The organism is Alsobacter sp. R-9 (assembly GCF_054612375.1).
This window is the reverse complement of sequence record NZ_JBTSWJ010000011.1, coordinates 166922-218657: the sequence shown is the minus strand read 5'-3', so window position 1 is coordinate 218657 and position 51736 is coordinate 166922. Positions and strand designations below refer to the sequence as shown.

Annotated in this window: 59 protein-coding genes (1 of these 59 only partly in view); 31 read left to right on the top strand and 28 right to left on the bottom strand. The window is 69.6% G+C overall.

Annotated features, from left to right (window positions below; all coding sequences use genetic code 11):
- Positions 1-189 precede the first annotated feature (189 nt).
- Positions 190-1077 (bottom strand): substrate-binding domain-containing protein, encoded by an 888-nt coding sequence (locus ACX9GQ_RS18320; RefSeq protein ID WP_459631017.1) that lies wholly within the window; start codon positions 1075-1077, stop codon positions 190-192.
- Between the two features lie 201 nt (positions 1078-1278).
- Between ACX9GQ_RS18320 and ACX9GQ_RS18315 the strand changes: the two genes are divergently transcribed.
- The 5 genes from ACX9GQ_RS18315 (at position 1279) to ACX9GQ_RS18295 (ending at position 5154) form a co-directional block, all read left to right on the top strand.
- Positions 1279-1485 carry a hypothetical protein gene (locus tag ACX9GQ_RS18315; protein WP_459631016.1) on the top strand — a complete coding sequence of 69 codons (207 nt, stop codon included), beginning with the start codon at positions 1279-1281 and terminating at the stop codon, positions 1483-1485.
- A gap of 152 nt (positions 1486-1637) precedes the next feature.
- The gene (locus ACX9GQ_RS18310) at positions 1638-2435 is read left to right on the top strand and encodes a bestrophin-like domain (RefSeq protein WP_459631015.1); all 798 of its coding nucleotides are present in this window, start codon (positions 1638-1640) and stop codon (positions 2433-2435) included.
- 119 nt (positions 2436-2554) lie between these two features.
- Positions 2555-4123: a caspase family protein gene (locus ACX9GQ_RS18305; RefSeq protein ID WP_459631014.1), complete on the top strand. Its 1569-nt coding sequence runs from the start codon at positions 2555-2557 to the stop codon at positions 4121-4123.
- 126 nt (positions 4124-4249) lie between these two features.
- Positions 4250-4621: an ArsR/SmtB family transcription factor gene (locus ACX9GQ_RS18300; RefSeq protein WP_459631013.1), complete on the top strand. Its 372-nt coding sequence runs from the start codon at positions 4250-4252 to the stop codon at positions 4619-4621.
- Positions 4618-5154, top strand: a complete 537-nt coding sequence (locus tag ACX9GQ_RS18295) for an SRPBCC family protein (protein WP_459631012.1) — start codon at positions 4618-4620, stop codon at positions 5152-5154. Before ACX9GQ_RS18300 ends, ACX9GQ_RS18295 begins: the two co-directional genes overlap by 4 nt.
- Before the next feature lie 33 nt (positions 5155-5187).
- Here ACX9GQ_RS18295 and ACX9GQ_RS18290 read toward each other — a convergent pair whose 3' ends face one another.
- Positions 5188-6201, bottom strand: coding sequence for an AraC family transcriptional regulator ligand-binding domain-containing protein (locus ACX9GQ_RS18290; protein WP_459631011.1), 1014 nt, complete (start codon positions 6199-6201; stop codon positions 5188-5190).
- A gap of 87 nt (positions 6202-6288) precedes the next feature.
- Positions 6289-7713: an arylsulfatase B gene (locus ACX9GQ_RS18285; RefSeq protein ID WP_459631010.1), complete on the bottom strand. Its 1425-nt coding sequence runs from the start codon at positions 7711-7713 to the stop codon at positions 6289-6291.
- Positions 7714-7890: 177 nt separating this feature from the next.
- Between ACX9GQ_RS18285 and ACX9GQ_RS18280 the strand changes: the two genes are divergently transcribed.
- A complete protein-coding gene (locus tag ACX9GQ_RS18280; RefSeq protein WP_459631009.1) occupies positions 7891-8484 on the top strand; it encodes a CatB-related O-acetyltransferase in 594 nt (197 codons plus the stop codon).
- A 6-nt stretch (positions 8485-8490) separates the two neighbouring features.
- Here the strand turns inward: ACX9GQ_RS18280 and ACX9GQ_RS18275 are convergent, their stop codons facing one another.
- Both ACX9GQ_RS18275 and ACX9GQ_RS18270 read right to left on the bottom strand, forming a co-directional pair.
- Entirely contained in the window at positions 8491-10569 is a 2079-nt protein-coding gene (locus tag ACX9GQ_RS18275) for a fused MFS/spermidine synthase (RefSeq protein WP_459631008.1), read from the bottom strand.
- An 88-nt stretch (positions 10570-10657) separates the two neighbouring features.
- A complete protein-coding gene (locus ACX9GQ_RS18270; protein ID WP_459631007.1) occupies positions 10658-11656 on the bottom strand; it encodes a helix-turn-helix transcriptional regulator in 999 nt (332 codons plus the stop codon).
- A 77-nt stretch (positions 11657-11733) separates the two neighbouring features.
- On the opposite strand from ACX9GQ_RS18270, the gene ACX9GQ_RS18265 reads away from it, so the two are divergent.
- On the top strand, positions 11734-12051 hold the full coding sequence (locus ACX9GQ_RS18265; protein WP_459631006.1) for a hypothetical protein: 318 nt from the start codon (positions 11734-11736) through the stop codon (positions 12049-12051).
- A gap of 401 nt (positions 12052-12452) precedes the next feature.
- Positions 12453-12929, top strand: a complete 477-nt coding sequence (locus ACX9GQ_RS18260) for a hypothetical protein (RefSeq protein ID WP_459631005.1) — start codon at positions 12453-12455, stop codon at positions 12927-12929.
- Positions 12930-12981: 52 nt separating this feature from the next.
- Here the strand turns inward: ACX9GQ_RS18260 and ACX9GQ_RS18255 are convergent, their stop codons facing one another.
- A complete protein-coding gene (locus ACX9GQ_RS18255) occupies positions 12982-13284 on the bottom strand; it encodes a hypothetical protein (RefSeq protein WP_459631004.1) in 303 nt (100 codons plus the stop codon).
- 156 nt (positions 13285-13440) lie between these two features.
- Here ACX9GQ_RS18255 and ACX9GQ_RS18250 point away from each other — a divergent pair, with 156 nt between their 5' ends.
- The 5 genes from ACX9GQ_RS18250 (at position 13441) to ACX9GQ_RS18230 (ending at position 19427) form a co-directional block, all read left to right on the top strand.
- Positions 13441-13902: a DUF4112 domain-containing protein gene (locus ACX9GQ_RS18250; protein WP_459631003.1), complete on the top strand. Its 462-nt coding sequence runs from the start codon at positions 13441-13443 to the stop codon at positions 13900-13902.
- Positions 13899-14177, top strand: a complete 279-nt coding sequence (locus ACX9GQ_RS18245; protein WP_459631002.1) for a hypothetical protein — start codon at positions 13899-13901, stop codon at positions 14175-14177. The genes ACX9GQ_RS18250 and ACX9GQ_RS18245 overlap by 4 nt, the downstream gene beginning before the upstream one ends.
- A 135-nt stretch (positions 14178-14312) precedes the next feature.
- Positions 14313-16238 carry an ATP-dependent zinc metalloprotease FtsH gene (gene ftsH / locus ACX9GQ_RS18240; RefSeq protein WP_459631001.1) on the top strand — a complete coding sequence of 642 codons (1926 nt, stop codon included), beginning with the start codon at positions 14313-14315 and terminating at the stop codon, positions 16236-16238.
- 118 nt (positions 16239-16356) lie between these two features.
- Positions 16357-17835 carry a protein adenylyltransferase SelO gene (locus tag ACX9GQ_RS18235; protein WP_459631000.1) on the top strand — a complete coding sequence of 493 codons (1479 nt, stop codon included), beginning with the start codon at positions 16357-16359 and terminating at the stop codon, positions 17833-17835.
- Positions 17836-17915: 80 nt separating this feature from the next.
- On the top strand, positions 17916-19427 hold the full coding sequence (locus ACX9GQ_RS18230; RefSeq protein ID WP_459630999.1) for a malonate--CoA ligase: 1512 nt from the start codon (positions 17916-17918) through the stop codon (positions 19425-19427).
- A 50-nt stretch (positions 19428-19477) separates the two neighbouring features.
- On the opposite strand, the gene ACX9GQ_RS18225 is transcribed toward ACX9GQ_RS18230, so the two are convergent.
- The 4 genes from ACX9GQ_RS18225 to ACX9GQ_RS18210 all read right to left on the bottom strand — a co-directional run bounded on the left by ACX9GQ_RS18225 (position 19478) and on the right by ACX9GQ_RS18210 (position 22502).
- Positions 19478-20350 carry a YcnI family copper-binding membrane protein gene (locus ACX9GQ_RS18225; protein WP_459630998.1) on the bottom strand — a complete coding sequence of 291 codons (873 nt, stop codon included), beginning with the start codon at positions 20348-20350 and terminating at the stop codon, positions 19478-19480.
- Positions 20351-20427: 77 nt separating this feature from the next.
- Entirely contained in the window at positions 20428-20820 is a 393-nt protein-coding gene (locus tag ACX9GQ_RS18220) for a hypothetical protein (protein WP_459630997.1), read from the bottom strand.
- Between the two features lie 129 nt (positions 20821-20949).
- Positions 20950-22179: a UxaA family hydrolase gene (locus ACX9GQ_RS18215; RefSeq protein WP_459630996.1), complete on the bottom strand. Its 1230-nt coding sequence runs from the start codon at positions 22177-22179 to the stop codon at positions 20950-20952.
- A complete protein-coding gene (locus ACX9GQ_RS18210; protein ID WP_459630995.1) occupies positions 22176-22502 on the bottom strand; it encodes a UxaA family hydrolase in 327 nt (108 codons plus the stop codon). The genes ACX9GQ_RS18215 and ACX9GQ_RS18210 overlap by 4 nt, the downstream gene beginning before the upstream one ends.
- Before the next feature lie 160 nt (positions 22503-22662).
- On the opposite strand from ACX9GQ_RS18210, the gene ACX9GQ_RS18205 reads away from it, so the two are divergent.
- Positions 22663-24279: a DUF3300 domain-containing protein gene (locus ACX9GQ_RS18205; protein ID WP_459630994.1), complete on the top strand. Its 1617-nt coding sequence runs from the start codon at positions 22663-22665 to the stop codon at positions 24277-24279.
- 17 nt (positions 24280-24296) lie between these two features.
- Positions 24297-25190 carry a DUF2950 domain-containing protein gene (locus tag ACX9GQ_RS18200; RefSeq protein WP_459630993.1) on the top strand — a complete coding sequence of 298 codons (894 nt, stop codon included), beginning with the start codon at positions 24297-24299 and terminating at the stop codon, positions 25188-25190.
- On the opposite strand, the gene ACX9GQ_RS18195 is transcribed toward ACX9GQ_RS18200, so the two are convergent.
- Positions 25147-25443: a hypothetical protein gene (locus tag ACX9GQ_RS18195; RefSeq protein ID WP_459630992.1), complete on the bottom strand. Its 297-nt coding sequence runs from the start codon at positions 25441-25443 to the stop codon at positions 25147-25149. The genes ACX9GQ_RS18200 and ACX9GQ_RS18195 overlap by 44 nt on opposite strands.
- A 268-nt stretch (positions 25444-25711) precedes the next feature.
- Here ACX9GQ_RS18195 and ACX9GQ_RS18190 point away from each other — a divergent pair, with 268 nt between their 5' ends.
- From ACX9GQ_RS18190 to ACX9GQ_RS18175, 4 genes are all read left to right on the top strand, one after another.
- The gene (locus tag ACX9GQ_RS18190) at positions 25712-26506 is read left to right on the top strand and encodes an MBL fold metallo-hydrolase (protein WP_459630991.1); all 795 of its coding nucleotides are present in this window, start codon (positions 25712-25714) and stop codon (positions 26504-26506) included.
- 31 nt (positions 26507-26537) lie between these two features.
- On the top strand, positions 26538-28895 hold the full coding sequence (bglX, locus tag ACX9GQ_RS18185) for a beta-glucosidase BglX (protein ID WP_459630990.1): 2358 nt from the start codon (positions 26538-26540) through the stop codon (positions 28893-28895).
- A 116-nt stretch (positions 28896-29011) separates the two neighbouring features.
- Positions 29012-29332 carry a hypothetical protein gene (locus ACX9GQ_RS18180; protein ID WP_459630989.1) on the top strand — a complete coding sequence of 107 codons (321 nt, stop codon included), beginning with the start codon at positions 29012-29014 and terminating at the stop codon, positions 29330-29332.
- Positions 29333-29381: 49 nt separating this feature from the next.
- Entirely contained in the window at positions 29382-30413 is a 1032-nt protein-coding gene (locus tag ACX9GQ_RS18175; protein ID WP_459630988.1) for a cysteine synthase A, read from the top strand.
- Positions 30414-30441: 28 nt separating this feature from the next.
- Here ACX9GQ_RS18175 and ACX9GQ_RS18170 read toward each other — a convergent pair whose 3' ends face one another.
- The 8 genes from ACX9GQ_RS18170 to ACX9GQ_RS18135 form a co-directional block, all read right to left on the bottom strand.
- On the bottom strand, positions 30442-32256 hold the full coding sequence (locus ACX9GQ_RS18170; RefSeq protein ID WP_459630987.1) for a tetratricopeptide repeat protein: 1815 nt from the start codon (positions 32254-32256) through the stop codon (positions 30442-30444).
- Positions 32257-32383: 127 nt separating this feature from the next.
- Positions 32384-32887 (bottom strand): DUF934 domain-containing protein, encoded by a 504-nt coding sequence (locus ACX9GQ_RS18165; RefSeq protein WP_459630986.1) that lies wholly within the window; start codon positions 32885-32887, stop codon positions 32384-32386.
- A 13-nt stretch (positions 32888-32900) separates the two neighbouring features.
- Positions 32901-34583, bottom strand: coding sequence for a nitrite/sulfite reductase (locus tag ACX9GQ_RS18160; protein WP_459630985.1), 1683 nt, complete (start codon positions 34581-34583; stop codon positions 32901-32903).
- 11 nt (positions 34584-34594) lie between these two features.
- Positions 34595-34921 carry a DUF2849 domain-containing protein gene (locus ACX9GQ_RS18155; RefSeq protein WP_459630984.1) on the bottom strand — a complete coding sequence of 109 codons (327 nt, stop codon included), beginning with the start codon at positions 34919-34921 and terminating at the stop codon, positions 34595-34597.
- A gap of 14 nt (positions 34922-34935) precedes the next feature.
- Complete coding sequence (gene cobA / locus ACX9GQ_RS18150; RefSeq protein WP_459630983.1) at positions 34936-35778, bottom strand: uroporphyrinogen-III C-methyltransferase; 843 nt, start codon at positions 35776-35778, stop codon at positions 34936-34938.
- A 134-nt stretch (positions 35779-35912) separates the two neighbouring features.
- Positions 35913-36254 carry a 2Fe-2S iron-sulfur cluster-binding protein gene (locus ACX9GQ_RS18145; RefSeq protein WP_459630982.1) on the bottom strand — a complete coding sequence of 114 codons (342 nt, stop codon included), beginning with the start codon at positions 36252-36254 and terminating at the stop codon, positions 35913-35915.
- 178 nt (positions 36255-36432) lie between these two features.
- Entirely contained in the window at positions 36433-37002 is a 570-nt protein-coding gene (locus ACX9GQ_RS18140; RefSeq protein WP_459630981.1) for a sigma-70 family RNA polymerase sigma factor, read from the bottom strand.
- Positions 36999-37202: a NepR family anti-sigma factor gene (locus ACX9GQ_RS18135; protein ID WP_459630980.1), complete on the bottom strand. Its 204-nt coding sequence runs from the start codon at positions 37200-37202 to the stop codon at positions 36999-37001. Before ACX9GQ_RS18135 ends, ACX9GQ_RS18140 begins: the two co-directional genes overlap by 4 nt.
- A gap of 287 nt (positions 37203-37489) precedes the next feature.
- Here ACX9GQ_RS18135 and ACX9GQ_RS18130 point away from each other — a divergent pair, with 287 nt between their 5' ends.
- On the top strand, positions 37490-38314 hold the full coding sequence (locus tag ACX9GQ_RS18130) for a response regulator (protein ID WP_459630979.1): 825 nt from the start codon (positions 37490-37492) through the stop codon (positions 38312-38314).
- Between the two features lie 46 nt (positions 38315-38360).
- Here the strand turns inward: ACX9GQ_RS18130 and ACX9GQ_RS18125 are convergent, their stop codons facing one another.
- The gene (locus tag ACX9GQ_RS18125; RefSeq protein ID WP_459630978.1) at positions 38361-38573 is read right to left on the bottom strand and encodes a CsbD family protein; all 213 of its coding nucleotides are present in this window, start codon (positions 38571-38573) and stop codon (positions 38361-38363) included.
- 289 nt (positions 38574-38862) lie between these two features.
- Between ACX9GQ_RS18125 and ACX9GQ_RS18120 the strand changes: the two genes are divergently transcribed.
- The 4 genes from ACX9GQ_RS18120 to ACX9GQ_RS18105 all read left to right on the top strand — a co-directional run bounded on the left by ACX9GQ_RS18120 (position 38863) and on the right by ACX9GQ_RS18105 (position 43383).
- The gene (locus ACX9GQ_RS18120; protein WP_459630977.1) at positions 38863-39756 is read left to right on the top strand and encodes a transglutaminase family protein; all 894 of its coding nucleotides are present in this window, start codon (positions 38863-38865) and stop codon (positions 39754-39756) included.
- A 373-nt stretch (positions 39757-40129) separates the two neighbouring features.
- A complete protein-coding gene (locus tag ACX9GQ_RS18115) occupies positions 40130-40363 on the top strand; it encodes a hypothetical protein (RefSeq protein WP_459630976.1) in 234 nt (77 codons plus the stop codon).
- Between the two features lie 98 nt (positions 40364-40461).
- A complete protein-coding gene (locus ACX9GQ_RS18110) occupies positions 40462-42690 on the top strand; it encodes an ATP-binding protein (protein ID WP_459630975.1) in 2229 nt (742 codons plus the stop codon).
- Between the two features lie 315 nt (positions 42691-43005).
- The gene (locus ACX9GQ_RS18105; RefSeq protein ID WP_459630974.1) at positions 43006-43383 is read left to right on the top strand and encodes a response regulator; all 378 of its coding nucleotides are present in this window, start codon (positions 43006-43008) and stop codon (positions 43381-43383) included.
- Positions 43384-43387: 4 nt separating this feature from the next.
- Here ACX9GQ_RS18105 and ACX9GQ_RS18100 read toward each other — a convergent pair whose 3' ends face one another.
- Positions 43388-44428, bottom strand: coding sequence for a sensor histidine kinase (locus ACX9GQ_RS18100; protein WP_459630973.1), 1041 nt, complete (start codon positions 44426-44428; stop codon positions 43388-43390).
- A gap of 151 nt (positions 44429-44579) precedes the next feature.
- Positions 44580-45275, bottom strand: coding sequence for an outer membrane protein (locus tag ACX9GQ_RS18095; RefSeq protein ID WP_459630972.1), 696 nt, complete (start codon positions 45273-45275; stop codon positions 44580-44582).
- A gap of 314 nt (positions 45276-45589) precedes the next feature.
- Between ACX9GQ_RS18095 and ACX9GQ_RS18090 the strand changes: the two genes are divergently transcribed.
- Positions 45590-45742, top strand: coding sequence for a hypothetical protein (locus ACX9GQ_RS18090; RefSeq protein ID WP_459630971.1), 153 nt, complete (start codon positions 45590-45592; stop codon positions 45740-45742).
- Positions 45743-45803: 61 nt separating this feature from the next.
- Here ACX9GQ_RS18090 and ACX9GQ_RS18085 read toward each other — a convergent pair whose 3' ends face one another.
- On the bottom strand, positions 45804-46082 hold the full coding sequence (locus ACX9GQ_RS18085) for a con-10 family general stress protein (protein ID WP_459630970.1): 279 nt from the start codon (positions 46080-46082) through the stop codon (positions 45804-45806).
- Between the two features lie 199 nt (positions 46083-46281).
- On the opposite strand from ACX9GQ_RS18085, the gene ACX9GQ_RS18080 reads away from it, so the two are divergent.
- Positions 46282-46548 (top strand): glycine zipper domain-containing protein, encoded by a 267-nt coding sequence (locus tag ACX9GQ_RS18080; RefSeq protein ID WP_459630969.1) that lies wholly within the window; start codon positions 46282-46284, stop codon positions 46546-46548.
- 159 nt (positions 46549-46707) lie between these two features.
- Here the strand turns inward: ACX9GQ_RS18080 and ACX9GQ_RS18075 are convergent, their stop codons facing one another.
- On the bottom strand, positions 46708-47199 hold the full coding sequence (locus tag ACX9GQ_RS18075; RefSeq protein WP_459630968.1) for a YciE/YciF ferroxidase family protein: 492 nt from the start codon (positions 47197-47199) through the stop codon (positions 46708-46710).
- 148 nt (positions 47200-47347) lie between these two features.
- Positions 47348-47755 (bottom strand): PRC-barrel domain-containing protein, encoded by a 408-nt coding sequence (locus tag ACX9GQ_RS18070; protein ID WP_459630967.1) that lies wholly within the window; start codon positions 47753-47755, stop codon positions 47348-47350.
- Positions 47756-47929: 174 nt separating this feature from the next.
- On the opposite strand from ACX9GQ_RS18070, the gene ACX9GQ_RS18065 reads away from it, so the two are divergent.
- Positions 47930-48214: a hypothetical protein gene (locus tag ACX9GQ_RS18065; RefSeq protein ID WP_459630966.1), complete on the top strand. Its 285-nt coding sequence runs from the start codon at positions 47930-47932 to the stop codon at positions 48212-48214.
- A gap of 229 nt (positions 48215-48443) precedes the next feature.
- Positions 48444-48602: a DUF3309 domain-containing protein gene (locus ACX9GQ_RS18060; protein ID WP_459630965.1), complete on the top strand. Its 159-nt coding sequence runs from the start codon at positions 48444-48446 to the stop codon at positions 48600-48602.
- An 85-nt stretch (positions 48603-48687) separates the two neighbouring features.
- Here ACX9GQ_RS18060 and ACX9GQ_RS18055 read toward each other — a convergent pair whose 3' ends face one another.
- The gene (locus ACX9GQ_RS18055) at positions 48688-49500 is read right to left on the bottom strand and encodes a response regulator (RefSeq protein ID WP_459630964.1); all 813 of its coding nucleotides are present in this window, start codon (positions 49498-49500) and stop codon (positions 48688-48690) included.
- A gap of 150 nt (positions 49501-49650) precedes the next feature.
- Here ACX9GQ_RS18055 and ACX9GQ_RS18050 point away from each other — a divergent pair, with 150 nt between their 5' ends.
- Both ACX9GQ_RS18050 and ACX9GQ_RS18045 read left to right on the top strand, forming a co-directional pair.
- Positions 49651-49878: a NepR family anti-sigma factor gene (locus ACX9GQ_RS18050; RefSeq protein WP_459630963.1), complete on the top strand. Its 228-nt coding sequence runs from the start codon at positions 49651-49653 to the stop codon at positions 49876-49878.
- Positions 49878-50450, top strand: a complete 573-nt coding sequence (locus tag ACX9GQ_RS18045) for a sigma-70 family RNA polymerase sigma factor (protein ID WP_459630962.1) — start codon at positions 49878-49880, stop codon at positions 50448-50450. The genes ACX9GQ_RS18050 and ACX9GQ_RS18045 overlap by 1 nt, the downstream gene beginning before the upstream one ends.
- Positions 50451-50458: 8 nt before the next feature.
- Here the strand turns inward: ACX9GQ_RS18045 and hpxZ are convergent, their stop codons facing one another.
- On the bottom strand, positions 50459-50845 hold the full coding sequence (gene hpxZ, locus ACX9GQ_RS18040) for an oxalurate catabolism protein HpxZ (RefSeq protein WP_459630961.1): 387 nt from the start codon (positions 50843-50845) through the stop codon (positions 50459-50461).
- Positions 50846-50933: 88 nt separating this feature from the next.
- On the opposite strand from hpxZ, the gene ACX9GQ_RS18035 reads away from it, so the two are divergent.
- Positions 50934-51713, top strand: a complete 780-nt coding sequence (locus ACX9GQ_RS18035; protein ID WP_459630960.1) for a 5-formyltetrahydrofolate cyclo-ligase — start codon at positions 50934-50936, stop codon at positions 51711-51713.
- A 21-nt stretch (positions 51714-51734) separates the two neighbouring features.
- On the opposite strand, the gene ACX9GQ_RS18030 is transcribed toward ACX9GQ_RS18035, so the two are convergent.
- Positions 51735-51736, bottom strand: partial view of an AtzE family amidohydrolase gene (locus ACX9GQ_RS18030; protein WP_459630959.1) — a 2-nt sliver only. Its footprint extends 1399 nt past the window's final position; a 2-nt sliver of its 1401-nt coding sequence is all that appears in the window; its start codon lies off the right edge, out of view; the stop codon is cut by the window's right edge — 2 of its three bases fall inside, at positions 51735-51736.

The following is a 51736-nucleotide window of genomic DNA, read 5'->3' as shown; positions in this document are numbered from 1 at the left end:
AGTAAAATCAACGCGGAAAGCTGACTCTTAATCAGCGGGTCCAAGGTTCGAATCCTTGTGCGCCCACCATCAAAGCCCTTCGGATCGCTCCTCTCTTCCAGCGCACGACCTGCTGATCGCATGGCGATCCGGGCCACGCCCCGGCGCACCGCGCTGATGGCGGTCTCGCCGGCCGCCCTTCAGGGCGGGTCACCTGTTGAGCCTGACCGTTCCTGCGTCCGCGGTATCGTAACCGCCGAGACGGTTGGCCTCCGTGGCGAAGGCCGGGCTCCGGACGAGGGCGAGCAGGGCCTGCAGGCCTGGCTCGAAGTAGGTGCGTCGGCGCATCGCGAGATCGAACCGCTCCCAGGCCAGCGGCAGAAAGCCCAGACCCATCTGGTTGGCGACGGCGCGCGAGGCGATCCCGCAGTCGACCTCGCCGGTGCGGATGGCCGCAGCCAGGTCGGTGCCGGTCGGGAAGGTCGTGGCATGGGTGGCCAGCGCGTCGAGAGCGAGCCCCTCGCGGCCCAGCAGCACGTGGAGCAGCAGCTGCGCGCCCGCTCCGCTCTGGCGGAGCCCGAAACGCAGGCGCTTCCGGACGGCCGCGCCAAGCGTTTCGATGCCGTTCGCGGCAGGCCCGAGCACGAGCCCCTGCTCGCGTCGGACAAAGGCCAGCAGGACGACGTCGTGCAGCGGGGCCCGCGCCCGGATGGCCCTCACATTGGCCTCGTCATCGGCGATCTCGTCGTGGCAGTGGATGGCGGCGACGGAGACCTGGTCATGGTCCAGCCGGTGCAGGCCGGCTTCGGATCCCTCCGGGAGAATCGCGAGGCCGCTGCCCGAGCGGCGCAGAGCCCACTCCAGCATCGGGTCGTGGCTTCCCCCGACGATCGGCGGTGCAGTCGCTGCCGGAAAACCATCCGGGCGGCTCATCCCGCTCTCGATCCAGCGGTCGAGCGCGGCCCGGGGAAACAGCCACTTGCCCGTCACCTTCGAGCAGGGGATCGCTCCCGTCGCCACCAGTTCGTAGAGCTTGCGCTCCTTGAGCCGCAGGTAGTCCGCCGCGTCGGCGGTCGTGAGATAGGGCCCCGGAACCATACCCTCGATATCCCGTGAATTGATAAACGTCACACACATGTTATCCGGCCGATAACACAACTCAACCTTCGGGGGCGTTTTTCCAACCTTGACCCACTGTTTCGTGGTGCGGGGCCTGTGGTTCAGACGGCGATGTCGGCAGTCGTTGGAACGAATGCCAAGTCCTGCGCGTCTGCGCAGGTCGAAGCGAAGGAGACGACCATGGCGCAGAAGACCGGACGGACCCATCGACTCGGGCCGGAGGCGAGCATGGTGATCGATCGGACCGCGCGCCACGTGCTCGCGATTGTTTCCGCCGAGCCTCAGGTGCCGCTCGACCGGGTCCTCGTCCTGCTTGCCCGCCGCGCGGCACCGGACGTGCGGCCGGAGGCGAAGTCCAGGGATCGCCGAGCATCCCGCATGCGCTGACGCGACGGCCGGCGGCTCTGCAGCCTGAGCAAAATCGTCCCGGGGGCTCGACCGTACGCCCGACTCCCTCCAACCTGCGTCTCGGCCGTCACCCGCGCACCCCGGCGGGTTTCAGCCGCGGTCGCCGACGGGGCGATGCAGGCGGGAGCTCGATGAGGGTGGACTGGTTCATGAACATCGTCGGGCACTGGCCCGACGGGCTGATCCTCCTGGCAGGCGCCACGACGACTGCCGCGACCTCCGTGGCCGTGGCGTTCGTCGCGCGGCGGGTCATCTTCATCCCCGGTGAGAAGCGCATCAGCGAGCACGCGAAGCTCGCCGACATCGTGCACAGCAGCCTGCTCGCCTTTGCGGTGTTCGTCCTCGCGCTCGTGCTGACAGACGTGCGCGCCAACATGGGCAAGGCCGACGACACCGTGCTGCGCGAGGCCTCGACCTTGTCGCGGCTCGACCGGGAATTGCAGTTGATCGGCGGACCGGCCGCGACCGCCGAGCGCAAGCGGCTGAGGGACTACGCCGCCGAGATCGTCTCCAGGGAATGGCCGTCGCTCGGCGCCGCCGAGCCCGCGCTGTCGGCGGACGTGACGAAGACGATGACGGCCCTGATCGTTGGGATCCGGTCGATCGCCGCGTCGACGCCGGACATCGGGTCGAGCCTCACGTCCCTCCTCGACAAGCTCGACGACCTGCGCCAGACGCGCCTCGAAAGCGCGACGCGCACGGTGCCGGCCATCTTCTGGTGGCTGATCGGGGTCTTCCTCCTCGGCGCCATGGTGCTCAACGGCCGGCATTCGCTCGACGCCGCCAGCCTCTCGCTGATCACGCTCCACATGGCCGCGATCGGCCTCGTGATCGCCTTCATCGTCGTGATGGACGAGCCGTTCCGCGGTGAATCAAGCATCCGGCCCGACCCCATCCTGCACGCTCTCGGACCCTTGCCGACATCCTGAAGCCGCCCGCCCCGGCGGGCGGTTTCCCTCGACGGGTGCGCCAAAGGTCCGTTCACAAACAAGGGCTACAACAATAGCGTGTCATTCCGCGGGCGATCCCGCGCGGAGGTGGGGTCCTCATGTCGCGCATGCGTTCCTGGCTGGGCTTCGCGGTTCTCGCGCTCGCAGCCGCCGTCGTATCGGCCATGCCTGCCCATGCCGAGCGGAAAGTGGCGCTGCTCATCGGAAACTCGGCCTACACGGCGGTCCCGGCGTTGCGGAACCCGGCGAACGACGTCGCGCTGATGGCGAGGACTCTGCGCGAGGCGGGGTTCGAGAGTGTCGAGACCGCGCTCAACCTCGACGACCGGGCGCTGCGGCAGGCCCTGCGGCGGTTCGAGGACAAGGCGGCGGATGCCGACGTCGGGCTGGTCTTCTACTCCGGCCACGGCGTGGAGATGAACGGGCAGAACTACCTCGTGCCCGTCAATGCGCAGCTGGCGAGTGACGGCGACGTCAAGGACGAGGCCATCCCGCTCGATCGCGTGCTGGAGTCTCTCGACCGCGTGAAGCGCCTGAAGCTCGTCATCCTCGATGCCTGCCGCGACAACCCGTTCCTGGCCACCATGGCCCGCTCTGCCGGAACCCGGTCGGTGGGACGCGGGCTCGCCAGGGTCGAGCCGCAATCGACGGGAACGCTGATCGCCTATGCGGCCAAGGCAGGCACGACCGCGTCTGACGGCGCGGGCGCCAACAGCCCGTTCACGACGGCGCTGGCGCGCCACCTCGTGCAGCCGGGCCTCGACGTCCGCCTCGCGCTGGGCCATGTCCGCGACGAGGTGATGACGGCGACCGGCCAGAAGCAGGAGCCTTTCGTCTATGGCTCGCTCGGCGGCGGCACGCTGACGCTGGGCGCGCCCGAGGCGCCCAAGCCCGTCGCGGCACCGGCGCCGGCCCTTGTTGCCCCTCCCGTGTCGCAGGCTCCGGACAACTGCACACTTGCAGCGACCCACTGGACGCAGGCCGAGAAAATAGACCGCGTCGAGTTCTACGAGGAGCACCTCAAGCTGTTCCCGTCGTGCCCCTTCGCGGGTTTCGCCCGCCTCAAGATCGCCGAGAAGCAGAAGATTGCCGCCCTGCCGCCCCCGGCGCCGGCTCCGCCGCCTGCGCCGGGCGTGGCGGAGTCCGTGCAGCGGACGCTCGGCGCGGCAGAGCTCGCCCGTGCCATCCAACTGGAGCTCAAGCGCGTCGGCTGCGATCCGGGGCGGATCGACGGCAGCTGGAGCCCGGCGACCCAGACGGCGCTCGCAAGCTTCAACCGCCACGCCAAGGCGAGCGTCGACGTGAAGGTGGCGAGTCTTGGTGCACTCGACGCGCTGCGGTCGCGAGAGGACCGGGCCTGCCCGCTGAGCTGCCCCACCGGGACGCGGGCCGCGGACGAGCAATGCGTCCCGATCGTTTGCGCCGCGGGGAAGGTTCTCTCGCCACGCGGCGTCTGCGTCGACGCGCCGCGCGCGGCGGCGCCGAAGCCGGCTCCCACGGCAGAGGCCGCGCCGGCCCAGCCGGCCGCCCCGGCCGGAAAGGCTGCCGGCATGTACGACGCCCCTCAGCCCGGGATGAAGTGCAGCCAGGTCGGGCTGCCCCAGATGGGGACGTACTCGGTGAACCCGGCCATGGCGGCCCAATCCGCCAAGTTCTACTGCCAGTAGGCGCCGCCCGAGCCAAGGGCCGCGAGGGGCTCTGCGGCGACGGCTCGACCCACCTTCGGCCGAAGCGCGTGCCGGACGTTCAACCAACTGGTTGACAGTATCGCTTGCCCGTCTATATTCAACCGTATGGTTGAATTTCAGACCTCCTCCCTGGATACCGTCTTTCACGCGCTGTCGGATGCCACGCGGCGCCGCATGCTGAGGGACCTTGCCAACGGCGAGCGAAGCGTCGGCCAACTCGCCGAACCGTCTGCGATGTCGCTCGCGGCCGCTTCAAAGCACATCAAGGTTCTGGAGCAGGCGGGCCTCATTCGGCGCGAGATTCGCGGCCGCAGTCATTTCTGCCGCCTGGAGCCGGGCCCCCTCGCCAGCGCTCAGGAATGGCTGGCCTTCTACCGGCACTTCTGGACCGCCCGTCTCGACGAGCTCGAGAGCCTTCTCCGGCAGGCTGACGACGCCGGTGCCCCGTCCCCACCCCCCGAAAGGATCGACCCATGACGATGAACGCTGCTCCGGACGCCTATGGCGTCCTCACCGAGCCGACGACGCTGACGATCCGCCGCGTCCTGCCCGGCCCGATCGGGCGGGTGTGGAACCACCTGACCCGCAGCGACCTGCGCCGCCGCTGGCTGGCGTCCGGCGACATGCCGAACACGCCCGGGGCGACGTTCGCCCTCACGTGGCGCAATGACGAGCTGACCGACCCGCCCGGCACCCGTCCCGACGGCTTCGGCGCCGAGCACAGCATGGAGAGCCGCATCACCGTCTACGAGCCGCCGCACCGGCTTGGCTTCTCATGGAGCGGGGGCGGGCAGGTCACCATCACGCTCCAGGAACAGGAGGGCACGGTGCTCCTGACGCTGGTCCACGAGCGCATCGCGGAACGGTCCGCGCGCCTCATGATCGGGGCCGGCTGGCACCAGCACCTCGACATCCTCGTGGCCCGCGTGTCCGGAGAGGAGCCGCGGCAGCCGTTCTGGGATGGCTGGCAGCGGCTGCGGCAGGATTACGACCGGCGCCTGCCGGCCTGAACCCCCGGACACGTCGCGCCGTGACGGCAACTCCTAGGTGGTGGGGAACGACCGCGACCGCCGGTAGGCGAGCGGAGGCTGGCCCGTCCACCGGCGGAAGGCGCGGATGAAGTGCGGCGTGTCGGCGTAGCCGAGAGCCATCGCCACTTCGGTGACGGACCGTGATCCCTCCGCGATCCACTGGATCGCGGAGGCCCGCCGACGCTCGTCGACGATGGCCTCGAAGCTCGTCCCGAGGCGCGCGAGGCGCCGCTGCAGCGTCCGCCGCGGGAGACCGACGACGTCTGCCGCGACGGCAAGGCTGACAGGGCCTTCGCCCCATCGCGCTTCGACCAGCAGTGCGAGCGCGTCGCGCAGCGCAACGTCGCTGAGATCCATGCCTGCGACGGCGGGTTCTTCGGACGGCGGCCGACCCAGGAGGCCGTCGGTTCTCGGCCGGGTCGCGAGAACGTCGGCAGCGAAGCCCATCCGGCAGTGCGTGCCGCGTCCAAAGATGACGGGTGCACCGAAGAAGGCCTCGTAGCTGGCGAGCCGCCCGCGGCAGGCGTGCGGGAACGACACCCAGGCCGGCGTCCAGTCCGGACCGATCAGGGCGCGCATGGTCTGCAGGTGGAACGCCGCCGCGCCCTCGTAGAGAACCCAGGCCTCCTCGGGCGCATCGCCTGCGAGCCGGTGGCTCAGGACGGCGAGGTCACCCTCGCGGGACAGGCCGAGGTCGACGTGCGTCTGCATCGCGGGCATGAGGCGCACATGCTCCAGGAGGCAGTCGGCGACGGTCGGCCCCGCCATCATCGCCTGGCCCGTGCCGCCGAGGCGGGCCGGGTCGGCGGCAGCACCCAGAGCCAGCCCGATCGACGGCTCCCCGAGCGTCCGGGCCGCCGCGGCGAGCACCGCGACGACCTGGGCACGCAACACGATGGCGGGCGAGGCCGTCTGCTCGACGGCGAGGCCGCCGGTCGCCAGGACGGATTCGGCGCCGACGCCGGCCTCGGCGAGATAACCCGGCAGCATGTGAAGAATGGCGGCCCGGACCGCGGGGCGAGGCATCGAGCGTGCTCCACGGGCACGGACCATCCGTGCGCCGTGGAGGGATGCTAGCCAGCGTGACCCAGGCCGGCAACGGCCGGCCGGGCTTCAGTCGTACTGCTGGAAGAATCCGTCCTCGTTGGGGAAGGACGGGCCGGGGGCATGGCGTCCGAGATAGGCCTTGAAGGTCGCCTGGAAGAACAGCGACGGCTTCATCTCGCCCGCGAGTTCCCCGACGCGCTTCTGCAGCGCGGCGACGATCTCCGGCTTCTCGGCGGCGAGGTTCTTCGCCTCGCCGGGATCCTGCGGAATGTCGTACAGTTCGACCCGGGACGGCAGCGTCGTGTGCCAGACGAGCTTCCACGGTCCCTTCCGCACGGCGGCGCGGAACATCTCGACATTGTAGACGATCTCGTCCCGCGGGGAGGGGGCCCCGGTGGCGATGGTGGCCCACACGTCCTTGCCGTCGAGCGGCTTCGTGCCGGCGGTGCTGGCGCCCGCGCGCGCGGCGAGCGTCGGCAGCATGTCGACCACGTGCAGGGGCTCCGCGACCTTCTGCGCCTTGATCTTGCCCGGCCAGTTGGCGAAGGCCACCGCCCGGGTGCCCCCCTCGTAGAGCGAGCCCTTGCCGTCGCGATAGGGACCATTGCTGGCGGGCAGGGGTCCCTTCGTCTCGATCTGGCCGGCGAAGGTCGCGGTGCGGACACCGCCGTTGTCGCTGTGGAAGACGATCAGCGTGTCGTCGCGCATGCCCTTGCGCTGCAGGGCACCGAGCACGGCGCGGATTTGGTCGTCCATCACGCTGATCATGGCGGCATAGGCGCGCCGGTTGGGATCCGCGATGGACTTGTACCGGTCGAGATCGGCCTGCGGGGCCTGCAGCGGCGTGTGGGGTGCCGTGAAGGCGAGGTACATGAAGAGCGGCTTCCGGGGGTCGTGCGCCTCGATCCGGCGCACCGCGTCCTTGCCGAGCAGCGTCGTGACGTAGCCGGGCTCCTCGAGGCGCTTGTCGTTGCGGTACCAGTCGGTGACGCCGTGCACCTTGTGGGTGAAGTAGTCGATCTCGCCGATCAGGGCGCCGTACTGGTAGGCGAAGCCGCGCTGGCGTGGCCACAACTTGCGGTCGCCATGGCCGAGGTGCCACTTGCCGATGATGGCCGTGTCGTAGCCGGCTTCGCCAAGGATCTGGGGCAGCAGCTTCTCGTCGAGCGGGATGCCGAAGGTCTGCTCCGGCAGGATCACGAAGCTCTGCAGGCCGTAGCGCATCGGGTAGCGGCCGGTCATCAGCGCCGCACGGGTCGGCGTGCACATCGGCTGCACGTAGAACTGCTCCAGCCGCGCGCCTTCGTTGGCGAGTTCGTCGAGGGTCGGTGTGCGGATGTCGGACCCGTTGAAGCCGACATCGGCCCAGCCGAGGTCGTCGGCCACGATGTAGAGGATGTGCGGCTTGGCCGGAGCCTGGGCCGCCGCGTTGCCGGCGGCGGCGCATCCGGCGATGACGAGGGCCGCGGCAAGGGTCAGCAGACGTTGCAAGGGGGATCCTCCGGGCGGCGCCGGATTCGGCGCAATCGCCGCCAACCTAGCCGTGTGGCCGAGGTCGGGATTGCCATTTGGCGCCACGCTGGAGAGCAGCGCTTCACGACTCCCGGTTGCAAGACTATGCCATCGACGTGTTCGGCGCATTCCAGCCGGACCGGAGGGGGGCCGTGCATGGACTACATGCAGACGCGCATCTACCACGTGGGGCGCAGCACCGTCCTCGTCGGCCCCTTCTCGTACGGGCACGAGCACCTGAACATCCTCCAGTGGAACGAGGGCGCGAGCCTGCAGATCGGCGCGTTCTGCTCGATCTCCGGGGGCTGCACGGTCTATCTCGGCGGCAACCACCGGCTCGACTGGGCGACCACGTACCCGTTCGGGCACATCTACACTGCCGAGTTGTTCGGCCCCGCGGTCACCGAGCATCCCCTCACCGACGGAGACGTCATCATCGGCAACGACGTCTGGATCGGAGCGGAGTGCACGATCATGTCCGGTGTGACGATCGGCGATGGCGCGGTGATCGCGGCGAAGGCCCACGTCGTGAAGGACGTTCCACCCTACACGATCTTCGGCGGCAACCCGGCACGGCCGATCCGCCAGCGTTTCGACGACGACGTGGTCGCTCTGCTGCGGGCGCTGCGCTGGTGGGACCTGCCGCCGGAAGCCATCCGCGAGATCAGGTCCGATCTCTGCGCGCCGCCGACGGTCGAGGGACTGTCGGCGCTCGTGCGGCGGTACCGCCCCGGCGCCGCGCTGCCGTGAGGGGGGCTACTGCCAGTTGATGATGCTCATGAGGTTGCTGCTGCGGTCCGTCCACAGCAGCTCCGCCCGGCCGCCGTCGCGCCATGCCGAGATGCGGGGCGCCACTTCGGCCGCCCGGAAGAACGCGGGGTCGCGGGAATAGAGGGCCCAGCTCACGGGATCCTCGCAATCGCCTTCCGCCAGCGTCTCGAACCAACCGACCTGCAGGCCGAAGGCCTTTGCCAGCCCGCGGTGAAGCGGGGCCATCTCGAAGGTGTCTAGCTCGAAGTTGATGGCGAGGATGCCGTCGGGGGCAAGGTGCCGCAGATACAGGTCGAACGCCTCCTTGGTCATCAGGTGCATGGGCGGCGAGGCGCCGCGGAAGGCATCGATGACCAGGATGTCGAAGCGGCCCGACTGGCCGGCGTCGAGTTCGCGTTCCATTAGGATGCGGCCATCGCCGTGAACCACCTCGATCGCCGCGGCGCTGTCGGAGAGGAAGGTGAACCGCCGCCGGGCAAGGTCGGTAACGGCGGGGTTCAACTCGTAGTAGCGGATCGTGTCGCCCGGCTTGCCGTGGCTGGCGATCATCCCTGCGCCGAGGCCGATGATGCCGAGGCGCAGCGGCTTGCCTTCGCGCCGCTTGCGCTCGTAGGCCAGCGCGATGTCGATGCCGCTGCCGGCGCCGAAGGCGCAGGCCGGCACGCGCCGCTTCTCCGCCGCCTGGAACTGGGATCCCTGGTCCACGCCCGCCTGCTGCATGACGAAGCTGAACTCCTCCGGGTCGTCCTCGTCCTCCCGGACCACCTTCACGACCCCGTAGAAGTTGCGGATGCGCTCCACGAGCTGGGGACCGTGGGCGATCTCGGCGGCGGCCCACACGGCCAGGCCGCCGATCAGCACGGCGAGGCTGCCGACCGCGACCCAGCGGCGCCCCGCCTGGCCGGCTCCTCCGTCCTCGCGCCAGTGCAGCAGAACGGCGGCCACGCCGATGAGGGCGATCGTGATCGGGTGTTCGCGGTAGTCGCTGAACAGGACCGGCGCCAGGAAGGTGACGAGCAGGCCGCCCAGCGCGCCGCCCACCGAGATGGCGAGGTAGAAGGCGGGGAGCTGCGTGTCGCGCGGCTTCAAGGCGACGAGCTCACCATGGCAGATCATGCAGCCGAGGAAGAGCACGATGCCCTGCAGTCCGAGCTGGACGACCAGGTCGGCGGACGATTCCGGGCGCGCCAGCTGGAAGGAGACCGCCGCTGCGACGGCGAAGAGCGCCAGGAACGGCAACCGCCGGTAGAACGACTGGCTGCCGAAGGCGGCGACGAAGGTCAGCAGATAGAGGCTGAGCGGCATGATCCAGAGGAAGGGCACGACCGCCGTCCACTGGGTGATCTGGTTGGTGATGGCCAGGAGCAGCACCGAGCCGAGGGCCGACAGCCCGATCCAAAGGCCGACGTCGGCGCCGCGCACGGCGATGCCGGCCTCGGTCGTGGCGGGCCCAGGCCCGGCCGCCTCGCGCCAGACGATGGCCGCGACGGAGGCGTAGAGCAGGGCGCACAGCACGAAGCCCGCCGACCAGAGCACGGTCTGCTCCGAACTCGACAGCAGCCGCTCGAAGACGAAGGGATAGCTCAGGAGGCCGAGAAAGGATCCCAGGTTCGAGATCGCGAAGTACCGGGACACGTTGCCGGAGGCCTCGAGCGAGGCGAGCCAGCGCTGCAGCAGGGGCGAGGTGGTGGACAGTACCGCGTAGGGAATGCCGACGCTCGTCACCAGCACCCAGAGGATGCGACCGACCGGGTTGTCGCTGTCGGCGGGTTTCAGGGCATCGTCGGGCGTGATCGGCAGGAAGGCGACCGCGAGGACGAGCAGCACGATCTGGAGACCCGCCTGCCCCCTTGGCGACAGCCAGCGCGTCGACGCGAAGGCGAGGGCATAGCCGAGCAGCAGCGACATCTGGAAGAACAGCATGCAGACCGTCCAGGTCGTCGCGCTGCCGCCGAACCAGGGCAGGATGAACTTGGCCATGATCGGCTGGACCTGGAAGGAGAGGAATCCAGACAGGCCCATGGCCGCGCCGATCAGGACCCGCGACGTCGTCGTGCTGCGCATGCCCGTCCATCTCCCCGGGTCCGACTCGTGCGGCCCGCCCCCGTCCTGATCCAATCAGGAGTTGCCCGCGCCCGCTATCGCATCCCGGTCACGGAAGGACGTCGAAGTCGGAACGGCGGTGGCCTTCCACGAGCCGGCGCAGGCGCAAGGGCCGCACGACCTCGACGGCATCCCCCCATGCATAGAGATGCCAGGCCATCTCGAGGTGGCCCGCCGCATGAAACCGCACCACCAGCGAACCGTCGTCCTCCCGCGTCGCCGTCTGGCGGGGGTGGAAGAGATAGCCGGCCGCCTCGTCCGCGGCGCGCGGCGCGAACCGCCAGACGACCTCGCCGAACTCGCGGTCGTTCTGGAACAGGCCGAAGGCGCGCTCGGAGAACGCCTGCAGGTTGAAGTCCCGCGGTCGGGCGAAGCCCCGCGTCGTGAGCTGCGCGCCGCTCACCGCATCGAGCCGGTAGGTGCGGACCGGGCCGTCGGGGTCGCCCTCCGGACGGGCGACCAGATAGCGGCGGGCGCCCGAGAGGAGGCCAAAGGGCATCACCGCACGGCGCCGCGGGACGGCATCCGTTCGCGACTTGTAGTCGATCTCGAGGACGAGGCAGGCCTTGATGGCGCTCGCGACGGCCTCCGCGATGGTGTCGTCGATCCGCGCCCGGGGGCCGGGGCGTGCCACGAACCCCTGCGCCTCCAGCAGGGCGTCGTGGTCGGTCTCGATCCGTCCAGCCCGCGGGGTCGGGACGAGCGCCATGATCTTGTCCTTGAGGTGACGCAGGAGGCGGGCCTCCCGCGACTGGCCGTCGCGCCGCAGAAGCGTGGCGGCCAGGTCGAGGGCGGCGAGTTCGTCCGGCTCCAGCGACAGGAAGTCCTTGATCGCGCTGCCGCGCATGCGCCAGCGCTTGAGGCCGTCGTCGGCGTCGTGGTCGGCCTCCACGTCGGAAAAGCGGATCTCGAGGGCCCGCATCATGCGCTGCGCCGTGCGCCGCGAGCACCCGAACCGCTCCTCCACCTGCGCCAGCGTGACGCCGCTGCGATGGGCCCGGACCATGGTGAAGAGATCGAGCAGCTGCTCGGCCTTGGCAAAGGACACGCGCCCCTCCTGACAGGATCTGACACCCTGCGGAACTATCTCCGGAGCATGGCCGACGGGCAAGAGAGGAGAGAGCCATGATCCGCACCGACGACCGACACCAGGATGAGACGCGGCTGATGGAGCGGCTCGACCGCATCGTCGGCGACACGCTGATCGCGGCGATGATCGTCATCGGCCTGCTGTTCTGCCTCGGCGCGGCGCGCGCGGCCGAGCAGCCGACCGAGGTCCGCGCCGTTTCTCCGGGCACCGTCTACAGGGATGGACCCCCGTCGCGGGTCTCCGCCGCCGAGATGCCGGTGCGTGGCATCGCCGTGCACGGCACCCGGGAGCGCGGATACTCGATGAACGCGGCGACCGCGGCCGGACCGTTCGACAGGCTTCCTGCAGCGTAGATGCGGCGCGTCACGCCGGAGAGCGGCCGGCCCACCCGCAAAGTGGCGCCGGGAACCCTGGGGGGTGACATGGGCGCCTGCACGACCTCGCCGAGCAAGATGCGCCTGCGTGCGTGCCCTCAGGAAGCCGGAGCACCGTTGTGGCGAAGGGGGCCATCGCACCAGCGCACTCGTCGAAGAATAGATGTCTGAATTACCGTGTCATGGGTGTTTATTGTCTCCTGTGCGAAATATACATTCGCTGAAAGATAATAGTCATAATTCAATCACAGAAATATCCCGATGGAGTGACAGTCGTGCCCTGAAAGGGCGCAGGTCTGGCTCCAGCTTCTTCTTCAGGTCCGGGCCCCTCTGGCGGAACGTCTCCGCGATGTCGGACCGTAACAGCAAGGAGAATGACCATGCCGTTCAAGAACGATCTCGTGTCCCTGATCGACGAAGGCCATCGCTCCAAGACGTTCGGGGAGCTTGCGGCGTCACCGCCCGGGATCCTGGCGGGCCTGACGCATGCGCAGGGCGCCAAACTGATGCAGGCGCTCGACGTCGATACCCTCCAGGACCTCGCCCAGTCGCGCTACGTGCTGTGGTCGCAATCCATCACGCACCTCGCCCGCTACGAGAAGGTCGACGGGTTCAACCCGAGCCTCGCGGCGATCCTCGATGGGCAGTGGGAGAAGAAGAGCCTGCGGGAGCTCGCCCGCGCCCGGCCGTCGATCTTCACCGGGCTCTCGGCCAAGGAGGCGACGATGCTGGAGGAGGCAGCAGGGATCAGAACGGTCGAGGACCTCGCCACCAATCGCTTCGTGCTGATGGCGCAGGTCATCGCGCATCTCGCCCGCTACGAGACGAGCACGGGGCCGGCCCAGAAGGCGGCGTGACCCGGAGCCGGGGAAGCCGCCGGCGGGCGGCTTCCCCGTGCCGTGGGTGAGGTCAGGACAGACCGAGCGCGATGCGCAGCCCGGCGAGGAACGCGGCGATGGCCGTGGCCAGAGCTGCCCGCGCGTTGAGGATCTGCGTGCGGTTCAGTGCGGTGACGATGCGATTGATGTCGGCCGCGTCCAGTTCCTCCGTCCGGCTGATGCGTCGGATGCGCTGGTTGCTCGCCTTCCACCACAGGCGCGACGAGGCGAGAGCCGCGGCGACGATGCCGAAGTCGATGGCGAGGAGCAGGATGGGCTGCATGGCGACGGTCCGGAAGCGCACCTGCGTGTGGCGTGCCCGGCGTCTTGTCAAGCTGCCGCTCCGCGATGCCGCAGCCGCTTGAAAACGGCGGGCGGCATCGACACATCCGCAACGACCGGGTCCGGGCCCCTCTGGCAGCCGATACAGGCTGCGATGTCGGACTCTTCCACCTGACGAGCCTCGTGCTCCGATCTTGGGAGATCCCCCATGCCCTCAATCCACAATCCAGCCTGGCATCATGCTTCCGTCGCGAGCGCCGACGTCGAGGAGAGCCGCCGCCGGCTCGAGGCGCTGGCCGCGTTCCTCGACAGCGCCATCCGAGTCCCCGGCACCCGGGTGACCGTGGGCGCCGACGCGCTTCTCAATCTCGTTCCGGGCATCGGCACGGCCTTCGCCAAGCTCATGGCCGGCTACCTCGTGTGGGAGGCGCGGCGCTTGGGCGTGCCGGCGCGTACGCTCGCGCGGATGACCGGCAACGTCGCGGTTGACCTCGTGTTCAGCGCCATCCCCGTGGTGGGGTGGGTGGGCGACGTGTTCTTCCGCGCCAACCGGCGCAACATGGACCTGCTCCGCCGCCACCTGGAAACGGCTTCCGGCCCCCGCCGCCCCTCAGGCGCGAGCCGCCGGCCGGCGACCATCGACCTCACGGCGCGCGAGGTGACGGCATGAGGACGCTCGCCAAGGGGCTTGCGGTCGTCGCGGCCGTCGCCTGGACGCTCGTGGCGTGGGGCGGCTATGCGCTCGTCGGGTGGCTGGGCGGCCTCGCCGCCAGCCATGCCGACATCGTGACCGGCCACCCGGAGACGGTCGTCGCCTTGTCCTGGGCGGCTTCAGTGCTCACCAGCGTCGGACTGGCCGGCGTGGTCGTGGTATGGCTGATCGGCCTGATGCTGCTTCTCGCCGTCCCGGCCGTGGTGGGCTTCGCCACGCGAAGGTTGCGTTAGGCGTTCCGCGGCTGCAGGCTTGAAACAAGGCCTCGCCAAGTCCAATTAGGTCATAAGCCTGAGTCCGGGCCCCTCTGGCGGTCGATCCCCCCGACCGCGATGTCGGACTCCCGAACCGCCCGGAGACCCGACCCCATGGCCAAGCCACCGTTCGACCCCCGCCGCCTCGCCACCATGGCGATGGTCGTGGCTCTCGTGTCGATCGTGCTCGCCCAGATGCTGCCGACGTCCGGCTCCCGGCCGGACCCGCTGCCCTATTCCGCCTTCCTGGCGTCCGTCGAGCGCGGCGAGGTGCGCTCCGTCCGCATCCAGAACCAGACCATCGAGGGGACCCGCACCGACGGGACCGCCATCGCCACGTATGCGCCGGAGAATGCCGACACGTTCTCCGTGCTGCGCAAGAACAACGTCGAGGTGACGGCGGTGCCGCCGCCCAAGCCGACCCTGCTGGGCAGCCTCTTCTGGGCGCTGTTCCCGGTCTTCATCCTCATCGGCATCTCGCTGTGGATGACCCGCAACGCCATGAACAACATGGGTGGCAACGGCGGGCCGTTCTCGTTCGGCCGGTCGCGGGCGCGCCTCGTGCCGCCTGAGAACGCCCGCGTCACCTTCGCGGACGTGGCCGGCATCGAGGAGGCCAAGGAGGACCTGCAGGAGATCGTCGACTTCCTGCGCGACCCGGCCAAGTTCCAGCGGCTCGGCGGTCGCATCCCGCGCGGCGTGCTGCTCGTCGGCCCGCCCGGCACCGGCAAGACCCTGACCGCCAAGGCCGTGGCCGGCGAGGCGGGCGTGCCGTTCTTCACGATCTCGGGATCGGACTTCGTCGAAATGTTCGTCGGCGTCGGCGCCAGCCGCGTGCGCGACATGTTCGAGCAGGCGAAGAAGAACGCGCCCTGCATCATCTTCATCGACGAGATCGACGCCGTCGGCCGGCACCGCGGGGCGGGTCTCGGCGGCGGCAACGACGAGCGCGAGCAGACGCTGAACCAGATGCTCGTGGAGATGGACGGCTTCGAGGAGAACGCCGGCATCATCATCATCGCGGCGACCAACCGCCCTGACGTGCTCGACCCGGCGCTGCTGCGCCCCGGCCGCTTCGACCGGCAGATCGTGGTGCCGAACCCCGACGTGAACGGCCGCGAGCAGATCCTCAAGGTGCATGTCCGCAAGGTGCCGCTCGGCCCCGACGTCGACCTGCGCACGGTGGCGCGCGGCACCCCGGGCTTCTCTGGCGCCGACCTCGCCAACATCGTCAACGAGGCGGCACTGCTGGCCGCGCGCCGCGGCAAGCGCCTCGTCACGATGCAGGAGTTCGAGGACGCCAAGGACAAGATCATGATGGGCGCGGAGCGCCGCACCCTGGTCATGACCGAGGACGAGAAGGCGCTGACCGCCTATCACGAGGCCGGCCATGCCATCATGGCGCTGGCGGTCCCCGCGACCGATCCGGTCCACAAGGTGACGATCATCCCGCGCGGCCGTGCGCTGGGAATGGTCCTGCAGCTGCCCGAGCGCGACAAGCTGTCGATGAGCTACGAGCAGATGACCTCGCGCCTCGCGGTGCTGATGGGCGGGCGCATGGCCGAGGAACTCGTCTTCGGCAAGGAGCGCATCACCTCCGGCGCCCAGTCGGACATCGAGCAGGCGACCAAGCTCGCCCGCGCGATGGTGACCCGCTGGGGCTTCTCCAAGCAGCTCGGCACCGTGGCCTATGGCGGCGGCGGGCAGGAGGAGGTGTTCCTCGGCATGTCGATGGGCCGCCAGCAGACCGTGTCGGAAGCCACGGCGCAGCTCATCGACAACGAGGTGCGCCGCCTCGTCGATGCGGCGGTGCAGACCGCCCGCGCCATCCTGACCGAGCGTCGCGAGGATCTCGAGACGCTCGCCAAGGGGCTCATCGAGTACGAAACCCTGTCGGGCGACGAGGTCGGCGACGTCCTCGCCGGTCGCCCGCCGCTGCGTCCCGACCCGGGCGCCACGCCGCCGCGGCGGTCGTCCGTCCCCGGCACCCGCCGGTCCGACGAGCCGGGCGGGGCACCGGGCATGCCGCAGCCGGCGTGACGGCGATGCCTGGCCCGGCGGGGCCGTGGCACGGTTCTGAACCTGATCGAGAGGCCGGACGCGAGCACTGTCTCCCGTCCGGCCTCGCCATTTTCCGCCTCCGGGCCGGGAGGATCGCATGAGCGTGCAGGTCTCGTTCGACAACAGCTACGCCCGCCTCCCGCAGGGCTTCTTCTCCCGCGTGCAGCCGACCGCGGTCTCGCGGCCGGCGCTCCTCGCCCTGAACCGGCCCCTGGCGGCCGAGCTCGGGCTCGACCCGGAATGGCTTGCCTCCCCAGAGGGGGTGGACGTCCTCGGCGGGCGTCGCGTCCCCGACGGAGCCGAGCCGATCGCCATGGCCTATGCCGGCCACCAGTTCGGCCAGTTCGTGCCGCAGCTGGGAGACGGCCGCGCCATCCTGCTCGGCGAGGTGGTGGACAGGTCGGGGCGCCGGCGGGACATCCAGCTGAAGGGCTCCGGACCGACCCCCTATTCCCGGCGCGGTGACGGACGTGCGGCACTCGGGCCGGTGCTTCGCGAGTACCTCGTCAGCGAGGCGATGGCGGCGCTGGGCATTCCCACGACCCGGTCTCTGGCCGCGGTGGCGACGGGCGACATGGTGGTGCGGGAGACGTTCCTGCCGGGCGCCGTGCTGACACGGGTCGCCGCCAGCCACGTCCGCGTCGGCACCTTCCAGTTCTTCGCCGCGCGCGGCGACACGGAGGCCCTGCAGCGCCTGACCGACTACGTCGTCACGCGGCACGATCCCGACCTCGCCGGCGAACCCGATGTCACCCGCCGGTGGTTCGAGCGCGTCGTCGCGCGGCAGGCGAGGCTCGTCGCGCAGTGGATGCTGGTCGGGTTCATCCACGGCGTGATGAACACCGACAACATGGCGGTCTCGGGCGAGACGATCGACTACGGCCCCTGCGCCTTCATGGACGCCTACGACCCGGCGACCGTCTTCAGCTCGATCGACCATGGCGGGCGCTACGCCTACGCCAACCAGCCGATGATCGCGCAGTGGAACCTCGCGCGGCTCGCCGAGTGCCTCCTGCCGCTGATGGCCGAGACGCCCGAGGCGGCGCTTCCGCTGGCGCAGGACAGCCTCGGCACGTTCCGCACGACCTTCCAGGAGGCCTATGCGGGCGGCCTGCGCGCGAAGCTCGGCCTTGTCTCCGAGCGGGACGGCGACGGCGACCTCGTCGACGACCTCTTCGCCCGCATGACGGCGAACACAGTGGACTTCACGCTGTTCTTCAGGACGCTGGCGGATGCCGCCGCTGACACGGCGGCCGATGCCGCCGTGCGCGACCTCTTCATCGACCCGACCGCGTTTGACGCCTGGGCGCCGAACTGGAGGGCGCGGCTCGACGGGGAGGGCGGCGACCCGGCGGCGCGCCGCGAGGCGATGCGGCGGGCAAGCCCGGCGGTGATCCCGCGCAACCACAAGGTGGAGGCCGCGATCGAGGCCGCCGTCGAACGGGGCGACCTCGGGCCGTTCGAGTCGCTGCATGCCGTGCTGGCAACGCCCTTCGAGGACAGGCCCGGCGACGCGCCCTACCGTCTGCCGCCGCCGCCCGAGCAGCGCGTGTACCGCACGTTCTGCGGCACCTGACCAGCGCCTCCCAACGGAGGACTTCGCCTGCACGCGGCGATGGGCTAGGGGAGAGGCGATGCAACGGAGCCGTCCCGGCCATGTCCGACAACCTGTTCAGCCTCGTCCTCTCGCGCTCCCCGGAGCCGGGGAAGACCTTCATCGAGACTCATGACGGCCGGGTCGTCACCTATGGCGACATGGTCGCCACGAGCGGCCGGATCGCCCACGCGCTCGTTTCGCTGGGCGTGGGGCCCGGAGACCGGGTGGCGGTGCAGGTCGAGAAGAGCCCCGAGACGGTGCTGCTCTATCTCGCCTGCCTGCGCGTCGGCGCGATCTTCCTGCCGCTGAACACCGCCTACACGCTGGCGGAGCTCGATTACTTCATCGGCGACGCGGAGCCGCGCCTCGTGGTCGCGGCGCCGTCGGCGGCCGCCGGGATCGCCGACCTCGCACGGCCGAAGGGCGCCACGGTCGAGACGCTCGGCACCCAGGGCGACGGGTCGCTGATGACGCTCGCGGCCACGATGCCGGACGCATTCGACACGGTGGAGCGCGGGGCCGACGATCTCGCCGCCATCCTCTACACCTCCGGCACGACCGGGCGCTCCAAGGGGGCGATGCTGAGCCATCGCAACCTCGCGTCGAACGCACAGACTCTGGCGGCGCTGTGGCGGTTCACCTCGGCCGACGTGCTGCTTCACGCGCTGCCGATCTACCACACGCACGGCCTCTTCGTGGCGACCAACATCATCCTGCTGACGGGCGGGACGATGCTGTTCCTGCCGAAGCTCGATCCGGACACGGTGTTCCGGCTTCTGCCGCGGGCGACGACGATGATGGGCGTGCCCACCTTCTACGTGCGCCTGCTCCAGGATGCGCGCCTCACGCACGAAGCGACGGCGCACATGCGGCTCTTCGTGTCCGGTTCGGCGCCGCTGCTCGCGGAGACGCACCGGGCATGGTCGGAGCGGACGGGCCACGCGATCCTCGAGCGCTACGGCATGACCGAGACGAACATGAACACCTCGAACCCCTACGACGGGGACCGGGTGCCCGGAACGGTCGGCTTCCCGCTGCCGGACGTGGACCTGCGCGTCGTCGACGCGGAGACGGGGGCGCCCCTGGCGCAGGGCGAGATCGGCATGATCGAGGTGCGCGGGCCCAACGTGTTCCAGGGCTACTGGCGCATGCCGGAGAAGACGGCGGCGGAGTTCCGCGCCGACGGCTTCTTCATCACCGGCGACCTCGGCAAGGTTGACGAGTGCGGCTACGTCCACATCGTCGGGCGCGGCAAGGATCTCGTGATCAGCGGCGGCTTCAACGTCTACCCCAAGGAGGTGGAGACGGAAATCGACGCCATCCCGGGCGTCGTGGAGAGCGCGGTCATCGGCGTGCCGCACCCGGACTTCGGCGAGGGCGTCACCGCGGTCGTCGTCGTGCCCAAGGGCTCGGCCCTGACGGAAAAGGACGTCGTGACGCGCCTCGAGGGGCGGCTGGCCAGGTTCAAGCAGCCCAAGCGCGTGATCCTCGTCGACGACCTGCCGCGCAACGCGATGGGCAAGGTGCAGAAGGCGGTGCTGCGCGAGACCTACAAGGCCCTCTACCAATAACCGAGGTCCCGCCCGGCGGCGGCCGGACGGGACAGGGCGAGGCGGCGGCGTCAGGAGGCGGGGGATGGCACCGCGATTTCGCCGTCCAGAACGACCGTCGCGCCGTCCGGCATGTCGATCTCGAGCCGAACGGACCACGCGCCGCCGCGGGGGAGGGAGACGCCCGCGGCGACCCGCGGGCCTTCCGGCCCAGGCTTCACTTCGCTGCGGATGGCGGGCTGCGCGGGCTGCGTGAGCGCGACCCGGATTGCCTTGGCGGGGAGCGCCGCGAAGTCCATGGTCATCGGCACCACCGTCAGCGTATTCCCGGTGCCCGTGCGGCCGGGCGCAAGCATGACGTCGGCCATCGCCTTCGCGCCGTGCAGGTGGACGTGCAGCGGCGCCGGAGCGGCCGCGACGGCGGCGGGAGCGCCTGCCGGCAGGAGCTTCAGCGTCGGCGCGGGCTCCTTCAGGTCCTTGTGCGACTGACCCGCGGCAGGGATCTCGACCCACCGCATCGCGGCCTTCTCGCACTCCTGCACGACCGGGACGTAGAGGCTCGTCCCCGCCTTCAGGTCGGCCGAGACGGCGGCTTCGAAGGCGAAGGCCTCCTTCCTGTCGTGCGGGAGCACGCCGGTCCAGACGATTTCCGTCACGCGGCCGGGCGCGGCGTGGCCGGAATGGCCGGTCGGCTCGGCGGATGGTTCGCGGATCATCTCGACCGACCAGCCGGCCTTGGCCGGCGCGCGGACGGCTTCGAGGCCGGGCGGCAGGGTCACCCGCACCTTCAGCGTGGGCTGGCCGTCGCAGCCGTGGCCGATGACGGCGGAGCCGGACCAGGTGGCGCCGACGACGGCCTCGCCGGCATCGAGTTTCGCGTGTGCGGAGGCAAGCGACGTGGCGCACAGCAACGCGCCAGCCGCGACGATTGCGGACTTGAACATTTGGATCACCGAAGGTGGGGCGTCGGGTACCGACGCGAAGGCGAGGAACGCTGCACAGGGCAGCGGCGGACGCGGCTTCAGCCGCGCGCGGGCGGCCCTCGCTGGGCCCTCTGCGGTGACCATGCCTCGCGGCTTGGAGCGGCATCGTCCTCGATCGCCCGCAACGAGGCTTCCGCGCGCGGAGGCTCTGCGATGGGGACGGGGACGGACACGGGGGGAAACAGCGCGGGTTCAGTGACGACACGCTGCAGGCAGCAGTCGGTGCAGTCGTGGCCGGGCGGCGGCACGCCGTTGTCGCCGCCGGCGCCGTGGCCCTCGACGCAGAGCACCATGGCGGGGTCGCCGGGCATCGCCTCGGCCTTCACCACGCCGAGCGGAGCAAGGGCGAACTGGAGCACCAGCACATAGGCGAAGGCCACCGCCGCCAGCGTGCGGAGCCACCTGCCGATGCGGGAGCGCTCGAGTGCCATGCTGAATCGTTTATGAATGCGACCGGTCGCGGTCAATCGGGACTTGGTCCCTCGGTAAACGTTCAAAGGTCGCACGTCCTTGCGGCGGACCAATGATCCGGGGCGATTGCCGGGGATGGCCGGGCGGGATCAGGCGGCCGGGAGGCAGGCTGGTCCGATCGGCTCGAAGCTCTTGTAGGTCAGGATGAACTCCTGGTGGCCGAGGTCTTCGGAGCGGCTCTGCCGACCACGCGCAAGGCCGAGCACGACGTCGAGGATCTCCTCGCCCACGGCGTCGAGCGAGGCGCCCTCGTCGAGGATTCGCCCGGCGTTGACGTCCATGTCGTCGCTCATGCGCCGGTACGTCTCCGGGTTGGCGCAGATCTTCACGACGGGGGAGATGGCCGAGCCGACGACCGAGCCGCGGCCGGTGACGAACAGGACGACGTGGCTGCCGCAGGCGATGAGCTCGGCGATCTCGGCGTTGTCGTTGATGTTGGGGAAGCCGAAGCGCACCTCGCCGTCCGGCACGACATCGAGCAGGTAGAGCCCGCCGCGCGGCGGCCGGTCGCCGGGCTTCAGGAGGCCGACGATGGGGGAGGCGCCGGACTTGGCGTAGGCGCCCATCGACTTCTCCTCGATGGTCGACAGCCCGCCGTCGGCGTTGCCGGAGGCGAAGGAGCCGTATCCCAGCGTGGCGTAGTACCGTGCCGCCTTGGCCACGCTGGCCTCCAGCTCGCGACCGAGCTCGGGCGTCGCGGCGCGGGCGGCCATGATGTGCTCGCAGCCGATGAGCTCGCCCGTCTCCTCGAAGATGCAGGCGGCGCCGAGACCCACCAACCGGTCGAAGGCCCTGCCGGCAGCCGGGTTGCCGGTGATGCCGGAAGTTCCGTCGGAGCCGCCGCACACGGTGCCCACGACGAGTTCGGACGCCTCCATCGGGACGGTCGGCATGGCGTCGAGCTCGGCCCGGCGCGCCGCCACCCACTCCCGTCCCTGCGCGATCGAGGCGCGCGTGCCGCCGGTGCCCTGGATGACGATCGTCTGCACGGGCCGCCCCGAGGCCCGGACGGCTCGTTCCAGCCCCCACTTGTCGAAGCTCTCGCAGCCGAGCGACACCAGCAGGACGGCACCGACGTTAGGATGGGTGCAGAGCGCCTCCATCATCCGCTCGGCGTAGGCGTTGGGATAGCAGCCGGGAAAGCCGATGACGTGCACGCCCTGCTCGCGCAGCGGTTGGGCGATCTCGCGCGCGACATGGTGCGCGCACTCGACGAGATAGCCTACCGCGACGACGTTGCGGATGCCCTTGCGGCCATCGGAGCGCAGCCAGCCGCGCAGGCCGCCGGTCTTGCCCCGGGAGGGGAGGGGTTCGGTCATGGACGGTCCCCGTTCTGTGCGCTCGCACCCTTGGCCGTCGCGATCGTGTAGGTGGGCGTGTAGTCGCTGCGGATGTTGTGGACGTGGACGTGCTCGCCGACGGCGATGGCGGCGGTCGCCACGCCGATGGGCGCCCCGTACTTGAGGACCGTTTCCCCGGCCGCGATCGGCCGTCGCGCGATCTTGTGCGCCATGGGCAGGTCGGCGGGCACGGCAACGCGCGCACCCTCCACGCTCACTGTCTCGCCGGCGGCCATGCGGCCGCGCAGGACGAACACGTTGTCGCGCGGATCGAGCAGGATGAGGCGGGAATCTGTGGTCATGGGGGCGTCCGGACGGCACCAAAGGATGGCACCGGCCCGGGCCGGCGGCAATCGCCGCAGGCCAATTGCGCGAAATCGCGCAATGTTCAAACATGCGGTTGTCTAGGTTCAGCCACGCTGACACAGTGGCCCGACAAGGGCTTGACGGACGGGGGACGGCATGCGCAGGGGGATCGTGGCCTTGACGGCGGTGGCCGTCGCGTGGGCGCCGTGTTCAGCCGAATGGACCTTCATCAAGGCCGCGTCCGCCCAGCAGCAGCCGGCAACGGCGCCGCCCGCGGCGGCTGCACCGCCGGCCGCCGACACCGTCTTCACCCGTGCCGAGCTCGAGACGCTGCTGAAGCCGATCGCGCTCTACCCTGATCCCCTGCTGGCGCAACTGCTGCCGGCCTCGGCCTATCCGCTGGACATCGTCCAGGCCGCCCGGTGGCTCGACCGCAACAAGGCCGCCGTCGAGAAGGCCGACTTCACCGCCGCCGACGCGATGCCCTGGGATGCGTCCGTGAAGGCGCTGCTGCGTTTCCCCGACCTGATCCGCCAGCTGAACGAGAACCTCGACTGGACGAGCGACCTCGGCGACGCCTTCGTCAACCAGCCGCAGGACGTCGCGACGGTGATCCAGGACCTGCGCGCGCTCGCGTTCAAGGGTGGGGCGCTGCAATCCACACCTCAGCAGAAGGTGGTGAAGACTGTCGAGAACACCCGCGAGGTGATCACCATCGTCCCGGCCGAGCCGGAGGTCATCTTCGTGCCGACCTATGACCCGGCGGTCGTCTACAACCCGGTGGGCACCGCCGTCGTGAGCGGCCTGATCGGCTTCGGCACGGGCATCCTCGTCGGCTCGCTGATCAACAACAACTACTGGAACTGGGGCAGCGGCATCGTCTACCCGCCCGTGTGGCCCGGCTACCCGGCCTGGCGCCCGCCCTACCCGGGGTACCGGCCCGGCGTGCCGCCCTATCCCGGATGGCGCCCCGGCGGCGGCAACAACATCAACATCGGCAACGACATCAACATCGGCGGCGGCAACAACATCGGCATCGGCAACGGCAACAACCTGATCGGCAACAGCAAGCCGTGGCGGCCCGATCCGGACCGCTACCGGCCCGGCCAGGGGACGAAGCCGGGCCTTTCGCGCCCGGCCCAGCGGCCCGGCGGGGTGGCCCGGCCCGGCGACCTGACGCGGCCGACCACCTTGCCGGCCATCGAGGGCGGCCTTGGCCAGGGCCTCGGCGGTGCAGGGGGCGCTGCGATCGGCGGGGCTGTGGGGGGCGCCATCGGCGGCGCGGTTGGCAGCCGGCCCGGCGGCGTCACGCGGCCTGCGCCCGGCGACGGGCCCAACCTCGGCAACATCACGCGGCCGGGTGGCGGCGACGGTCCCGCGACGCGCCCCGGCGGCGGAGCCCGGCCCGAGACGCGTCCTGCCGTCCCGAACCGGCCGGAGACGCGGCCGGCCCCGAGCAGGCCGCAGACACGACCGGCAGTGCCCGATCGCCCGCAGGCCCGTCCCGCGCCGCGGCCGGCCCCGTCGGCGTTCGACCGCATCGACATGGGCCAGGCCGCCTCGCAGTTCGGCAACCGCGGCGCGGCGAGTCGCGCGCAGGTCTCCCGGCCGCAGGGCGGGGGCGGCGGTGCAGCCTTCCGTCCGGGCGGCGGGGGAGGCGGCGCCCCGGCCATGAGGCCTTCGGGCGGCGGACGCGGCGGCGCGGCCGTGCGCCCGGCCGGCGGCGGGGGCGGTCCCCGTGCCGGCGGCGGTGGCGGGGCGCGGCGGCGTTGAGCAGGAGGAGCAGCACCATGGCACGCATCGCCACTCTCGTCGTCGCCGTCGCTGCCGCCGCCTGGTCGGCGCCGCTCGCGGCCCAGCAGGTCTTCCCGTCCCCCGACGCGGCGTCGAAGGCGCTCGTCGATGCGGCGAAGGCCGGTGAACCCGGCTTCGTCGCGCGGATCTTCGGGCCGGAAGGGCCGGCCATCCTCGGCACCGGCGACCCGGAGCGCGACAAGGAGCGCCTCGCCCAGTTCAACGCAGCGGCTGCGGACGCCACCGCCCTGGCGGCGCGCGGCGATACCACCCGCATCCTGCAGATCGGCAGGAACGGCTTCGAGTTTCCCGTACCGATCGTGAAGCGGGGCGAGGGTTGGGTCTACGACGTCGCGGCGGGGCGCGAGGAAATCCTCAACCGCACCATCGGCGAGAACGAACTGCACGCCATCGAGGCGTGCCGGACCTACATCGCCGCGCAACGCGAGTATTTCCGCCTCGACCACGACGACGACGAGGTTCAGGAGTACGCGCAGCGCATCCTGTCCTCGCCCGGCAAGCGGGACGGGCTCTACTGGCCGCGGCAGACGCAGTGGGACATCAGCCCGCTCGAAGGCCGCATCTCGCAGGCGATCCTCGAGCGGCAGTCGAACAGGTCCGAACCCTATTTCGGCTACACGTTTCGCATCCTGAAGGCCCAGGGCCCGAGCGCCCCGGGCGGCGCCTATTCCTATGTGATCAACGGCAAGATGATCGCAGGCTTCGCGCTGATCGCCGCTCCTGCCGAGTGGGGCAAGACCGGGGTGATGACGTTCATCTGCAACCAGTCAGGCCGTGTCTGGCAGAAGAATCTCGGTCCCGGCACCGCCCGGGAGGTCGCGCGGATCAAGCGGTACGATCCAGATCCGAGCTGGACACGGCTGGACTGACCTCCCGCGCCTCGCGTCGCTCGTGGACGTCTTGGGCCCATGCGCCCGCGACGAAGGCGACCTGAAGGGCCGCCACCACGAGCCATGCCTTGATGAAGGGCCACAGGTCCGGCGAGCCGGAGACGACGTCGGACCAGATGGCGACCAGAGCCGCGACGGTGATGGCTCCCGATCCCGCGAGCAGCAGAGGGGCCCGCCCGGCGGTCCCCATGACGAGACCCATGCCGATGGCGGTGATCATCAGCGACAACATGATGGTGATCCGAAAAGTCACGACTGAAATGCCGCGACTCTGGAACCGCATCCGTAAACCGGATTTGAAGGTGATTGCGTAAGGTCGGCTACAACCACTCGATTTTCTACTGCTGTTGGTTGCTTTTTTCGACCGATCGTCTTCGATTCAACCACTTCCCGATGAATTGAACGCAGAGCGTGCGCTCAAGTTGCAGTCGGAGACGTTCGGCCCCTGTCACCCTGCCATGACCGCGCTATCCTCTGTCTGTCGGCTGCAGGAGGGGTTCATGCGCGCGATGATGCTCTCGCTGGCGGGTGCGGCCGCCATGATGCTGGGATGGGGCGCGGCCGCGTCCGCCCAGACGTCCGACCCCTGCATGGGGCTTGTATCGGACCGCGGGGCGCGCATCCATCGGGCGGCGCTCGGTGCCGGCGAGATCGGCATCACCTTCGTGGGTCATGCGACCTTCCTGCTGGAGAGCCCCGGCGGCATCCGCATCGCGACCGACTACAACGACTACGTGCGTCCCTCCGTGGTGCCGGACGTGGCGACGATGAACCACGCGCACGGGACCCACTTCACCAGCCGGCCCGATCCGGCGATCCCGCACGTGCTCAAGGGGTGGAACCCGGAGGGCGGCGCGGCCCGCCATGACCTCGCCGTCGGCGACGTCCGGGTGCGCAACGTGCCGACCAGCATCCGCGACTGGGGTGGCGGAACGGAGCGCGACGGCAACTCCATCTTCGTGTTCGAGATGGCGGGCCTGTGCGTCGCGCATCTCGGCCACCTGCATCACACGCTGCTGCCGGGGCACCTCAAGCTCCTCGGCCACATCGACGTTCTACTGGTTCCCGTCGACGGGAGCTACACGCTCGACATGGAAGGCATGTTCGAGGTGATGAAGTCGGTCAACGCGCCGCTGATGATCCCGATGCACTTCTTCGGCCAGTCGACGCTCAATCGCTTCCTCAACCAGGCGCAGGCCCACTGGCCGGTGGAGAGGTCGCCGACCGCCTCGATCACCGTGACGCGCGAGACGCTCCCGACGTCACCGAAGATCCTCGTCCTGCCGGGATCCTGATCCGCGCCGGCCCGGGGCCGGCACGGCGGCGTTGAAGCCTGCCGCCCTGCGGCGTATGACGGCGGGGCCGGCCCAGCCCGCGCTGGAGCGGCCGCAGACCGTCGATCCGTCCCCGTTCATCACGGCCGCCATGACCCCATCGCTCCGCTGCGCCGCGCTCGCGGTCGCCCTTCTTCCCGTCCTCGTCGCGCCGGCTGCCGCCCAGCAGGCCAGCAAGCGGGTGGAGGACCTCCTCGCGCGCATGACGCTGGAGGAGAAGATCGGCCAACTCAACCTCGTCTCAGGCCACCATGCCGTGACGGGGCCCTACACCCGCTCGGACGTTCGGACGGCGATCCTGAAGGGGGAGGCGGGCGGCCTCTTCAACGTCTATGGCGCCGAGTACACCCGCGGCCTGCAGGAGATGGCGACGAAGCAGACGCGCCTCGGCATTCCCCTTCTGCTCGGCTTCGACGTGCTGCACGGCTACCGGACGATCTTTCCCGTCCCGCTGGCGCAGGCGGCGACGTTCGACCTCGCGGCCATCGAGCAGGTGGAACGGATCGCGGCGACGGAAGCCGCGGCGGCGGGGGTGAACTGGCTCTTCACGCCCATGGTCGACCACTCGCGAGATCCGCGCTGGGGCCGTGTCGTGGAGGGCTCGGGCGAGTCCGCGTGGCTCGGCGCCCGTATCGCCGAGGCGCGGGTGCGGGGACTGCAGGGCGCCTCGCTGAAGGCGCCGGACAGCGTCGCCTCCTGCGTCAAGCACTACGCCGGCAACGGCGCCACGGAGGGCGGGCGCGAGTACAGCGGCGGCGACATCTCCGAGCGCGCCCTGCGCGAGCAACAGCTCCCGCCGTTCAGGGCGGCGGTGCAGGCGGGCACGCCGTGCGTGATGGCCGCCTTCAACGCGGTCGACGGAATCCCCGGCGTCGCCAACGACCGTCTCCTGCGCGACATCCTGCGGCGCGAGTGGGGCTTCCGCGGCGTCGTGGTCTCGGACTTCGGCGCCATCGAGGAGCTGATGGTTCACGGCGTGGCGGACTCCAATGCCGAGGCGGCGCGGCAGGCGTTCCGGGCCGGCACGGACATCGACATGGAGAGCCGCACCTACGTCACGCAGCTCGCCGCCCTCGTGCGCGACGGGAAGGTCCTGCCGAGCGAGGTGGACGACGCCGTCCGTCGCATCCTGACGCTCAAGGAGGATCTCGGCCTGTTCGACGACCCCTACGCCCGGTCGGTGCCCGAGCGCGAAAAGGCGACCGTCGGACGTGCCGATCATTTCCAGGCGGCTCGCGCCATGGCCGAGAAGTCCATGGTGCTGCTGAAGAACGCCGGCGACGTGCTGCCCTTCTCGCCGAAGCTCAAGCGGGTGGCGGTGATCGGGCCGCTCGCCGACGGCAAGGCGGACACGCTCGGGCCTTGGGCCGCCAACGGCAATCCCGACGACGCCACGACGCTGCTCGCCGGGGTCCGTCGGGTCGTCGGCGACGAGACGGAGGTGACGTACGCCACGGGCGGGGCCATCGACCGTTCGAGCCCGGCAGACATCGCCGCCGCGGTCAAGCTTGCGGCGCGGGCCGAGGCGGTCATCCTCGCGCTCGGCGAGCGCTCGACCATGAGCGGCGAATCCGCGAGCCGTTCCTCGCTCGACCTTCCGGGCGACCAGCTGGCGCTGGCACGCGCCGTCATCGCCCTCGGCAAGCCGACCGCGGTGGTCCTGTTCAACGGACGCCCGCTGGCGATCGAGGATCTCGACCGCGAGGCGCCCGCCATCCTCGAGGCGTGGTTCCCCGGCAGCGAAGGTGGCCTCGCCGCGGCCCGCATCCTGTTCGGGCTCGCCGAGCCGCAGGGCCGCCTGCCGATGACGTTCCCCCGCAACGTCGGGCAGGTGCCGATCCACCACGATGCACGTCCCACAGGCCGGCCTGCGGGCCCGATGCCGAAGCCCTACACGACCGGCTACCAGGACGTGGGGCCCTCGCCGCTCTATCCGTTCGGCTACGGGCTCACCTACACGACCTTCTATGTCGGCACGCCGCGCCTCGACCGCACGGTCATGCGGGGCGGGGAGACGGCGACAGTCTCCGTCGACGTCATGAACAGCGGCCCGCGCACCGGCACCGCGCAGATCCAGGTCTACATCCGCCACAAGGTCGCGCGGGTCTCGCGGCCGGTGAAGGACCTGCGCGGCTTCGGCAAGGTGACGCTGCCGCCGGGCGGCGTCGGAACCGTCCGCGTGACCCTCACGGAGCAGGATCTGGCCTTCTGGCAGCCCGAGGGACGCATGGCGCCGCCGGATGCCTCGACCATCGAGATCATGGCGGGCCTCGACTCCGCCACGGTGAAGTCGACGATGCTGGAATACAGGGCGGCCCCCGCGGCGCGTCAGGCGAGCAATGCGCAATAATACATACATCGATGTAAAATAACTTATATACACAGTTTATGACGGAAAATACTTGTTTTCCCACTTGAAGTGCGTATCATCGCCAGCGTGGCCATTCCGGCTCGCGGAGATGTCCGATGACGCAGGCGTTCGACGTCCAGTCTCCCGTGGCCTTCGCTGCCGGTTCTGCTCCCACGCGGCTGGCGACCCGGTTCGCGGGCATCCTGCGACGCCTCCTCACGGACGGGCTCACGGCCGACGCCTTCCTGGTGCTCCAGGGCGGCATGTCGGTGGCCGTCCTGCTGCGTCGCCCGGGCGGAGAGTACGTCACGGTCTCCCGCGTCGAGGGTACGGCGGAGCTTGAGGGCAGGGCTTTCGCCGAGCCCGAGCTCGCCCGCGACGCGGTCGCGCGCCATGTCGGGCAGGGCGTGACGCTCGCGCCCGTCTGGTATAGCTGATCCCCATCCCCCACGCGTTCGAGGCGCCTCCCGACGGAGGCGAGATTGCATGTCCATCCGCAACGGCATCGCCGACGCCATCGGCAACACGCCCCTGATCACCCTGAAGCGCGCCTCCGAGCGCACCGGCTGCCGGATCCTCGGCAAGGCCGAGTTCATGAATCCCGGCCAGTCCGTGAAGGACCGGGCCGCGCTGTTCATCATCGAGGACGCGGTTCGCCGCGGCGCGCTGCGGCCGGGCGGCACCATCGTCGAGGGCACGGCCGGCAATACGGGCATCGGGCTGGCGCTGGTCGGCAATGCGCTCGGGTTCCGGACGGTCATCGTCATCCCCGAGACCCAGTCGCAGGAGAAGAAGGACATGCTGCGGCTGGCCGGCGCCGAGCTGGTCGAGGTGCCTGCGGTGCCCTACGCCAACCCGAACAACTACGTGAAGGTATCCGGCCGCCTTGCGGAGCAACTCGCCGCGACCGATCCCAACGGCGCGGTGTGGGCCAACCAGTTCGACAACGTCGCCAACCGGCAGGCGCACATCGAGACGACCGGCCCCGAGATCTGGCGCCAGACGGACGGCAAGGTCGACGGCTTCATCTGCGCCGTGGGCACGGGCGGCACGCTGGCGGGGACGGCGATGGCGCTCAAGGAGCGCAACCCCAAGGTGGCGATCGGCCTCGCCGATCCCATGGGGGCGGCGCTCTACAGCTACTTCACGACCGGCGAGCTCAAGTCGTCCGGGTCGTCCATCACCGAGGGCATCGGCCAGGGGCGGATCACGCGCAACATCGAGGGCGCGCCCATCGACGTCGCGTTCCAGATCCCGGACGAGGAGGCGATCCCGATCGTCTTCGACCTGCTGGAGCACGAGGGCCTGTGCCTCGGCGGCTCGTCCGGCGTGAACGTCGCCGGCGCGATCCGGCTGGCCGAGACGCTCGGGCCGGGCCACACCATCGTGACGATCCTGTGCGACTACGGCACGCGCTACCAGTCGAAGCTTTTCAATCCGGACTTCCTGCGCGCGAAGAACCTGCCGGTGCCGGAGTGGCTTGTGAACACCCGCGGCATCAAGGCGCCGCTGGTCTAGCGCCAGCGTCGCAACGGCGGCCGACGACCTAGGGAAGGCCGGCGGCCCGCAGGGCCTCGGCTTCCGATGCGACCATCGCGTGGTTGCGCCGGAACTGGGTCTTCAACCAGCCCTCCACCGTGAAGGAAGGCCTCAGGCCGAGGAGCCGTTCTGCGGTCTGCCGGGCGAGGTCCGGCCGGTCCGTCTGCTGGTAGGCGATCACGAGATCGGTGAGCCCGAACCCGGCGCTTCGCTTGTCGAAGGCCTTGAAGGCCGCGATCGCCTCCTCGAACCGTCCGGTCAGCCGGTAGGCATTGCCGAGGTGGCCTAGGTAGTTGGCGGGGTAGTTCGGGCTCAGCTGCATCGCCCGCTCGATCAGCGGCACGGCCTCCTGCGGGTGTCCGGCGCAGGAGAGGATGAAGGACGCCATCGTGGCGGCGTCGGCCGAGCCCGGCGCCGACTCGACCGCCTTGCGGACGTGGTGGATGGCCTTCGGCCAGTCACCCTCGATCATGTTCAGCATGCCGAGCGTGACATGGGCGTCGGAGTGGTCAGGATCGACGCGCAGCGCCTGTTCGGTGAAGTCGCGCGCCGAGGCTGTGGCGGCCGCGCGCTCCTGCCACCAGCCGAAGCGGGCGTCGGCGCAGTGCATGAAGCCGATCATCGCATTGAGGGCGGGGGAGGCAGGCTCGAGCTCCCGGGCCTTCTGCCACAGCGCCAGCGCCCGGCCGCAATTGTCCTTGGTGATGGCGGTGCGGTAGAGCGTCAGCCCCTGCATCCACAGCGACCATGCCTCGACGTTCGACGTCGTCGTGTAGTGGCGCCGGGCCTGCTCGCCTTCGGTGAGCTTCACCTGCATCTCCGTGGCGAGCACGAGCGTGATCTCGTCCTGCACGGCGAAGATGTCGTCCAGCGGGCGGTCGTAGCGTTCCGCCCACGCGTGCGATCCGGTGCGCGTGTCGACGAGCTGGGCGGTGATGCGGATGCGGTTGCCGGCGCGCCGCACGCTACCCTCCAGGACGTGGCGCACGCCGAGCTGCCGGCCGGCCTCGCGCACGTCCACGGCGCGGCCCTTGTAGACGAAGCTGGAGTTGCGGGCGATGACGCGCAACCCCGTCAGCTTGGACAGGGTCGTGATGATGTCCTCGACGAGCCCGTCGGCGAAATACTCCTGCTCGGGGTCGCCGCTCATGTTCTGGAAGGGCAGCACGGCGAGCGACGGCAATTCCGGCATCGCCAGCTCGGGCGCGGGGGCCGGCGTCCCCGCCGGGACGTCGAGGGCCGAAACCTCGGCGATCTCGAGGCGGAACAGGCGCATGGGGGCGGCGATGTTCTTCAGCCGCACCTCGCCGGCGTCGGCGAAGGCGGCGCCGACCTTGCCCTGTACCTGCCGCCAGACGTCCTCGGAGATGGCCACGCCGCCGGGGTCCGCGACGCCCTCCAGCCGGGCGGCGATGTTGACGCCGTCGCCGAGCAGGTCCGCGTCATCGACCACGACGTCGCCGACGTGGATGCCGATGCGCAGCGTCATCCGCCGGTCGGCCGGCAGGCCGGCGTTCCGCTCGGTCATGCCCTGCTGGATCATCACGGCGGATCGAACTGCTGCCACCGAGCTCGAGAACTCGGCGAGGAGCCCGTCGCCGGTGGACTTTATGATCCGGCCGCGCGCGGCGAGCAGGGTCGGGTCGATCAGGTCGCGGCGATGGGCCTTGAGCGCCGCCAGCGTTCCTTCCTCGTCGATACCGGTCATCCGGCTGAAGCCGACGACGTCGAGCGCGAGTATGGCGGCGAGGCGGCGTTCGAGGGGGACGGCGTCCGCGGAGGGCGCGATGGAAGCGCCGCGGTCGGGGGATTGCTCAACCATGGAGGCGCCACGCCGTGTCGGAGGATCAGCAGGCCGTGTGAACCAAAGAATCCACGCGTCCCGATTGTCCATCAGTGTGCGGTGTCACCTTCAGCTTGGCAACGTGGAGCACCGCCGGGGTCCGGTCTCAGCCGGCCCGGACCCTGCGCCAGCGCGGACCGGGTGCCGTCTCCGGCACGGCCGCGGGCTGGTAGTGATGTGCCACGCCGCGCACGCGGCCCTCCCGCAAGGCGCGGATGGTGGGCTCGTGGGTGATTTCGAAGCTGTCGAAGCCGCAACGGCGCATGAATGGGATCTGGTCGTGCAGCACGTCACCCACGGCGCGCAGTTCGCCGGCGAAGGCATGACGCTCCCGCAGAAGGCGCGCCGTCGAGTAGGCGCGCCCGTCGGTGTAGCGCGGGAAACGCAGCGCCACGAGGGCGAAGCGGCCGACATCGGCCTCGATCCCGTCGAGGTCCTCGCCGGCCTCCAGCATGAGGCCGAGCGGCGCGTTACGGGCCCCAAGCTGGTCTCGCTGCGCCAGCCAGCGGGTCTTCGAGACGATCGCCGGTCGATCGGTCGGGACCGGCTCGCCGTCGGGCACCGGGATGAAAGCGTCCTCGCCGAAGCCGTCGCGTCCAAAGAGGGCCATGGGTCGGTCTCCGTCAGGCGGCTTCGGTGGCGGGAGCGTCGGGGTAGAGCGCCGTCTGGAACGGCGCTTCGCCGAGCCGGCGAACCGCGTCGATGAAGCTCTCGGCGGGCGACAGGCGCAGGCGCAGATAGGTGTCGACGACCGTCTCCACGGCGTCGACGATCCCGTCCGCCGGGAAGCCGCGGCCGAGGATGGTGCCGATGGCCGTGTTCTGGTCGGCCGAACCGCCCAGCGTGATCTGGTAGAACTCCTCGCCCTTGCGCTCCACGCCGAGGATGCCGATGTGCCCCACGTGATGGTGCCCGCAGGCATTGATGCAGCCCGAGATCTTGATCTTCAGGTCACCGATCTGGCGCTGCCGGGCCTGGTCGGCGAAACGCTCCGACAGGCGCTGCGCCACCGGGATCGAGCGGGCGTTGGCCAGCGCGCAGTAGTCGAGGCCGGAGCAGGCGATGATGTCGGTCACGAGGCCTGCGTTGGCCGTGGCGAGGCCCGCCCGCTGCAGGGCGGCGAAGAGGGCAGGGACGTCGTCCAGCTTCACGTGCGGCAGGACGAGGTTCTGCTCGTGGCTGACGCGCGCCTCGTCGAAGGAGTAGCGCTCGGCGAGGTCGGCCACGGCCTCCATCTGCTCTGCCGTCGCGTCGCCGGGCGGACCGCCGATCGGCTTTAACGAGACGGTGACGCAGCCATAGCCGGGCTGGCGGTGCGGCGTGACGTTGCGCGTCACGAAGGCGTCGAGGTCCGCGTCGACGCGCCGGCCACGCTCGAGGGCCGCGGACGTCGCCGGCAGCGTCTCGAAGGCCGGCGGCGCGAAGTAGGCCGCGATGCGTTCCACTTCCTCGCGGGGGACGGTCAGTTCGAGGTTCTCGGCCTTCAGGGCCTCGTACTCGACCTCGATGTCCTGCTTCAGTTCCTCGATGCCGGTCTCGTGGACGAGGATCTTGATGCGCGCCTTGAACTTGTTGTCGCGGCGTCCGTACAGGTTGTAGACGCGCAGGATCGCCGTGCAGTACGCGAGCAGCTCGCTCTCGGGCAGGAAGTCGCGGACCTTCTTCGCGATCATGGGCGTCCGGCCCTGCCCGCCGCCGACCCACACGGCGAAGCCGACGTCGCCCTCATCGCTGCGCTTCACCTCCAGCCCGATGTCGTGCACCTGGATCGCGGCGCGGTCGTTCGGGGCTCCGGTGACGGCAAGCTTGAACTTGCGCGGCAGGAAGCTGAACTCCGGGTGCAGCGCCGACCACTGCCGCAGGATCTCCGCGTAGGGGCGGGGATCGGCCACCTCGTCGGCGGCAGCTCCGGCGAAGTGGTCCGCGGTGACGTTGCGGATGCAGTTGCCGGAGGTCTGGATGGCGTGCATCTCCACCTCTGCGAGGTGGCGCAGGATGTCGGGCACGTCCTTCAGCGCGATCCAGTTGAACTGGAGGTTCTGGCGCGTCGTGAAGTGGCCCCAGCCGCGGTCGTACGTCCGCGCGATGAAGGCGAGCTTGCGCAGCTGCCGCGACGACAGCGTGCCGTAGGGAATGGCGATGCGGAGCATGTAGGCGTGCAGTTGCAGGTACACGCCGTTCATGAGCCGGATGGGCTTGAACTGGTCTTCGGAGAGGTCGCCCGACAGGCGGCGCGCGACCTGGTCGGCGAACTCGTCGACACGCTCGTGGACGAAGGCGCGGTCGAACTCGTCGTAGCGGTACATGGGCGGGCCTCTCAGGCGGCGTCGGCTTTGGGGGCGACCGGGGCGTCGGCGAGTGAGGGCACGGTCGGCCCCTCCAGCCGAATGCGCTCGCGCCAGCGCACGGGGACGAGGCGTCCGTCCTCCCGGATCACCTCGACGAGGTAGGGATCGACCGCCTCGATGGCGCTGGCACGCGTCACCTGCGGAAGGAGGGCCTCGGCCTCCGCCTGCGACGGTATGACGAGCGCCTCGTCGAGACGCGTCGTCCAGCCGTCGGCGGTCCGATAGATCGCCACCCCGCTGAGCGTGTCGTTCGCAGAGACCACGAGGAGGGTCGCGGAACGCGGCTTCTTCATCATCGTCGGCGTCTCCGTCAGGCCGCGGCGGCGAGGGGGGCGAGGGGCCAGGCGTCGGCGGTCGCGGCCAAAGCCGCGGCCGGACCGATCAGGATGAGCGTGGGTCCGTCGATGTCGGCGCGTGCGGCGAGAACGGGCAGGTCGTCGAGGACGCCGGAGAAGATGCGCCTCTCGTTGCGGCCCGCCTTCTCCACGGCCACGACGGGGGTCGACGCTGCAAGACCGGCGGCGACGAGCCTGTCGCGGACCCTCTGTCCTGCGCTGCGCCCCATGTACACCGCGACGGTCGCGCCGCCCGCGGCAAGGGTTTCCCAATGCGCGGGATCCGTCCCCTCGGCGCCCTCGGCCGTGGCGAGGACGAGGGTCGAGGCGACACCGCGCAGCGTGAGCGGCAGCTTCGCGTCGGCTGCGGCGGCCAGGGCCGCGGTGACGCCGGGAACGAGCTCGAACGGGATGCCGGCGCCCTCCAGCGCGGCCATCTCCTCGCCCGCACGGCCGAACACGAGCGGATCGCCGGCCTTCAGCCGGACGACGCGGCGGCCTGCCCGTGCGTGGCGGATCATCAGGGCCTCGATGTCGCGCTGCGTCATCCGGTGGGCTCCGCGCCGCTTGCCGACGCAGACCCGTTCCGTCTCCGGTGGGACGAGGCCGAGGACTTCGGGACCGACGAGCGCGTCGTGGAGCACCACGTCGGCCTGCTGGAGCAGCCGCACCGCACGGACCGTCAGGAGGTCGGCAGCGCCTGGCCCGGCGCCGACGAGGGCGACACGACCGCGTGGGCCACGTCCCGCCCTGCCCAGGATCGCTGCGAGCCGCGCGAACCAGCCGATGCCACGATCGGGGGCTGTGGAGAATGACATGGTCATGATCGATGCCGGTTCGTGTGAAAGATTAATTCACATACCGTATCGACAATAATCTTTATACTACAAAAACAATTTGTAGATTCTCTATATGGAACGGCTGGCGCGGGACGCTGCCATTCCCTCGTGGATCAGGCTGCCTCGGCCTGCGGCTCCGGCTCGCTGCCCGGGGCCAGGCGAACCCGCAACCCGTCCAGGGCCTCGGTCATGAGGATCTGGCATGAAAGGCGCGAGGTGGTTGCGTCGACCATCATCGCCTCGTCGAGGCGGTCGATCTCCTCGTCCGTCGGCGGAATCAGGCGGCCGACCCACTCCGGATCGACGTAGACATGGCAGGTGGCGCAGGCACAGGCACCGCCGCACTCGGCCTTGATCCCGACGCCCCAGTCCCGGATGACCTCCATCACGCGCCAGCCCTCGAGCGCCTCGAGGTTGTGCTCCACTCCCTGGTGGTCGACGACGACGATGTGCATGGGAAACCCGAAGAGGCGCGACGAATGAGGAACCGACGCCACTGCTGGAGCGGACTTCGGGCGCTGTCCTTGACCAAGGTCAACGGACCAACCGTTCAGTTACTACCACGGCCCCACCGCGGCAGCAATCAACATCGCCTGCTGCGTATTAATCGATAATCACATCTTAAGCTGTAAATTAGCTTCGATCCTCTCCCGACGTCGCCGACAGGGCCGTGGCCCAGCGGGACTCGGGGCCGAACTCCGACGTCGACGACACCGCGAGGATCTCGGCGAGGCGGGTGCGGGCGCGGTTCACGCGGCTCTTGATGGTGCCCACCGCGCAGCCGCAGATCTGAGCGGCCTCTTCGTAGGAGAGCCCGGAGCCGCCGATCAGGATGAGGGCTTCGCGCTGGTCGGGGAGGAGTTGCTGAAGAGCCGCCCCGAAGTCGACGAGGTCCATGTGGCCCTCCTGCGCCGGATGGGTGGCCAGGCGGGCCGCCATCTGGCCGTCGGCGTCCTCGACCTCGCGCCGCCGCTTGCGGTGCTCGGAGTAGAACACGTTGCGCAGGATGGTGAAGAGCCACGCGGACACGTTCGTCCCCGGGGTGAAGCTGTCCCGGTTCGCCCATGCCTTCAGCATCGTCTCCTGCACGAGGTCGTCCGCGCGATCGGGATTGCCGCTCAGCGACATCGCGAACGCACGCAAGGCCGGGACCGCCGCCAGGATGTCGTCCTTCATGCGGCGGGCGGCGGGATCCTCGGTCATTCCTTGTCCTTCGTTCCCCCCGTCTTCTCGTCGAGCTTGTTGAGGAGTTCCAGGAAGCGGTCCGGGACCGGCTGGTTCACCACCGTGTCGTACATCGCCCGCAACTGGCGGCCGATGTGCGACTGGAGATCGGTATCGGGCCGCCCCGTCTGCAACGACGCGGTGTCATCCGACAGATCGACGTTGATGGGTTCGCTCATGTCGGTGCCTGCCTGCCGTGCGGCGGCGCCGGAGCGCCGGCCTTTCCTGGTCCTCATCCATGCCTCCGCGCGAACGGCTCAGTGTACCCGGGGGATCGGCTGGTGGCCGCCGGCGCGGTGTGCTGGGTGCTCAACGCGGCTCTGCGGACGTGGTTCCTAGGGTCCGATGGAACTTCCCCGAGGCTGCGACGTTAGCGCGAGAATGGTCCGCGACCATAGCCCCCCTCGCTCCCCGCGCCGGCCCGGCCCTCTCGGTCGCCTGCGGACCGCATGACAGGAGGACCACCATGTCCATCGCCCAGGCGATCGCCCCGCACTTGCCTTACCTGCGCCGCTTCGCGCGTGCGCTGGCCGGTTCGCAGCAGGGGGGTGACGCCTACGCCGTGGCGACCCTCGAGGCGCTGGTGGCGGATCCCGGCTCGTTCGACGACGTGCTCGAACCCCGGGTCGCTCTCTACAAGGCTTTCCTGAAGGTCTGGGCATCGGTGCCCGTCAACCGGGCCACCGACGTGGCCGCGCGGGTGGAAGGGGGGCCGCGGCGCTCCCTGTCGATGCTGACGCCGCCGGCGAGGATCGCGTTCCTGTTGCATTGCGTCGAAGGCTTCTCCCACGACGATGTTGCGGGAGCGATGGGCAGGACCGTCGTCGAGGTCGACACGCTTCTCACGGAGGCCGGGCGCGAAATTGCCGAGCAGATGTCGACAGACGTCCTGATCATCGAGGACGAACCCATCATCGCCATGGATCTCGAGGCGCTGGTGCAGGGCCTCGGCCACCGGGTTCTCGGTATCGCCCGGACGCGCAGCGAAGCCCAGGCCGTGATCCAGCGCCGGGAACCGGGGCTCGTGCTGGCGGACATCCAGCTCGCCGATGGCAGTTCTGGCGTCGATGCCGTGAACGACATCCTCCAGACGTCCTCCCTGCCCGTGATCTTCATCACGGCGTTTCCGGAGCGGTTCCTGACGGGGCAGCGCCCGGAGCCGGCATTCCTGATCACGAAGCCCTTCCGCGCGGACACGGTGAGGGCGGTCATCAGCCAGGCTCTCTTCTTCGACCAGAAGTCCCACTGCCCCCCCGAGCGCGGCGCGGCGGCGGAGCGGGCGAGGGCCTGAGCCTCGACGATGCCGTCGGGCGGGGCCGAAGCCCCGCCCGGAGTCGTCACATGCGGTCGGGCTGGGTGGCGTTCAGCCACGCATCGATCTCGCGTTCGGCCCGATCCTTCGCGTAGCCGTAGCGCTGCTGCAGCCGGCCGGCGAGTTCGTCCCGCTTGCCGTTCATCACCGTGATGTCGTCATCGGTGAGCTCGCCCCACTGCTGCTTGATCCGGCCCTTCATTTCCTTCCAGTTGCCTTCAACACGATCCCAGTTCATGTCAGATGGCTCCCTCGTTCGAGTGAAGTCCCCGTCGGGGCAACGTGACGGAGCCGCTCGGGTTCCGAACGAAAAACGACCCGCAACGGGGTTGCCCCGCTGCGGGTCGAGGAGGCGCGGCCGGCCAGGCTGGGAGGGGGCTTTCCTCACCCGACCGTTGCGAACGACCTCCCAACGCGCAAGGGTCGCCTTCGGTTCCATCGTTGCCCGGCCGATCGTTTCGGCGTCGTGATGGAACCGCCGACCGGGGCGAGAGGGTTGGCCCAAGGACCGCCAGGAGACAGGATCAGTGGTTCCCTTCACCGTCCGACACCGCACCGAGTACCGGTATGCCGCCCCCGTGAGCTTCGGGGAGCACCGGTTGATGCTGCGACCCCGCGACAGCCACGACCTGCGGCTGGACAAGGCGGAACTGATCCTGTCCCCGGCCGCCAGCTCCGTCCGCTGGTTCCACGACGTCTTCGGCAATTCCGTCGCCGTCGCGACGTTCGACACGGCCGCGGACAGGCTCTCGATCGAGTCCGTCCTGCATCTCGTCCGGTATCCGCGGGCGCAGGAGTCGCTGTCCCTGACCGACGCCGCGCGCACCTATCCCTTCATCTACTCGGCCGACGACCGCTCTGACCTCGGCCGGCTGCTGGAGCGGCACTATCCCGACGCGCGAGGTGCCGTGGACGAATGGGCACGCGGCTTCGTGTCCGCACGACCCATGCCCACGATGGACCTGCTGAGCACGCTCAACGACCGGATTCGCGCCACCTTTCGCTACGAAGCCAGGGACACGGAGGGCACCCAGCCGCCGGAGGTGACGCTCGAGCGCGGCGCCGGATCGTGCCGCGACTTCGCTCTGCTCATGATCGAGGCGCTCCGCAGCCTTGGCTTCGGCGCCCGCTTCGTGAGCGGCTACCTGTATGATCCGGCCCTCGACGGGGGCGCGGCCGGGACGGTCGGCGCCGGGCAGACCCATGCCTGGGTCGACGTCTACCTGCCAGGTGCAGGGTGGGTCGAGTTCGACCCCACCAACGCGGCGGTCGATGCCGGCTCCCTGATCCGCGTCGCCGTCACCCGCGATCCTTCGCAGGCGGTCCCGGTTGCGGGCAGCTTCACCGGGCGGCCATCGGACCCGCTCGGCATGACCGTCGAGGTCCTCGTCCAGCGTACCGACGAGCCAAGCTACACCTGAGCCCGCGTCGGCGGCGGGATGGGATCGTTCGCCGGGGGCAGACCCGGCTCCGGCGGGCCTGCGGGAATCTCTACCGGCGGCAGGGGCGCGGGGCCTTCAGGCGGTTGGGGCGGGCCCTCGGGCGTGGGCCCGGGACCGGGAGCGGGCGGCGGCGCGGGGACCGGCGGGACAGGCTCGGGGACCGCTGGCGGCTCGGACGATCGCACGTCGTTCTCTCCTGTGGCTGCGCGTGCGACGAACGCCGCACGGATGTCACGGTTCCGCCTGCTCCTTGCAATAGCGGTGCAACATTCACATGGAACAGTCCGTGCATGGGATGCGTTCGTGGGCGGACGCCCGAACGTCCGGGCCCACTCAGCAACGGGGGACTTTCATGGCACGGCTCGATCGTCCGCACAGCGCCTTCCCGGCACCTCGCGCCGATGCGGTCGAGATGGAGGATCGGATCCTCGACGACCTGCGCGCCTTCGCCCACGATCTCGGCATCGCGGGAGCGTCGGCCATGGAGCGGGAGGAACTCGTGGAGAGCCTCCGCCAGCGCTACGTCCTCGAATCCCTCCTGCGCGAGACCCTTCGACCGGCGATCGGGTCCGAGCAGGCCCGATAGAGGACGAAAAGCCGCATCTTCGGCCAAGCCGGGCTTGGTCCTCGCCCCTGGATGTGTGAAACTCCCACGACCAATCGGCGGGGGCGTGCACGCGTCGGATGAACGACTTCCGTGTTCCACGTGCCGGCGCAGCCGGCGACGCGACGTCGCCGGGCGAACAGTCGGTTCGCTGGCTGCGCATTCTCGTCTGGCTGTCCGTCGCGCTTCCCCTGATGCTCCTCGCGGCCGTGGGTGTCACGGCCTGGCGAGATCGCGAGAAGGATCTGGAGAGGTCGCTCCAGCACACGCTCGACCTCGTCCACGAGCACGCCCTGAGGACCTTCGACACCTACGCCCTCGTGGCCGGGCAGGCGAACGAGTTCGTGCGCGATCTTTCCGACGCGGAGATCCGCGCCCGCGAAGCGGCGATCAACGAACGGCTCCTTCGGCTCTCGCACTCCCTGCCTCAGATCCAGGACGTCTGGCTCCTTGACGCGCAGGGCCGCGGGATGGTGGCGGCCGAGGTGTTTCCCGTCCCGGGGGTGGACCTTTCGGACCGCGAATATTTTCGCGTGCACATTCGCCAGCCGCGGCCCCCTTACGTCAGCGAACAGCTGCGGGGGCGGGTCATGGACGTCCGGTTCTTCCAGATCAGCTGGCGCCTGCGATCGCCGGAGGGTCCGTTCGCCGGCGTCGTCGCCGTATCGGTGCAGCCCGACTATTATCGCGAGTTCCACGGCCGCGTCGCACGGGAGACGAACCTCGCCATCGCCCTCATGCGCGACGACGGGGCGATCCTCGTCGACACCCCCAGTCCCCGTGGCGACGGCACACCGATCGGCCAGCGCGCGCAGGAACTCGTCGGACAGCTCCGCGGCGTTCCGGCGACGGGCCTTCTGGACCTGCCGGCCTCCGACCAGGGACCGGCCGAACTCGTGGCCCACAGGGGCATCGAGGGCTATCCGGTCCAGGTCGTCGTCGCATCTCCGCGCTCGGTGATCCTGGACGACTGGCTTCGCACCATGGCCATCTACGTGGCCATCGGCATCCCGGCCACGCTCGGTCTCTTCCTGCTGAGCCTCACCGCCTTGAGGCAGGCGCATAGCCAGACGCTCGCCTTCGCGAGGCTCAAGGCAGAGTCGGAGAAGAGGCAGGCGGCCGAGGCCGCCCTCCGGCAGGTCCAGAAGATGGAGGCGGTGGGCCGGCTGACCGGGGGCGTCGCGCACGACTTCAACAACCTCCTGACGGTGGTCATCGGGAACCTCGACATGCTGCTGCGGCGGCTGCGTCCCGACGACGTGAGGGCCCGGCGGTCGGCGAGCCTGGCGAAGGAGGGAGCGGTGCGCGCCTCCCTGCTCACCCAGCGGTTGCTCGCCTTCTCGCGCCAGCAGCCGCTGGAGCCCAAGCGGATCGACGTGGCGGACCTCGTGGGCGGCATGTCGGACCTGATCCGGCGCACGCTGGGCGAATCCATCACCGTCGAGGCTCGCACCCAGGCGGGTCTGTGGCCGGTGAACGTCGACCCGAACCAACTCGAGAGCGCGATCCTCAATCTCGCCGTCAACGCCCGCGACGCCATGCCGGAGGGCGGGCGGCTGGAGATCCGCGCGCGCAACCTTTCCGTGAGCCAGCGTGGGACCCACCCCGAGGATCCCGAACCCGGCGACTGGGTGATCGTAGAGGTGGCCGACACCGGGCACGGCATCCCCGACGAGATCCAGCTCAAGGTCTTCGAGCCGTTCTTCACGACGAAGCCGCACGGCAAGGGTACGGGCCTCGGCCTGTCTCAGGTCTACGGCTTCATCAAGCAGTCGGGCGGCCACGTGCGGCTGGAGAGCCGGAGCGGGGAGGGCACCACGGTCAGGCTGTTCCTGCCGCGGGCGGCCTTCGGGGTGGAGCCCGAGCCGGCATCGGCGGAGGGCGGGGGGGATCATGCCGCGCTCCTGGCCGAGCGTCGCCGGACCGCGCTCGTCGTTGAGGACGATCCGGCCGTACGGTCCTTCAGCGTCGATGCCCTTCGCGACCTCGGCTTCGACGTGCTCGAGGCGGAGGATGCGGCATCCGCGATGCGCCTCCTGGCACAGGCGCGCGAGGTGGACCTCCTGTTCTCGGACATCGGCCTGCCGGGGACCGACGGCCGGGCCCTGGCGCTGCAGGCGCGTCGGGACCGCCCGCGCCTGCACGTCCTGCTCACGTCGGGCTATGCGCACCAGATCATGCAGGACCCTGCGGACGACGGCCCGGACCTCCTGCCAAAGCCCTTCACCGTCGACGAACTGTCGCGCCGGCTGGCTTCGTTGTTGCGCAACGATGCGGCCGGGGAACCTGCGGGCGCCGGCATCCGTTGAGACCGTCCGGGGGGCGACCAGGACGATCCGATGCCGCACTCCGATTCACCACCCGCCCGATCCGCCAGACCGCCGAAAGTCCAGCCCGCTCGCCGGCCCGGCCAGCCGGGCGCCCAGGACGAGAAGCGCCCCGAACCCGACCGCGCCGCGCTGGATCCCGTGCCCGACGATGCCGCCAAGGACCGAAGGCCCGGGTGAGACGACGCTTTCTGCCTGGTCGGAACGCGCTATCCTGCATGGGTTTCTGAACCTCGCTCGCGCTCGCGGGCGAGAGACGACACATTCGAAGAGGACCACGTTGGTCGACAGGCAACGATGACCGTGAACGGACGACTGAGAATTCTGCTTGTTGAGGACGAGCCGCTCATCGCGATGACGCTGGCCGACCTTCTCGACGAGCTCGGCCACGAGGTCGTGGAGGCCGGCACGGCCGCAGCGGCGCTCGGCCACTTTCAGGCGGATCCGCATCTCGACGTCCTGATGACGGACATCGGCCTCCCGGACATGCCGGGGGATCGACTGGTCGAGCTGTGCCGGGAGCGTCGCCCGGATCTCCCCGTCGTGTTCGCCACCGGCCACATGCGGGCTCTTCCGGGGCAGGAGGAGCGGGCAGAGCCGCCGACCGTCCGCGTCACCAAGCCGTTCCAGCTCGACGATCTTGCCGCGGCTCTGCGGCGCCTCGGATTCGGCTGACGTCTCAGCCGGCGGCGAGGCTGGAGTCGGGCTGACCGATCGAGGGCGGAAGCGTAAGCGTCCAGCCCGCGCCCGCCCCCGGATGGTGACGCATGACGATGTCGCCCTGCCGGGCGAGGCTCCGGACGATGGTCAATCCGACTGACCCCTTCTGCTCCGCCGCCGTGGCATCGAAGCCAGCCCCCGTGTCGTGGATGTCGATGGCGATGCGACCCCCGGTCCCTTCGCGGACCCTGATCCGGATGTCGCCCACCCCGCGGGGGAACGCGTGCGAGAAGCTGTTCGAGATCAGCTCGGCCATGATCAGGCCGACGATGCTGGCCGTTCCGGCCTCGATCGGCACGGCGAGTCCCTCGACCTGGACGTCGATGTGGTCGCAGCCATGCAGGACGGCGAGGGGGCGGCCCAGACGTCGCAGGAAATCGACGAGGACGATCCGCGTCACGTCGTGCTCGCCGTGGATCTCTGCCTGAACGTGCCCCATCGCCTGGATCCTGCGAGCGAGTCGCAGCAGTTCGTCGCGCGTCTGCGCGTCGGGAACAGCTCGCGCGCGGAGCGACAGCAGGCTGAGAATCACCTGGAGGTTGTTCTTCACCCTGTGATGAACCTCACCGAGGAGGACATCGCGCTGGCGCAGGGCGCGCCGTGCATCTGCGAGCGCAGTCTGTGCGCGGAGTTCAGCATGCTTGCGGTCGGAGATGTCGAGACAGGTGCCGAGATAGCCGGCGAAGTTTCCATCGGACAGGAAGAAGGGGCGGCCGCGGTCCGTCATCCAGCGCAGTTCGCCGTCCGCCCGCCGGATCCGATAATCGAGGGAGAAGTCGCGGCGCTCGTCGAAGGCCGCCCTGAACTGGGCGCGGCACCTGTCGCGTTCGCCTTCGTGGATGACCTCTCCCCAGGACAGGCCGCTCATGCGCTCGCGCGACAAGCCGGTGAAATCCACCCAGGTGCGATTGACCCAGTTGTAGACGCCGTCCGTGCCGACGCGCCAGATGAGGACCGGCGCGGCATCCGCCAGTTCTTGGAACCGAACTCCGCTGTCCATGTCGAGAGGCGCGCCGCCTTGTCCAGCCCCCGCCGGGCGTCGGCGGTACCGGTGGTCGTAACGCGCGGAGTCTGCCAGAGGTTCCTTCCTGCGAAAGAGGCCGGGCGCGTCGCACCCGGCCTCTTCAAGACTTGCAGGCCCGGGATGACGGTCAGAACTTGTAGTTCAGGCCGGCCCTGATCACGCCGAAGTCGTTGTTCTTCGACTGGGTGACGAGGTAGGTCCCGGTCAGGTCCGTGTACGAGCCGTACCGGTTGCCGCGGTCGATGTTCACCCACAGACCTTCGACCTTCGCGGTCCAGTTGTTGGTGAAGGCGTACTCGACGCCGCCGCCGAGGGTCCAGCCGGCACGCGTGTCGTTGCTGCCGAAGATCCGGTCACCGATGTCGCCGTAGGCAAGACCGCCCGTCACGTAGAACAGCGCCCGGTCCATGGCGAAGCCGATACGGCCGCGCACGGTGCCGAAGTAGTTGCCGCTGCTGCTCGTGACGCCGAAGGCGCCGAACGTCCGGTCGCCGCCGAAGTCGGCGTACTGGATGTCCGTTTCCAGACCCCAGACGAAGGCGCCCGTCTGCATGTTGTAGCCGATCTGGCCACCGCCGACGAAGCCGCCGTCGTCGCCGCTGCTGAACACGAACGTGCCGCCCGGGCCCGCGAAGGTGGTGTCGCCACCGCTGGACCAGCCGTAGCCCGCGTTCACGCCGATGTAGAAGCCGGTCCACGTGAAGGCCGGCGGCGCATAGGCGACGGGCGCGGCCGGCGCCATCGTGCGGCTGGGGAGATCGGCCGCGAAGGCCGGTGCCGAAACGGCCGTCAGGGCCGTGGCGGCGAGGAGAAGGTTACGCATGTGTTTCGTCCTTTCGGTCGGGCGACGCGAGGAGTGGCGACCGTAGCTGCGCCGCCAAGTTCGATCAAGGTATTCAAGCTGGAGCGTAACTTTAAATACTTCGAGTCTGCGGTCAATGTTGTTGAAATAGCACAGTCTGTAGCCTCAATGTGGCGAGATTGATAAAATCGAGACCATAAAATGGCGTGAATAAAGCTTGGTCGTGGCTGTATGCAGGCAGGCGAATGACACAAAGACCTGATGCGGCAGCTCGCCGTGGAACCGCCCCGCAGACCTCGCGTTGGCCGAACGTTTCCAGCAAGCCGGAGGGACCGATGGTGGATCAGCACGAGCCAGTGGAGAGGGAGATCGGCGTGAACGAGGCGCGACAAGCTGTGACGGGACATCATGTCTGGGTCGTGCTCACCGCGGGCCTGATCCTGGCGGGCATCGCGGGCATCGTCCTCTACTTCACCGTCGGCACGTGACGGCGGGTACGAAAACGCCGCCGGCGTGCCGGCGGCGTGACGACCTTCCGTCCGAGGAAGATCAGTGGTTCTGGTTTCCGCCGGAGCGCCGGCTGTGCGACGCCTCGCCGCCCTTGCGGCCGGCCTCGGCCGCCAACTTCGGGTCCCGCGAGAAGCTGCGGGCCTCGGGGGCGACGCTGCGGCCACCCTTGCGACCGGCTTCCGCGGCGAGCTTGGGATCGCGAGAGAAGCTGCGCTTCTCGTTCGGCACGCTTTCGCCCCCCTTCCGGGCGATGTCGCGCTGCTTGTTCTGGTCCATCGAAGCGAAGCCCCGGTTCGACCGCTGCTGGTTGTCCGCCATGTTCAGGCTCTCCCTAGAACGTACTCCGACCGGAAACGCGGGAGGCTGGAGCTTGGTTCCATCCTCGGGCGCGACAATTTCAGCGGAGGTGAAGGAGAGCCCTCCAGGGAAACCTTGGCGGAGGATTGCACGTTGGCGACGCACGCCGGCGGTTCCTCCCCACGCTTCGCACTGTCGTCGGCGAACAGGAGTCACGTCGATGAAAAAGCTGATGATGACGGCTGCGATCGCCTTGTCGCTGGGTGCATGCGCGCAGACCGAGGCCGAGAACCGAGCCCTGGGCGGTGCTGCCATCGGCGGTGCCACCGGTGCCGTGGTAGGTGGCCTCGCAACCGGCCGGCCCAGCGGCGCACTGGCAGGAGCGGCGGTCGGCGCGGCCGGAGGCGCCATCGTCGGCGCGGCCACCACCCCGCGTCGCGACTGCTACTACGACGGCTGGGGTCGCAGGGTCTGCGACTACTACTGAGCGTCTCGGGCATCCCTCCAGGGCCGGTCCCGCGCGGGCCGGCCCTTCTCGTATCCGTCGATATCTCTCTGCGCTGCCACCGATGTCTCGACGAGGCCGTACGCATGAAAAAAGGCCGGCCAGTCATGCCTGGCCGGCCTTCTCAAGGATGGGGGACGGTCAGGAGGCGGCGTCGTCGTTGACGTCGCCTTCCGCGATCTCCGTCAGGAGGCGGTCGGCGTTCTTCTCTTCCTCGAGGTTCTGCTCGAGGAGGTCGATCGCGTCGTCCATCTCGAGCTGCTCCGCCCACGCGATCAGCGTGCCGTAACGGGAGATCTCGTAGTGTTCCACCGCCTGCGCGGCCGCCAGGATCCCGGCGTCGCGCACCTCGGCGTCCGTGATCTGAGAGGCGAGGCCATCCGCTTCCTTGATGATCCCCTCGATGGCGTCGCAGCGCTCCCCGCGCGGCGGGGCGTTGCACATGCGGAAGACCTCCTCCAGCCGCTGCACCTGCTCGCGTGTCTCCTCGAGATGCTGCTGGAAGGCCTCGCGCAGTTCCTCCGAGCGCGCCTGCTCGACCATCTTCGGCAGCGCCTTCAGGATCTGGTTCTCCGCGTAGTAGATGTCGCCCAGTGTATGGACGAAGAGCTCCTGCATCGTGTTCACGGCCATGGCGCGCATCCTTTCATGATTGCCTTCCCGTCGACCGCCGGGGTGCCGGGGAACGTCCCATCGGCATCCTTTGTTCCTGCCGCGACCGTCGCCGCGCGCCGCCCGAAGAGGAGTGGACGTGGCCCGGCCGCAGCCAGCGGGGACGGGGTCAACGGACGGGATCGCGACGCCTGAAGGGAGGGGCTGCGCGGAGATCCTCGCGGGTCACAGGCACGACCAGCCGACGGGCCCCCTTGAGAGGCTCGATGGTCACCGCCCCGAGCGGGACGGCCACGTCCTTCTCGCCGATCCCGAGGAAGCCTCCGACGCCGATGACGAGGGCCGGCGGCGCGGTCCCGCTCGTGTCCACGACGACGTCGTTCACGTCACCGATCCGCTCACCGTTCCGGCCGAAGACGTTCTGTCCGATGAAACTGGTGGCCGTCCGCTGGGCGGGGGCCTCCTCCGTGAGATAGCCAATGGACGGTGCAGCCGCGGTCTGCGCCAGGCCTTCCGCGGAAGGCAGGGCGGCGAGCGCGGCAAGCGCCGTTAGGCCCACACGTATCCGGCTCGCCATCCGTCTCTCCCGTCAGTCGTCGGACCGGGCAACGTGCACGGGGACTTGGCGTTCCGCACTTCGGCGCGAGTCCGGGAACCAGGGCGTTCCGGTCACGTTGGAGGAGCCCGCCGCGGGACATCGCGTCAGGAACGCAAGCCCCGCGCGCCAAGGAGAGCAGCCAGGAGGCTCGTCATGGATCCCGCCCGCCTGATGTCATCGGCCGCCCTGACCGTCGCGGTCGCCACGTTGTTTGCGCCTCCCGTGCTGGGCTGGATGCAGAATCCCGCCCCGCAGCGGCCGGCCGCCCGTCTCGACGTATCCGTCACGGAAACCGCGGCGCCCGTCTCGGCGAGCCTGCGCCATCCGTCGGCTTACTGCGCCACCGAGCCGACCGACTCGGCCAGCAGGGTACGCGGAGCGGCCGTCTTCGCCGAGAACACGCGTCGCGCCGGAACCATGTCCAGCGTGTCCCGTTGACCGGCTGCAAGGCTCGGTCCGGGCGTCTGTGCCCCCTCCCGCCCGATCGATCGTGCCAGGACCCGCAGCGGCTCACCGTTGCGGGTCCTTTGCTGTCGGGACTGGCTCGCCATCGGCCGGAACCTTCCGTCCGCAGGCGGCGTTGCCGGTGAAATTCGTCACGTGACGATCGCAGCCCTGTCAGTCGAGCGACGGATGTCCGTCGGGTCGACTGCAACCGGAGGCCCTCATGACGCTCGGCACAATCCTCCTCATCATCCTGATCCTGCTGGTGATCGGCGCCGTTCCCGCCTGGCCTTACAGCCGCGGCTGGGGCTACGGACCGTCGGGCATCCTCGGGATCGTCTTCCTGATCCTGCTGGTGATGCTGCTCACGGGCCGCCTCTAGCCCGGCCTCGCGGCGCGGACGAAAAAGGGGAGCGGGCCGCAAGCCCGCTCCCCTTTTTCTCGCCTGCGTTCCGGCGGCGATCGGTTCAGGCCCGGAGGCGGGCCCCGTCGGTCCGATGGGCCTTCCGGTTGAAGAACAGCGCCTGGCTGATGACGGCCTTCACCGTGTCGGCGAGGAAGGGCTTCGTGATCAGGAAGGCGGGTTCCGGCCTGCTGCCGGTGAGAAAGCGCTCGGGATAGGCGGTGATGAAGATCACCGGTACCTCGAGGGTGCCCAGGATCTCGTTGACTGCCTCCAGCCCCGAGCTTCCGTCGGCGAGCTGGATGTCGGCGAGGATCAGTCCCGGCGTGAGCCGCGCGATGGACGACACGGCTTCGCCGTGGGTGCGGGCCACGTCCACGACGCGGTGGCCGAGTTCCTCGACGAGAGACTGCAGGTCGAGGGCGATGAGGGGCTCGTCCTCGATGATGAGGACGTCTGTCTTGATCTGGTCCGCAATCTCCCGGCCGGCGGCCTCCACGAGGGCGCTCGCCTCGTCCGTCTCGCAGCCCAGGACTCGCGCGACCTCTTCGTTGGTCAACCCCTCCAGCGACCGCAGGAGGAAGGCGATCCGCGAGCGCGGCGTCACCGCCTGCAGGTTGCGCAGCGCGCCGCGCTCAGGCGGAGAGATCGCCGTGTCGATCTGCGCATCGATGGGAACCGACCGCCAGACCTCGAGGAGAAGCTGGTAAAGCTGGACGCGCACGTCGTCGCCGAGGTCGATGCGCTGCGGCTCGTCGATCACCGCCTCGAGCGTCGCCTGGACATAGATGTCGCCGATCTTCTGGTTGCCTGTCAGGGCGCGCGAGAACCGGCGCAGGTAAGGCAGGTGCGGCGCGATGGCCTGCGAAGCGGACATGAGACCCCCTGTGCGGGCAAAGCAGCAGCTTTGCCACTATGGCCCTCAACGCAGCCGGCGTCGAAAAGGTTCCGCCGTGACCGGAACCGCCGGGCCCGTCCGCGCGTTGTCGCGTCGGATGGTGCCGCGCTCTGCGGCGGGAGGCTGTACATGACACAACGGCGAATCGCGCGGCAAGCAGAAACGCAGGACCGGGGCGACGACCCGTCGGGACGGACGCCACCGGAAGCCCCGGCCCTGCAGCCGAACGTCCAGGACCACATCGGGCGCCAGCTGCGGGCCATCTATGACGACGTTCTGAGCCAGCCGGTTCCCGACCGCTTCCGCGAGCTCATGGAGCGGCTCGACCGCGTCCAGGGCGACGGGGAGGACAAGTGATGAATCACGGGTCCCCGAGCGCCGCCATGAAGGCGGAACTCATCGCTGCGATCCCCAGCCTCCGGGCCTTCGCGATGTCGCTCTCGGGGAACATGGACCGCGCCGACGACCTCGTGCAGGAGACGCTGGTGAAGGCGTGGACCAACCTCGGGTCGTTCACCGAGGGGACGAACATGTCCGCCTGGCTCTTCACGATCCTGCGCAACCTCTTCTATTCCGAGTACCGCAAGCGCCGCCGAGAGGTGGCCGACCCCGAGGGACGCATCGCGGGTCGCCTGATGTCGAACCCGACGCAGGGCTCCCACATGGATTTCCTCGACTTCAGCGCCGCGCTGCAGCAGCTCTCCGCGGACCAGCGCGAGGCGCTGATCCTCGTCGGCGCGTCCGGCATGTCCTACGAGGAGGCCGCCGACATCTGCGGCTGTGCCGTGGGCACCATGAAGAGCCGCGTCAACCGCGCGCGAAACCGTCTCGCCCAGCTGCTCGCGATGGCTCCGGGCGAGGAATTCGCCTCCGAGCCCCAGTGGCAGAGCGTGCTCGACCAGGACCAGCATCTGGCCGTGGGCGAGTAGCGCCGGATTTACGCCGGGTCGTCGATCACCGAGACGTGTGCCGCCACGACGCGCCAGCCCTCGGGCGTACGCACCCACGTCTGGCTTTGCCGCCCGACCTTGCCCGGTGACGAGTTCCGCCTGAACAGCGTGTTGGCGGTGGCGAAGTCCCTTCCGTAGGTCGTGATCACCGTCTTCTCCAGCGTCCGGGCAAGGCCCGCGGGCGAGCGGGCCGAGCGGAAGGCGGCGATGGCATCGTAGCCGTAGAGGTTCTCGCCGCCACCGTAGCGCAGCGTGATTGGGCTCTTCCAGAACAGTTCGTCCAGTACCGCCACGTCATTGCCGACGAGGGCCGCCTCGTATCGGGCGAAGACGGCCTCGACCTCCGCCTTCACCTCCGGAATGTTGATCTCCACGCCGCTCTCCTTTCCCCTCTCGTCATGCTCCGCTGCGTGCGGAGGCACGAGGCTTGCTTGGCACGTGGCGCTGATCCGGAGACCCGCCATGACCGATGCCGTCGAAACCCCGTCCGCCGCCCGCTGGGCGGGGCGCAACGCCCGCAAGGATACCCTGCGCGACCGCATCTGGGGCGCCCTCGAGGATCAGGGCATGAATGTCGGCCCGGTGTGGAGCCGCATTCCGAACTTCGTCGGTGCCGACCTCGCGGCCTGGCGGCTGGCGCAGATCCCGGCGTGGCAGGGCGCCGCCGTGGTGAAGTGCAACCCCGATCCACCCCAGATTCCGGTGCGGCTGCGCGCGCTGTACGACGGCAAGATCGTGTACGCACCCGTGCCCGAGCTGACCCTCGGCTTCCCGTTCGTGAAGCTCGATCCACAGGTCCTGACCCGCAAGGGCATCAGCTTCGAGCTGGCGGCGACGTCGCAGGGCTTCGTGGAGCACGGCGAGCCGGTGGCCTTCGAGGACATGGACCCGATCGACGTGTGCGTCGTCGGCTGCGTCGCCGTCACGCGCGCCGGCGGCCGAACCGGGAAGGGCGGTGGCTTCGCCGACCTCGAACTCGGCATCTTCAGGGAACTCGGAACGGTCGAGCCTGTCACGCCTGTCGTCACGACGGTGCATTCGGTCCAGGTCGTGGACGACGCCGAGATCGTCATGCTCGGTCATGACAGCCCCCTCGACTGGATCGCGACGCCATGGGAGCTCATCGAGACCCGCACGGCCTATCCCCAGCCCACGGGCGTGGCGTGGGACATGGTGCAGCAGGACCAGTTCGACGGCATCCCGTTTCTGAAGGATCTGCAGACACGCCTGACCCGCGTCTGACGCGTCCCTGCACGGCCTGCGTC

What these genes read in the sequence shown, in the direction of transcription:
- ACX9GQ_RS18210 (WP_459630995.1), bottom strand. Translation starts at nt 22,502, where the DNA reads ATGACCACAGATTCCCGCCTCATCCTGCTCGATCCGCGCGACAACGTG.
- ACX9GQ_RS18105 (WP_459630974.1), top strand. Translation starts at nt 43,006, where the DNA reads ATGACCGTGAACGGACGACTGAGAATTCTGCTTGTTGAGGACGAGCCG.
- ACX9GQ_RS18125 (WP_459630978.1), bottom strand. Translation starts at nt 38,573, where the DNA reads ATGAACTGGGATCGTGTTGAAGGCAACTGGAAGGAAATGAAGGGCCGG.
- ACX9GQ_RS18085 (WP_459630970.1), bottom strand. Translation starts at nt 46,082, where the DNA reads ATGGCGGACAACCAGCAGCGGTCGAACCGGGGCTTCGCTTCGATGGAC.
- ACX9GQ_RS18065 (WP_459630966.1), top strand. Translation starts at nt 47,930, where the DNA reads ATGGATCCCGCCCGCCTGATGTCATCGGCCGCCCTGACCGTCGCGGTC.
- ACX9GQ_RS18245 (WP_459631002.1), top strand. Translation starts at nt 13,899, where the DNA reads ATGAGGACGCTCGCCAAGGGGCTTGCGGTCGTCGCGGCCGTCGCCTGG.
- ACX9GQ_RS18170 (WP_459630987.1), bottom strand. Translation starts at nt 32,256, where the DNA reads ATGGTTGAGCAATCCCCCGACCGCGGCGCTTCCATCGCGCCCTCCGCG.
- ACX9GQ_RS18045 (WP_459630962.1), top strand. Translation starts at nt 49,878, where the DNA reads ATGAATCACGGGTCCCCGAGCGCCGCCATGAAGGCGGAACTCATCGCT.
- ACX9GQ_RS18070 (WP_459630967.1), bottom strand. Translation starts at nt 47,755, where the DNA reads ATGGCGAGCCGGATACGTGTGGGCCTAACGGCGCTTGCCGCGCTCGCC.
- ACX9GQ_RS18115 (WP_459630976.1), top strand. Translation starts at nt 40,130, where the DNA reads ATGGCACGGCTCGATCGTCCGCACAGCGCCTTCCCGGCACCTCGCGCC.
- ACX9GQ_RS18160 (WP_459630985.1), bottom strand. Translation starts at nt 34,583, where the DNA reads ATGTACCGCTACGACGAGTTCGACCGCGCCTTCGTCCACGAGCGTGTC.
- ACX9GQ_RS18050 (WP_459630963.1), top strand. Translation starts at nt 49,651, where the DNA reads ATGACACAACGGCGAATCGCGCGGCAAGCAGAAACGCAGGACCGGGGC.
- ACX9GQ_RS18275 (WP_459631008.1), bottom strand. Translation starts at nt 10,569, where the DNA reads ATGCGCAGCACGACGACGTCGCGGGTCCTGATCGGCGCGGCCATGGGC.
- ACX9GQ_RS18110 (WP_459630975.1), top strand. Translation starts at nt 40,462, where the DNA reads ATGAACGACTTCCGTGTTCCACGTGCCGGCGCAGCCGGCGACGCGACG.
- ACX9GQ_RS18190 (WP_459630991.1), top strand. Translation starts at nt 25,712, where the DNA reads ATGCGCGCGATGATGCTCTCGCTGGCGGGTGCGGCCGCCATGATGCTG.
- ACX9GQ_RS18290 (WP_459631011.1), bottom strand. Translation starts at nt 6,201, where the DNA reads ATGCCTCGCCCCGCGGTCCGGGCCGCCATTCTTCACATGCTGCCGGGT.
- ACX9GQ_RS18055 (WP_459630964.1), bottom strand. Translation starts at nt 49,500, where the DNA reads ATGTCCGCTTCGCAGGCCATCGCGCCGCACCTGCCTTACCTGCGCCGG.
- ACX9GQ_RS18235 (WP_459631000.1), top strand. Translation starts at nt 16,357, where the DNA reads ATGAGCGTGCAGGTCTCGTTCGACAACAGCTACGCCCGCCTCCCGCAG.
- ACX9GQ_RS18080 (WP_459630969.1), top strand. Translation starts at nt 46,282, where the DNA reads ATGAAAAAGCTGATGATGACGGCTGCGATCGCCTTGTCGCTGGGTGCA.
- ACX9GQ_RS18220 (WP_459630997.1), bottom strand. Translation starts at nt 20,820, where the DNA reads ATGGCACTCGAGCGCTCCCGCATCGGCAGGTGGCTCCGCACGCTGGCG.
- ACX9GQ_RS18265 (WP_459631006.1), top strand. Translation starts at nt 11,734, where the DNA reads ATGATCCGCACCGACGACCGACACCAGGATGAGACGCGGCTGATGGAG.
- ACX9GQ_RS18145 (WP_459630982.1), bottom strand. Translation starts at nt 36,254, where the DNA reads ATGCACATCGTCGTCGTCGACCACCAGGGAGTGGAGCACAACCTCGAG.
- ACX9GQ_RS18280 (WP_459631009.1), top strand. Translation starts at nt 7,891, where the DNA reads ATGGACTACATGCAGACGCGCATCTACCACGTGGGGCGCAGCACCGTC.
- cobA (WP_459630983.1), bottom strand. Translation starts at nt 35,778, where the DNA reads ATGTCATTCTCCACAGCCCCCGATCGTGGCATCGGCTGGTTCGCGCGG.
- ACX9GQ_RS18095 (WP_459630972.1), bottom strand. Translation starts at nt 45,275, where the DNA reads ATGCGTAACCTTCTCCTCGCCGCCACGGCCCTGACGGCCGTTTCGGCA.
- ACX9GQ_RS18075 (WP_459630968.1), bottom strand. Translation starts at nt 47,199, where the DNA reads ATGGCCGTGAACACGATGCAGGAGCTCTTCGTCCATACACTGGGCGAC.
- ACX9GQ_RS18250 (WP_459631003.1), top strand. Translation starts at nt 13,441, where the DNA reads ATGCCCTCAATCCACAATCCAGCCTGGCATCATGCTTCCGTCGCGAGC.
- ACX9GQ_RS18305 (WP_459631014.1), top strand. Translation starts at nt 2,555, where the DNA reads ATGTCGCGCATGCGTTCCTGGCTGGGCTTCGCGGTTCTCGCGCTCGCA.
- ACX9GQ_RS18195 (WP_459630992.1), bottom strand. Translation starts at nt 25,443, where the DNA reads ATGTTGTCGCTGATGATCACCGCCATCGGCATGGGTCTCGTCATGGGG.
- ACX9GQ_RS18225 (WP_459630998.1), bottom strand. Translation starts at nt 20,350, where the DNA reads ATGTTCAAGTCCGCAATCGTCGCGGCTGGCGCGTTGCTGTGCGCCACG.
- ACX9GQ_RS18135 (WP_459630980.1), bottom strand. Translation starts at nt 37,202, where the DNA reads ATGAGCGAACCCATCAACGTCGATCTGTCGGATGACACCGCGTCGTTG.
- ACX9GQ_RS18205 (WP_459630994.1), top strand. Translation starts at nt 22,663, where the DNA reads ATGCGCAGGGGGATCGTGGCCTTGACGGCGGTGGCCGTCGCGTGGGCG.
- ACX9GQ_RS18310 (WP_459631015.1), top strand. Translation starts at nt 1,638, where the DNA reads ATGAGGGTGGACTGGTTCATGAACATCGTCGGGCACTGGCCCGACGGG.
- ACX9GQ_RS18200 (WP_459630993.1), top strand. Translation starts at nt 24,297, where the DNA reads ATGGCACGCATCGCCACTCTCGTCGTCGCCGTCGCTGCCGCCGCCTGG.
- ACX9GQ_RS18165 (WP_459630986.1), bottom strand. Translation starts at nt 32,887, where the DNA reads ATGGCCCTCTTTGGACGCGACGGCTTCGGCGAGGACGCTTTCATCCCG.
- ACX9GQ_RS18180 (WP_459630989.1), top strand. Translation starts at nt 29,012, where the DNA reads ATGACGCAGGCGTTCGACGTCCAGTCTCCCGTGGCCTTCGCTGCCGGT.
- ACX9GQ_RS18130 (WP_459630979.1), top strand. Translation starts at nt 37,490, where the DNA reads ATGTCCATCGCCCAGGCGATCGCCCCGCACTTGCCTTACCTGCGCCGC.
- ACX9GQ_RS18320 (WP_459631017.1), bottom strand. Translation starts at nt 1,077, where the DNA reads ATGGTTCCGGGGCCCTATCTCACGACCGCCGACGCGGCGGACTACCTG.
- ACX9GQ_RS18035 (WP_459630960.1), top strand. Translation starts at nt 50,934, where the DNA reads ATGACCGATGCCGTCGAAACCCCGTCCGCCGCCCGCTGGGCGGGGCGC.
- ACX9GQ_RS18215 (WP_459630996.1), bottom strand. Translation starts at nt 22,179, where the DNA reads ATGACCGAACCCCTCCCCTCCCGGGGCAAGACCGGCGGCCTGCGCGGC.
- ACX9GQ_RS18100 (WP_459630973.1), bottom strand. Translation starts at nt 44,428, where the DNA reads ATGGACAGCGGAGTTCGGTTCCAAGAACTGGCGGATGCCGCGCCGGTC.
- ACX9GQ_RS18295 (WP_459631012.1), top strand. Translation starts at nt 4,618, where the DNA reads ATGACGATGAACGCTGCTCCGGACGCCTATGGCGTCCTCACCGAGCCG.
- ftsH (WP_459631001.1), top strand. Translation starts at nt 14,313, where the DNA reads ATGGCCAAGCCACCGTTCGACCCCCGCCGCCTCGCCACCATGGCGATG.
- ACX9GQ_RS18155 (WP_459630984.1), bottom strand. Translation starts at nt 34,921, where the DNA reads ATGATGAAGAAGCCGCGTTCCGCGACCCTCCTCGTGGTCTCTGCGAAC.
- ACX9GQ_RS18140 (WP_459630981.1), bottom strand. Translation starts at nt 37,002, where the DNA reads ATGACCGAGGATCCCGCCGCCCGCCGCATGAAGGACGACATCCTGGCG.
- ACX9GQ_RS18260 (WP_459631005.1), top strand. Translation starts at nt 12,453, where the DNA reads ATGCCGTTCAAGAACGATCTCGTGTCCCTGATCGACGAAGGCCATCGC.
- ACX9GQ_RS18315 (WP_459631016.1), top strand. Translation starts at nt 1,279, where the DNA reads ATGGCGCAGAAGACCGGACGGACCCATCGACTCGGGCCGGAGGCGAGC.
- ACX9GQ_RS18090 (WP_459630971.1), top strand. Translation starts at nt 45,590, where the DNA reads ATGGTGGATCAGCACGAGCCAGTGGAGAGGGAGATCGGCGTGAACGAG.
- ACX9GQ_RS18060 (WP_459630965.1), top strand. Translation starts at nt 48,444, where the DNA reads ATGACGCTCGGCACAATCCTCCTCATCATCCTGATCCTGCTGGTGATC.
- ACX9GQ_RS18230 (WP_459630999.1), top strand. Translation starts at nt 17,916, where the DNA reads ATGTCCGACAACCTGTTCAGCCTCGTCCTCTCGCGCTCCCCGGAGCCG.
- ACX9GQ_RS18175 (WP_459630988.1), top strand. Translation starts at nt 29,382, where the DNA reads ATGTCCATCCGCAACGGCATCGCCGACGCCATCGGCAACACGCCCCTG.
- ACX9GQ_RS18300 (WP_459631013.1), top strand. Translation starts at nt 4,250, where the DNA reads ATGGTTGAATTTCAGACCTCCTCCCTGGATACCGTCTTTCACGCGCTG.